Annotated in this window: 55 protein-coding genes (1 of these 55 only partly in view); 48 read left to right on the top strand and 7 right to left on the bottom strand. The window is 63.1% G+C overall.

Annotation, left to right across the window (positions count from 1 at the left end; all coding sequences use genetic code 11):
• The 14 genes from AB1411_11840 to AB1411_11775 all read left to right on the top strand — a co-directional run.
• Nucleotides 1–1,001, top strand: partial view of a M48 family metallopeptidase gene (locus AB1411_11840; protein ID MEW6544291.1) — the 3' portion only. It extends 103 nt beyond the left edge of the window; 1,001 of the gene's 1,104 nt are visible here — the last part of the coding sequence; its start codon lies beyond the left edge, outside the window; it ends in the stop codon at nt 999–1,001.
• Between the two features lie 14 nt (nt 1,002–1,015).
• Nucleotides 1,016–1,546 (top strand): metallophosphoesterase family protein, encoded by a 531-nt coding sequence (locus AB1411_11835; GenBank protein MEW6544290.1) that lies wholly within the window; start codon nt 1,016–1,018, stop codon nt 1,544–1,546.
• Between the two features lie 36 nt (nt 1,547–1,582).
• Complete coding sequence (locus tag AB1411_11830) at nt 1,583–2,017, top strand: hypothetical protein (protein ID MEW6544289.1); 435 nt, start codon at nt 1,583–1,585, stop codon at nt 2,015–2,017.
• Entirely contained in the window at nt 2,014–2,403 is a 390-nt protein-coding gene (locus AB1411_11825; protein ID MEW6544288.1) for a hypothetical protein, read from the top strand. Before AB1411_11830 ends, AB1411_11825 begins: the two co-directional genes overlap by 4 nt.
• 210 nt (nt 2,404–2,613) lie before the next feature.
• Nucleotides 2,614–3,075: a DUF3015 family protein gene (locus AB1411_11820; protein ID MEW6544287.1), complete on the top strand. Its 462-nt coding sequence runs from the start codon at nt 2,614–2,616 to the stop codon at nt 3,073–3,075.
• A gap of 93 nt (nt 3,076–3,168) precedes the next feature.
• Nucleotides 3,169–3,690 carry a DUF3015 family protein gene (locus AB1411_11815; GenBank protein ID MEW6544286.1) on the top strand — a complete coding sequence of 174 codons (522 nt, stop codon included), beginning with the start codon at nt 3,169–3,171 and terminating at the stop codon, nt 3,688–3,690.
• A 158-nt stretch (nt 3,691–3,848) separates the two neighbouring features.
• A complete protein-coding gene (locus AB1411_11810; GenBank protein ID MEW6544285.1) occupies nt 3,849–4,124 on the top strand; it encodes a prevent-host-death protein in 276 nt (91 codons plus the stop codon).
• The gene (locus AB1411_11805) at nt 4,121–4,546 is read left to right on the top strand and encodes a type II toxin-antitoxin system VapC family toxin (GenBank protein ID MEW6544284.1); all 426 of its coding nucleotides are present in this window, start codon (nt 4,121–4,123) and stop codon (nt 4,544–4,546) included. The genes AB1411_11810 and AB1411_11805 overlap by 4 nt, the downstream gene beginning before the upstream one ends.
• Nucleotides 4,543–6,468 carry a DUF4105 domain-containing protein gene (locus tag AB1411_11800; GenBank protein MEW6544283.1) on the top strand — a complete coding sequence of 642 codons (1,926 nt, stop codon included), beginning with the start codon at nt 4,543–4,545 and terminating at the stop codon, nt 6,466–6,468. The genes AB1411_11805 and AB1411_11800 overlap by 4 nt, the downstream gene beginning before the upstream one ends.
• On the top strand, nt 6,468–7,250 hold the full coding sequence (locus AB1411_11795) for an alpha/beta hydrolase (GenBank protein MEW6544282.1): 783 nt from the start codon (nt 6,468–6,470) through the stop codon (nt 7,248–7,250). Before AB1411_11800 ends, AB1411_11795 begins: the two co-directional genes overlap by 1 nt.
• A gap of 177 nt (nt 7,251–7,427) precedes the next feature.
• Nucleotides 7,428–7,814, top strand: a complete 387-nt coding sequence (locus AB1411_11790; protein MEW6544281.1) for a tetratricopeptide repeat protein — start codon at nt 7,428–7,430, stop codon at nt 7,812–7,814.
• A 239-nt stretch (nt 7,815–8,053) separates the two neighbouring features.
• Nucleotides 8,054–9,160: an MlaA family lipoprotein gene (locus AB1411_11785; protein MEW6544280.1), complete on the top strand. Its 1,107-nt coding sequence runs from the start codon at nt 8,054–8,056 to the stop codon at nt 9,158–9,160.
• Between the two features lie 44 nt (nt 9,161–9,204).
• A complete protein-coding gene (locus AB1411_11780; protein ID MEW6544279.1) occupies nt 9,205–9,552 on the top strand; it encodes a hypothetical protein in 348 nt (115 codons plus the stop codon).
• Between the two features lie 271 nt (nt 9,553–9,823).
• Nucleotides 9,824–10,462 (top strand): CBS domain-containing protein, encoded by a 639-nt coding sequence (locus AB1411_11775; GenBank protein ID MEW6544278.1) that lies wholly within the window; start codon nt 9,824–9,826, stop codon nt 10,460–10,462.
• Between the two features lie 50 nt (nt 10,463–10,512).
• Here AB1411_11775 and AB1411_11770 read toward each other — a convergent pair whose 3' ends face one another.
• Nucleotides 10,513–11,727 (bottom strand): glycine C-acetyltransferase, encoded by a 1,215-nt coding sequence (locus AB1411_11770; protein MEW6544277.1) that lies wholly within the window; start codon nt 11,725–11,727, stop codon nt 10,513–10,515.
• A 124-nt stretch (nt 11,728–11,851) separates the two neighbouring features.
• Between AB1411_11770 and AB1411_11765 the strand changes: the two genes are divergently transcribed.
• The 9 genes from AB1411_11765 (at nt 11,852) to AB1411_11725 (ending at nt 26,262) form a co-directional block, all read left to right on the top strand.
• On the top strand, nt 11,852–13,927 hold the full coding sequence (locus AB1411_11765) for a sigma 54-interacting transcriptional regulator (GenBank protein MEW6544276.1): 2,076 nt from the start codon (nt 11,852–11,854) through the stop codon (nt 13,925–13,927).
• A gap of 503 nt (nt 13,928–14,430) precedes the next feature.
• Nucleotides 14,431–14,580, top strand: a complete 150-nt coding sequence (locus tag AB1411_11760; GenBank protein MEW6544275.1) for a hypothetical protein — start codon at nt 14,431–14,433, stop codon at nt 14,578–14,580.
• Nucleotides 14,581–14,620: 40 nt separating this feature from the next.
• The gene (locus tag AB1411_11755) at nt 14,621–15,664 is read left to right on the top strand and encodes an NAD(P)-dependent alcohol dehydrogenase (GenBank protein MEW6544274.1); all 1,044 of its coding nucleotides are present in this window, start codon (nt 14,621–14,623) and stop codon (nt 15,662–15,664) included.
• Between the two features lie 31 nt (nt 15,665–15,695).
• Nucleotides 15,696–16,610, top strand: coding sequence for an NAD(P)H-binding protein (locus AB1411_11750; protein MEW6544273.1), 915 nt, complete (start codon nt 15,696–15,698; stop codon nt 16,608–16,610).
• A 99-nt stretch (nt 16,611–16,709) separates the two neighbouring features.
• A complete protein-coding gene (locus tag AB1411_11745; protein ID MEW6544272.1) occupies nt 16,710–17,021 on the top strand; it encodes a hypothetical protein in 312 nt (103 codons plus the stop codon).
• Nucleotides 17,018–18,217, top strand: coding sequence for an efflux RND transporter periplasmic adaptor subunit (locus AB1411_11740; GenBank protein ID MEW6544271.1), 1,200 nt, complete (start codon nt 17,018–17,020; stop codon nt 18,215–18,217). The genes AB1411_11745 and AB1411_11740 overlap by 4 nt, the downstream gene beginning before the upstream one ends.
• Nucleotides 18,214–21,393, top strand: a complete 3,180-nt coding sequence (locus AB1411_11735; protein ID MEW6544270.1) for a multidrug efflux RND transporter permease subunit — start codon at nt 18,214–18,216, stop codon at nt 21,391–21,393. The genes AB1411_11740 and AB1411_11735 overlap by 4 nt, the downstream gene beginning before the upstream one ends.
• A gap of 1 nt (nt 21,394) precedes the next feature.
• Nucleotides 21,395–22,810: an efflux transporter outer membrane subunit gene (locus AB1411_11730; protein MEW6544269.1), complete on the top strand. Its 1,416-nt coding sequence runs from the start codon at nt 21,395–21,397 to the stop codon at nt 22,808–22,810.
• 428 nt (nt 22,811–23,238) lie between these two features.
• Nucleotides 23,239–26,262 carry an ATP-binding protein gene (locus tag AB1411_11725; protein MEW6544268.1) on the top strand — a complete coding sequence of 1,008 codons (3,024 nt, stop codon included), beginning with the start codon at nt 23,239–23,241 and terminating at the stop codon, nt 26,260–26,262.
• Nucleotides 26,263–26,340: 78 nt separating this feature from the next.
• On the opposite strand, the gene tdh is transcribed toward AB1411_11725, so the two are convergent.
• Nucleotides 26,341–27,375: an L-threonine 3-dehydrogenase gene (tdh, locus tag AB1411_11720; GenBank protein MEW6544267.1), complete on the bottom strand. Its 1,035-nt coding sequence runs from the start codon at nt 27,373–27,375 to the stop codon at nt 26,341–26,343.
• Nucleotides 27,376–27,698: 323 nt separating this feature from the next.
• Nucleotides 27,699–27,848 (bottom strand): type II toxin-antitoxin system prevent-host-death family antitoxin, encoded by a 150-nt coding sequence (locus tag AB1411_11715; protein MEW6544266.1) that lies wholly within the window; start codon nt 27,846–27,848, stop codon nt 27,699–27,701.
• A 209-nt stretch (nt 27,849–28,057) separates the two neighbouring features.
• On the opposite strand from AB1411_11715, the gene AB1411_11710 reads away from it, so the two are divergent.
• Nucleotides 28,058–28,648, top strand: a complete 591-nt coding sequence (locus AB1411_11710; GenBank protein ID MEW6544265.1) for a hypothetical protein — start codon at nt 28,058–28,060, stop codon at nt 28,646–28,648.
• Nucleotides 28,649–28,686: 38 nt separating this feature from the next.
• A complete protein-coding gene (locus AB1411_11705; GenBank protein ID MEW6544264.1) occupies nt 28,687–29,595 on the top strand; it encodes an SUMF1/EgtB/PvdO family nonheme iron enzyme in 909 nt (302 codons plus the stop codon).
• 65 nt (nt 29,596–29,660) lie between these two features.
• On the opposite strand, the gene AB1411_11700 is transcribed toward AB1411_11705, so the two are convergent.
• Entirely contained in the window at nt 29,661–30,521 is an 861-nt protein-coding gene (locus tag AB1411_11700) for a uroporphyrinogen-III synthase (GenBank protein ID MEW6544263.1), read from the bottom strand.
• Nucleotides 30,522–30,739: 218 nt separating this feature from the next.
• On the opposite strand from AB1411_11700, the gene AB1411_11695 reads away from it, so the two are divergent.
• Genes AB1411_11695 through AB1411_11685 form a run of 3 tightly spaced genes read left to right on the top strand, consistent with a single transcriptional unit; the run spans nt 30,740 to nt 33,183 of the window.
• The gene (locus AB1411_11695; protein ID MEW6544262.1) at nt 30,740–31,120 is read left to right on the top strand and encodes an SxtJ family membrane protein; all 381 of its coding nucleotides are present in this window, start codon (nt 30,740–30,742) and stop codon (nt 31,118–31,120) included.
• 50 nt (nt 31,121–31,170) lie between these two features.
• A complete protein-coding gene (locus AB1411_11690; GenBank protein MEW6544261.1) occupies nt 31,171–31,323 on the top strand; it encodes a DUF5989 family protein in 153 nt (50 codons plus the stop codon).
• A gap of 9 nt (nt 31,324–31,332) precedes the next feature.
• The gene (locus AB1411_11685) at nt 31,333–33,183 is read left to right on the top strand and encodes a carbamoyltransferase (GenBank protein ID MEW6544260.1); all 1,851 of its coding nucleotides are present in this window, start codon (nt 31,333–31,335) and stop codon (nt 33,181–33,183) included.
• 37 nt (nt 33,184–33,220) lie between these two features.
• Here AB1411_11685 and AB1411_11680 read toward each other — a convergent pair whose 3' ends face one another.
• Nucleotides 33,221–34,054 (bottom strand): formylglycine-generating enzyme family protein, encoded by an 834-nt coding sequence (locus tag AB1411_11680; protein ID MEW6544259.1) that lies wholly within the window; start codon nt 34,052–34,054, stop codon nt 33,221–33,223.
• Between the two features lie 227 nt (nt 34,055–34,281).
• Between AB1411_11680 and AB1411_11675 the strand changes: the two genes are divergently transcribed.
• From AB1411_11675 to AB1411_11590, 18 genes are all read left to right on the top strand, one after another.
• Nucleotides 34,282–34,725 (top strand): VOC family protein, encoded by a 444-nt coding sequence (locus AB1411_11675; GenBank protein MEW6544258.1) that lies wholly within the window; start codon nt 34,282–34,284, stop codon nt 34,723–34,725.
• 5 nt (nt 34,726–34,730) lie between these two features.
• Complete coding sequence (locus AB1411_11670) at nt 34,731–36,371, top strand: hypothetical protein (GenBank protein ID MEW6544257.1); 1,641 nt, start codon at nt 34,731–34,733, stop codon at nt 36,369–36,371.
• A gap of 734 nt (nt 36,372–37,105) precedes the next feature.
• Nucleotides 37,106–37,612 (top strand): UpxY family transcription antiterminator, encoded by a 507-nt coding sequence (locus AB1411_11665; protein ID MEW6544256.1) that lies wholly within the window; start codon nt 37,106–37,108, stop codon nt 37,610–37,612.
• A 16-nt stretch (nt 37,613–37,628) separates the two neighbouring features.
• On the top strand, nt 37,629–38,651 hold the full coding sequence (locus AB1411_11660; GenBank protein MEW6544255.1) for an NAD-dependent epimerase: 1,023 nt from the start codon (nt 37,629–37,631) through the stop codon (nt 38,649–38,651).
• A 43-nt stretch (nt 38,652–38,694) separates the two neighbouring features.
• Complete coding sequence (locus AB1411_11655; GenBank protein MEW6544254.1) at nt 38,695–39,258, top strand: hypothetical protein; 564 nt, start codon at nt 38,695–38,697, stop codon at nt 39,256–39,258.
• A gap of 20 nt (nt 39,259–39,278) precedes the next feature.
• A complete protein-coding gene (locus tag AB1411_11650; GenBank protein ID MEW6544253.1) occupies nt 39,279–40,088 on the top strand; it encodes an SDR family NAD(P)-dependent oxidoreductase in 810 nt (269 codons plus the stop codon).
• Nucleotides 40,089–40,117: 29 nt separating this feature from the next.
• Nucleotides 40,118–41,104 carry an SDR family oxidoreductase gene (locus tag AB1411_11645; GenBank protein MEW6544252.1) on the top strand — a complete coding sequence of 329 codons (987 nt, stop codon included), beginning with the start codon at nt 40,118–40,120 and terminating at the stop codon, nt 41,102–41,104.
• Nucleotides 41,105–41,128: 24 nt separating this feature from the next.
• The gene (locus AB1411_11640) at nt 41,129–42,664 is read left to right on the top strand and encodes a PfkB family carbohydrate kinase (protein ID MEW6544251.1); all 1,536 of its coding nucleotides are present in this window, start codon (nt 41,129–41,131) and stop codon (nt 42,662–42,664) included.
• Nucleotides 42,665–42,695: 31 nt separating this feature from the next.
• Complete coding sequence (locus AB1411_11635) at nt 42,696–43,262, top strand: SIS domain-containing protein (GenBank protein ID MEW6544250.1); 567 nt, start codon at nt 42,696–42,698, stop codon at nt 43,260–43,262.
• Nucleotides 43,259–44,275, top strand: coding sequence for a lysylphosphatidylglycerol synthase transmembrane domain-containing protein (locus AB1411_11630; protein ID MEW6544249.1), 1,017 nt, complete (start codon nt 43,259–43,261; stop codon nt 44,273–44,275). Before AB1411_11635 ends, AB1411_11630 begins: the two co-directional genes overlap by 4 nt.
• 35 nt (nt 44,276–44,310) lie before the next feature.
• Complete coding sequence (locus tag AB1411_11625) at nt 44,311–44,802, top strand: hypothetical protein (protein ID MEW6544248.1); 492 nt, start codon at nt 44,311–44,313, stop codon at nt 44,800–44,802.
• Nucleotides 44,802–45,326, top strand: coding sequence for a hypothetical protein (locus AB1411_11620; GenBank protein MEW6544247.1), 525 nt, complete (start codon nt 44,802–44,804; stop codon nt 45,324–45,326). Before AB1411_11625 ends, AB1411_11620 begins: the two co-directional genes overlap by 1 nt.
• Nucleotides 45,327–45,448: 122 nt before the next feature.
• Nucleotides 45,449–46,549, top strand: coding sequence for a radical SAM protein (locus tag AB1411_11615; protein ID MEW6544246.1), 1,101 nt, complete (start codon nt 45,449–45,451; stop codon nt 46,547–46,549).
• 26 nt (nt 46,550–46,575) lie between these two features.
• Nucleotides 46,576–47,544, top strand: coding sequence for a thiamine pyrophosphate-dependent dehydrogenase E1 component subunit alpha (locus AB1411_11610; protein MEW6544245.1), 969 nt, complete (start codon nt 46,576–46,578; stop codon nt 47,542–47,544).
• Nucleotides 47,541–48,605: a transketolase C-terminal domain-containing protein gene (locus AB1411_11605; GenBank protein ID MEW6544244.1), complete on the top strand. Its 1,065-nt coding sequence runs from the start codon at nt 47,541–47,543 to the stop codon at nt 48,603–48,605. The genes AB1411_11610 and AB1411_11605 overlap by 4 nt, the downstream gene beginning before the upstream one ends.
• Before the next feature lie 12 nt (nt 48,606–48,617).
• Nucleotides 48,618–49,364: a glycosyltransferase family 2 protein gene (locus AB1411_11600; GenBank protein MEW6544243.1), complete on the top strand. Its 747-nt coding sequence runs from the start codon at nt 48,618–48,620 to the stop codon at nt 49,362–49,364.
• A gap of 33 nt (nt 49,365–49,397) precedes the next feature.
• Complete coding sequence (locus tag AB1411_11595) at nt 49,398–51,191, top strand: radical SAM protein (protein ID MEW6544242.1); 1,794 nt, start codon at nt 49,398–49,400, stop codon at nt 51,189–51,191.
• Entirely contained in the window at nt 51,179–51,520 is a 342-nt protein-coding gene (locus AB1411_11590; protein MEW6544241.1) for a hypothetical protein, read from the top strand. Before AB1411_11595 ends, AB1411_11590 begins: the two co-directional genes overlap by 13 nt.
• A 268-nt stretch (nt 51,521–51,788) precedes the next feature.
• Here the strand turns inward: AB1411_11590 and AB1411_11585 are convergent, their stop codons facing one another.
• Nucleotides 51,789–52,478 carry a hypothetical protein gene (locus AB1411_11585; protein MEW6544240.1) on the bottom strand — a complete coding sequence of 230 codons (690 nt, stop codon included), beginning with the start codon at nt 52,476–52,478 and terminating at the stop codon, nt 51,789–51,791.
• A 403-nt stretch (nt 52,479–52,881) separates the two neighbouring features.
• On the opposite strand from AB1411_11585, the gene AB1411_11580 reads away from it, so the two are divergent.
• On the top strand, nt 52,882–55,386 hold the full coding sequence (locus AB1411_11580) for a hypothetical protein (protein MEW6544239.1): 2,505 nt from the start codon (nt 52,882–52,884) through the stop codon (nt 55,384–55,386).
• Between the two features lie 56 nt (nt 55,387–55,442).
• Nucleotides 55,443–57,188 carry a hypothetical protein gene (locus tag AB1411_11575; protein ID MEW6544238.1) on the top strand — a complete coding sequence of 582 codons (1,746 nt, stop codon included), beginning with the start codon at nt 55,443–55,445 and terminating at the stop codon, nt 57,186–57,188.
• Between the two features lie 87 nt (nt 57,189–57,275).
• Here the strand turns inward: AB1411_11575 and AB1411_11570 are convergent, their stop codons facing one another.
• The gene (locus AB1411_11570) at nt 57,276–57,380 is read right to left on the bottom strand and encodes an IS3 family transposase (protein MEW6544237.1); all 105 of its coding nucleotides are present in this window, start codon (nt 57,378–57,380) and stop codon (nt 57,276–57,278) included.
• Nucleotides 57,381–57,384 lie beyond the last annotated feature (4 nt).

Below are 57,384 nucleotides of genomic sequence, written 5' to 3'. Positions count from 1 at the left end.
CCGGATCGCCTGAGGAAACGGTGCCCTTCAGCCTGCTGTCGGTCGAAGCGGGCGGCTTCGACCACGACCACCTCGTCGTGAAGTGGGTCTCGCAGGCGGAAAAGCGGACCCTCTACCTCAAGGACCCGGCTTTGATCCGAGCCTTCCGCGGAGCCGCGCCGCCTGAATTGACGGGGGAGCTGGAACGGACTGCGGCACGGGTGCGTGGCTCACGTCTGCGGCGGCGGACGTGGCTCCTGGCGGCAATCGGGGCCGTCGCGGCTTTCGTCCTCCTGCTCTGGCTCGGGTCAGACGTGCTCGTCAGGCTGGCGGTCAGCCGGGTCCCGGTCGAGTGGGAGAAGGTTATCGGGGAGGCGGCGCGCGGGCAGTTCCTGGCCGGGCAGGCCGTCGTGAAGGACGGGCCGGCCGTGGCGGCCGTGCAGGAGATCACCGAGCGGTTGGCCGACCAGGTGCCGGACAGCCCCTATCGGTTCGAAGTCACGGTCGTGCGGAGCGACGTGGTCAACGCCTTCGCCCTGCCGGGCGGCTATGTGATCGTCTTGACCGGCCTGCTCGAGAAGGCGGAGAGTCCGGAGGAAGTGGCCGGCGTGCTGGGGCATGAGCTCAACCACGTGCTGCTGCGGCACGGGACGGAGCGCATCGTGAAGACGATCGGGATCGCAGCCGTGGTGACGATCCTGGTCGGGGACCGGCAGGGGCTGGTCGGGCTGGCCAAGCGTCTGGGCATCGAGTTGGCCACGTTGAAGTTCGGGCGGGAGCAGGAGACCGAGGCGGACCTGGAAGGGCTCCGGCTGCTGCACCGGGCCAGGATCCTGCCGGACGGGATGATCCGGTTCTTTGAGCGTCTCTCGGAGTCGGACAAGCTCCAGGTCGAGATCCTCTCCACCCACCCGATGAGCGCGGCGCGCGCGGAACGGCTCAAGGCCGAGGCGGCCGCCCTGCCCAGGCAGGAGCCGTTGCCCTTCTCGTTCGACTGGGGCGCCGTGCAAGCCGGGCTCTGAGAGCGGAGGCTGCTGTGCGCATCGGGGTGATCGCGGACACGCACGGCCTGTTCGACCGGGAGATCCCGCGCCATTTTGCCGGAGTGGATCACATCATCCATGCCGGCGACATCGGCGACCGGTCCGTGATCGAGCGGTTGGAGCGGATCGCGCCGGTGACGGCGGTCTCCGGCAACGTGGACGGCTATGGGCGGAGCAGCTTTCGCCGGGAGGCGATGATCGAGCTGGCCGGACGGCGGATCGCGATCCGCCACGTCCTCTATGAAGGCGGCCAACTCACGAAGGAAGGGCGGGCCTTCCTGGAGCGGGAACGGCCGGACGTCTGCGTGTTCGGCCACACGCACCGACCAAAAACCGAATGGTATGGCCCCACGCTCCTGTTCAATCCCGGCTCAGCCGGTCCAAGACGCTTCAAACTGCCCCGCTGCCTTGGCCTCCTGACGATTGACGGGCCTACGGTTGTTCCGAGCCACATGGTCCTTGCGGATCGGCCCGAGCTGGAAAATCAGATCGGGCGGCTTGACAAGCTAAGGGAATGTCGCTAGAAGGGCTGGGCCGTTCGCTGGTCAGGGCTTGAAGACATGCGGAACCCCAACGGCTGGTTCCTCGGAACCCTGTTGTTTACTGGGCTGCTTACCCAAGGCTGCTCCTCGGCCGTGGGGGTCTGGCCGGTCACCCAGTCCCACTATGTCAACGAGGACCTCAGGGTCGTTCCCATCGGGCCGACTAAGGCCACCGCCGGCGACTGGGTTTTCACCTTCGGGGGCCTCGCGGACATCATGCATCCGGATATCTCCCAGAAGGCGGTGCGGGAGGCCATTCGGGAGAAAAAGGCCGATCTGTTGACGGACTACACTCTCTCCCTGCGAGGCACAAGGTTCCCCATCTTCCTGATTCCAGGCCTGGATTTTTGGTGGATCTCCTGGACTGCCGAGGGGACGGCGGCCAAGGTCGAATCGGGCCAGCCGGCACAAGCTCCTGAACCGGCTAAGCCGATGAAACCGGGGGAGCGATGAGAGCCTCCTGGGTCGTGGCAGCGGGGCTTTTGGTCCTGACGGCCGGCTGCACCACCAAGCTCGGAACCAATATCGCGACCGATCGCGTGATCTCGCCTGGAAGTCGCGTGGAGCTTTTGGGCCAAGTCCGGGCCTCGATCACGTACGGACAGCCTCTATGGGCGCCCGGTGCGGATCATGTGATGTACGAAGAAGTCCGACAGGCCGCGCTCAAGCAGAAAGGCGGGGATCTGCTGATCAACGCGAAAATCACCACCACCCTGACCTCCTACCTTGCCATCTATTACAAGACCGAAGTCGCCATCGAAGGCACGGCGGCAAAGCTCCTCGCTCGCGAGCGTTCCGCTCCATCACCCAGAATGCCCTCGCCGTCGGGGAAACCCTGACTCTCTGACGCTCGCCTGCTGTACGAAATACGTAGCTGTCTGATTTTTCCTTCGTAAACTGCCTGGGCTCTGTTATACTCGCTCGCATTCTGCCTGCCGACACGTGACGGGCGCTAGCCTGCAGAAAACGCTTGCAAGAAGGAGGTGTCGTTGCTGATGAGAAAACTTGTCGCCATTCATGCAGTTCTCTTGTTCGTTGGTCTTCAAGCGATGACGGTCTTAGCGGGCACCTCGGATGTCGGTCCGGGATGCGGACTCGGCAAGATCGTCTGGCGGGATTCCAAGCTCGGCGAGGGGGTGGGGCCGCAACTCTTGATGTCCACGACGAACGACCTGTTTCTCCCTTGGCAGGCTTTCGGTATTTCCACCGGGACGCTTGGCTGTCAGAATAATCGAGAATTTTGGGCGGAAGAAAAAGCTGGAGTCTTCGTGAAGCTCGATTTTGACAATCTTGAGCAGGACATGGCGCGGGGCGGCGGGGAGCACTTGGCTTCCTTGGCGGACCTGATGGGAGTGCCGGCGGAGCGGCAACCGGCCTTCTTCGCGCTGGCCCAGGAGCGGTACGTGAGCTTGACGGTCGCCGGCGAGGTTTCGCCAACGGCGATGATCAAGGCCCTCGACGAGGCGATGGCGCAGCATCCCCTGCTGGCCCAGGCGCCGATGCCGCGGTAATGAATTCTGCGGGGATTCGCCGTTGACGAGGGGCGGGTAGAGGCAGGAGGGAAGTTTGTTCGGAACTTGCCACGATCTTCAAAGGAGGAAGCCATGATGAACAAACGTTGGTTCGCCGTCTGCGCGTCGCTGGCTATCTTTGCCGTCCAGACCGGAATCGGCGTGGCCGGCACGGCCGATACTGGTCCCGGGTGCGGACTTGGAAAGGTCGTGTGGGAAGATTCGAAGCTCGGCCACGGGATCGGCCCGCAACTGCTGATGTCCACGACGAACAACACGATCATCCCTTTCCAGGCTTTTGGCATTACCACGGGGACGCTCGGCTGCAAGAACAATGGGCAGGTGTGGGCAGAGGAGAAGGCCAGGGTCTTCGTGAAGCTCGATTTTGACAATCTTGAGCAGGACATGGCGCGGGGCGGCGGGGAGCACCTGGCTTCCTTGGCGGACCTGATGGGGGTGCCGGCGGAGCGGCAGCCGGCCTTCTTCGCGCTGGCCCAGGAGCGGTACGTGAGCCTGACGGCCGCCGGCCAGACGTCCGCCGCGGCGATGATTGCGGCGCTGAACCAGGCCATGGCGCAGCATCCCCTGCTGGCCCAGGCGCAGACGACTCGCTGACGGTCACCAACGATGCGGGGCCCCGAGGCAATTGTCGGGGCTCCGGTCCTTTCTCTTCTCCTGGCCACCGCCGATTCCCCCTCACCCTCAGCCCTTAGTCCTTGACGAGAATATGGTCATGTGTCATACATGTTCGTGACTATGTTGTGGAGGACGCGATGCGCACCGTGAACATCGCCACGCTCAAAGCGAAGCTGAGCGAATATGTCCGGCGAGCCAAGGCTGGAGAAACCATCCGCATCCTCGATCGCCGTCGGGCTGTCGCCGATCTCTCCGGAGTCTCGGCGTCGGTGTCGGAATCGGAACGTCTTGCCCGTTCTCTTGTCGAAGCAGGCATCGCCATGTGGGAAGGCGGGAAGCCCCGGTTTCATCCTCGGAAACTTCGCAAAGGTCCTGCCCACCTGGCTGAAGCCGTTCTGGAAGATCGAGGGTGATCCTCTATCTGGATACATCCAGCCTGCTGAAGCTCTACGTGCAGGAGCCCGGCACACAGGACGTTCAAGCTCACGCCGAAGCGGTCGACCGCGTCGCTACGTCCGTCATCGCCTATCCAGAAGCGCATGCGGCCCTGGCACGCCGCCACAGGGAAGGGGCGATGAATAGGCGTGACTTCAAGGCCGTTGTCGAGGATTTTCGCGAATCCTGGCATCGCTTTCTGGTCATCCATCTGTCGCTTCCGGTCGCCGTGAAAGCAGGGTCGCTGGCCGTGCGGTATGGACTCCGTGGCATGGACGCGATTCATTTGGCTTCATACGCCGAGATCCTCGATCATGGCGACGTCGAATTTCTTTCCCATGACACCCGCCTCATGCATGCCGCGCACAAGCATCACGCCTCGCACCGCCGGGGGACATGACACGCCGGCGAGCGGCTGGGCCGGCATCAATCGGTTTCCTACTGACTCTGTTGGGGGCGGCCGCCGGCCACTCCGCCGAGACGCCTGATCCCGCCTATTTAGCCGACCTTACCAGCCGGGCGATAGAGGCCAAACTCGCCGAAGAGCGGGAGTGGCGCGTTCTGCTTCATTACCGGCCGAACTTCACGGGCGGGGTCACGAGCGAGGTGGACGACCCGGAGTTTTTCCTGTCCCCGGCCGGCAAAACCGATCCTCGGTCCGAGCTGGAGGCAACGCTGGCGCAGTTCTTCTCCGCCGAGCCGGTGGGTCGCGCGAAACAGCCGGCGCAATGCGCCTTCATCGCCCGCTACCACTGGCTGAAGGCTAGGCTGTCCTTCGACGACCACCGCCTGCCGCCCGCCGCGTGCGAGCGGTTTCACGGCTGGTTCGGCGAGTTGAATCCGCAAGGCGTCAGCATGATCTTTCCGTCCGCCTACCTGAACAATCCCGCTTCGATGTTCGGCCATACGTTCCTGCGTATTGACCAGAAGGGGCAGACCGAGCAGACCCGCATCCTGGCCTACACCATCAACTTCGCCGCGGACGCGCCGGGCGACATCGGGTTCACCTACGCCATGAAAGGGGTCTTCGGAGGATTCAAGGGCTTCTTCTCCACCCTTCCCTATTACCTGAAGGTGCAGGAGTACCGGGACATCGAGAACCGCGACATCTGGGAATACCGGCTGAATCTGACGGACGAGCAGATCCACCGCCTGCTCATGCACGCCTGGGAGATCGGCAACGTCTACGTGGATTATTACTTCTTCAAGGAGAACTGCTCCTACCAGATTCTCTGGCTGCTGGAATACGCCAATCCGGACTGGCACCTGGTGGACCAGTTCGTGTTCTGGACCGTGCCGGCCGATACGATCCGACTTCTGGTCCAGCAGCCGGGGCTGGTCGGGGAGATCGCCTACCGGCCGGCGCGCAGCACGGTGATCAAGCGGAAGCGTGAAGTCCTCTCCGACGAAGAACGGGGGTGGCTTTCCCGGATCGTGCGGGACGCCGCCGTGGCCAAGTCGGACGAGTTCGCCAGGCTGCCAGTCGAGCGGCGGGCCTTCGTGCTGGACCTGGCCTCCGACTACCTGCGGTACAAGGGCGTGACGGACGAGTCCCGCGCCGAGACGTACAAGGAACGGAACCGGGCGGTGCTGGTCGCGCGCAGCGAGCTCCGGGTGAAATCGGAAGACGTGAAGGTCGCGCCCTACACGTCGTCGCCCGAGACGGGCCACAAGACTTCACGGGCCGGCGTGGGACTGGGCTGGCGGAACGGCGATTTTTTCGAGGATTTGAGCATCCGGGCCGGCTATCATGACCTGCTGGACCCGGAGCCGGGGTACAGCCCCGACGCCCAGATCGAGATCATGGCCATGAACGTCCGCCACTACACCCAGCACAACCAGTACCGGCTGGAAAAGCTGACGGTGGCGAACATCCTGTCCCTCTCTCCGATGGATCGGTTCTTCCACTCCCCCTCCTGGAAGGTCAGCGGCGGCTGGGAGACGGTCAACCGGCCCGCCTGCCGCTACTGCGGAGCGGCGAACCTGAACGGGGGACCGGGCGCGGCGTTGGAAAGCCGGCTCTGGGAGCGGGAGGTCTACTTCGCCTTCGCCGAAGTGGATGCCAACTACGGCCATGCCTATCGCGACAACCACCGGATCGGGGGCGGCGGCACGGTGGGGATGTTGGCCAACCTCTCGGACCGGTGGAAGTTCATGGTCTCCACGACCTACCTCCGCTATCCGATCGGCGAGCAGTCGGACGACTTCCGCTGGTTCTTCGGGACGCGGTACGCGCTGCAGCAGAACCTGGCGGTGCGGTTCGAGTACTCCCGCCGCTACGACGACAGCCAGGCCGTCTTCTACCTGCAGGGGTTCTTTTGATGTGGTCGGGCCGACGAGCCAGGAACTTCCTCGACCGCCTGTTCGTGTTTTATCCGGAGCCCTGGCTGGAGCGGGATTGGGCCAGGGCCAGCGGGCTTCCGCTCCAGGAGGTCTGGTTCGACGCGGAGGACGGGACGCGCCTCTTCGGCTGGTACGTCGAAGGGGCGGAGCGGCGGGCGGTGCTCCTCTGGTGCCACGGCAACGCCGGGAACATCATCCACCGGCTGGACAATCTGGCGCGACTGCACCGGCTCGGCCTCTCGGTCTTCCTGTTCGATTACCGGGGCTACGGGCGGAGCGAGGGAAGCCCGTCGGAGGACGGGCTCTATCAGGATGCCCTGGCGGCCTATACCTACCTGGTCCAGCGGCGCCGGACGCCGCCCGAGCAGATCGTCATCTTCGGCCGCTCGCTCGGCGCGGCCGTGGCCGGCGACCTGGCCGTCCGGCGTCCGGCAGCCGGGCTGATCCTGGAGTCGGCCTTTCCCTCGGTCGGCGCGGTCGCGAAGGCCCATTACTTCGGCCTGCCGGTCCACTGGCTCCTGGGCTCCGACTTCGACCTCGCGGACCGGCTCAAGCGCCTCTCGCTGCCCAAACTGATCGTCCACGGCGATCAGGACGAGATCATTCCCTTGGAACTGGGCAGACAGGTGTTCGACCTGGCGAAGGAACCCAAGTCGTTCTACGTCGTGCCCGGCGCGGACCACAACAGCCTCTACGTGATCGGCGGGCACGCCTACTTCCGGCGGCTCAAACAGTTTGTTGATCAGGTTGTGCCGCGATGATCCGTGTTGCTTTCGGCGATTTGCGGGCGCTAGACTCTTTCTCCCGAGGAGGTTGGCCGTGAAACCGGGGTAGCAGGTCGGTTCTCCGCCAGATCCTTCATCAACCGTCGTCCACTGGAACGCCTTCGAGGGCCCTTGAGCGCCGCGAAGGCGTTGGCGTTTTGGGGAGGTGATGCCATGAAATATCGGACGTTATGGTCGTGGCTGTCCTTGGTGCTCATCTCATTCGTGATGGCGGCGTGCGAATCGAAGCAAGAGGCCCCGCCGGCGCCGGGAGCCGAAACGGCTTTGATGTCTCCGGCAGGTTCAGCCGGCCGGGCTGACAATGACGAGGGGGTCGGCCATTACCGGCAGGGCCATTGGGACGTAGCGGAAGGCCATTTCCGCAAGGCGCTCAAGGCCGACCAGAACCTCGCCGAGGCCCATTACAATCTGGCGCTGACGCTGGATAAGATGGGCAAGCATGAGGAGGCGACGGCCTCGTTCAAGAAGGCGGCCGAGCTGGCCCCGTCGAATCCGGCAATCAAAGACTCACCGATCTTGAAACAGCATGTGAAAATGTAGCCGATCCCTTCCGATTCCGCAGCCCCCTCTCGGATCCGCGAGAGGGGGCTGCCTCCCGGTTCGCTTCTTCACAGGCTTCCGACGCAATCAAGTCTTGGCTCTGCCCCCGGCCTTCTGGTAAAGTGCCCAGAATTTTTGTCCTGCTTAGAAAATAGCCAGCGGTGAGTAGCCGAGAGTGAGCGGCTTCGAGTTATTCGCTCTAAGCTATTCGCTGCGCGCTGAAAATGAAGGAGGGAGGCGTGCAAGCGAGAACGGGGTTCGATAGAGATCGGCTCACTCACTTGATGCTGGCGGGATTGACCGTCGCGGGGCTCGGCGGCTGCGCCGAATGGTCCGGCTCGCTGACCGACGGTATTGAAGCCTTGTCCATGCAGGGCGCGCCGTCCTTGGAGGTCTCTGCAGACGGAATCCTTGGCCTCCCATCTCAGCCGGCGGCAGCCGGCCTGCCGGACGAGCGGACGGAGCCAGCCGAGGCGCCGACGCCCGAGCCGGTCGGTGCCGGGTCCGCCGCTGAGCCGGAGAACGGAGAGAAGCCGTCAGAGCCTGAATCGCCCACGCCGGCTCCCTTGATGCTCAGTCAGGCAGAGGGAGGCGGGTTTCAGAAGGACCTCCCGGTCAAGCCGAAGGGGGAGGAAGAAGAGCCCTACGACCCCTTTGCCAAGGCAGAGGGGCTGGCCGAGCCGATCGAGGAGTACGACCCCTGGGAGCCCTTCAACCAGGCGATGTTCACGTTCAACCGGAAGCTGGACGAGTACCTGGTCCGGCCGGTCGCCAAGGTCTACGACAAGATCATGCCCGACGGGCTCGAGGAGGGGCTCCACAACACCTTTCACACCATCCGGTTCGTGCCCCGGTTCGTCAACAACGTGCTGCAGGGCAAGATCAAAGGGGCGGCCATCGAGGTCACCCGCACGGTGCTCAACGCGTCGTTCGGGATCGCCGGCATGTTCGATTTCGCCGGGGAGGTCCTCGACCTGCGGACGCCGGTCGAGGACAGCGGCCAGACGTTCGGCTACTACGGCATCCCGCCCGGCCCGTATCTGGTCATTCCGATCTTCGGCTCGTTCACGGTCCGCGACGGGCTCGGCTACATCGGGGATCTGGCGCTGGATCCCTTCAACTGGTTCGTGTTCCCGGTCATCAAGCTGGACGGGGCGCCCAAGCTCGTGCCGCACGAGGACACCATCCTCTTTGCCCAGCTCGGCGTCCGGGCCGGCTACATCGTCAACGAACGGTCTCTCAACATCGAGACCACCTTCGAGGGGGTCGAGGAGGCGACGGTGGACCTCTACGGGGCCGTCCGCAACGCCTACCTGCAGAAGCGAGCCAAGGCGATCCGAGAATAGCGCGGTGACGGGTGATAAGTGATGGGTGACGAAGGGGGGACATCATGGCGCTGAAACAGAAGTTCTGGAGCCTTCTCCTCGCGCTGCTCTTGGTCGGTTGCACCGCCACCGGCAAGCTGGGTATCGTGACCAAACCGACCGCCGAGGCGGGGCCGCTGCTCAAGGAGGGCCGCGCCTTCCAGGAGATCGGGTCGGTGGAGGGCAGTGCCTGCCGGCACACGCTGGTCGTGGTCCCGGTCGGCGACGACACCTTCCCGGCCGCGGTGAAGGAGGCGCTGGCCCAAAAAGGCGGGGATGCGTTGCTCCACGTGACCGTCACGAACAGCCGCTACAACTTCGTCGTCTACGCATTGGACTGCACGACCGTCCAGGGGACCGCGATCAAGTTTTAGCCCGGTCCGAACCGCGTCGGACGGCAGCACGGGCGAGTCGCTCTTCAACATTAGCAGGCTGTTGAAAAACCGTTTTGCTACCTCGGCACACAGCGCGGCGCGAGGTCGCAGACGTAATCAGAGGACACCACAGGATGTTCAAAAAGGCCGTCCAGCGAGGCCGCAGCCAGCGAGGAGGCGAGGCGTACTCTTTTCGGTACGTTGAGCCTCTGAGCGCCGCGAGAACAAAGCTGGCGGACTTTTTCAACATCCTGTTAGGGGAGGCGACGAGATGGACACGACGCTCCCTGACCAACAAGGAGGCTTGCTGACGACGGTCCACACCGCACCGCGGGACATCTCGGTGCGGGACGTGGCCCGGCTGATGACCGCGCGCGGGGTGGGCGCGGTCGTGGTCGTGGACGGGCCGTCGCCCGTGGGGATCGTGACGGACCGGGACATCGTCGTCCGGGTCACGGCGGCCGGCCTGGACCCGGCCTACGTCCTGGTGGGCGCGATCATGTCCGCGCCGCTGGTGACGGTGCCCGAGTCGGAAAGCGTCGAGGCCGCCATCGTGGTGATGGGACGGCACGGGGTCCGGCGTCTTCCCATCGTGGACGAGGCCGGCCATCTCCTCTCGATCCTCACGCTGGGCGATCTGCTCCGCCTCAACCTCGCCCGCGCGGAGGACCTGGCCCCCATCATCAAGGAACGGGCCACTCCCTTGGCTCCGTCCCCGGATGTCCGGCCTGAGCCTCGCGAAGCCCCGCTGCCCCAGCCACCGGCTCCCCAACCGGCCAACGTTCCGCCGCCCACCTTGTCCGGGCCCGTCGTCAGCGCCGTGCGCCCGTCGGTCGTGATCCCGATGGTTAAACGGCGGCGGCGACGGAGCATGCTCGCGACGATGAGGCGGTGGACCTCCCCTCGATAAGGGAATAGGGCTGAGTTCCTCTCTTGGCGGGCGTGCGTTGGCAGTGACGGCTACTTGAGGATGCCCAGCTCGCGGCCGATCTTGGCGAAGGCGTTGACCGCCCGCTCGAGCTGCTCCCGCCTGTGAGCGGCGGACATCTGGACGCGGATGCGCGCCTGTCCCTTGGGCACGACCGGGTAGCTGAACGCCACGACGTAGATGCCCTCGCCGAGCAGACGCTCGGCCATCCGGACGGCGAGCGCCGCGTCGCCCAGCATGATCGGAATGATCGGATGGTCGCCCGGCACCAGGGTGAAGCCCAGTGCGCTCATCTGTGCACGGAAGAACGAGGCGTTCTCCCGCAGGGTCGCGCGCAGATGCTCGCCCTGGGCCACCAGCTTGAGCGCCTGCAGGGCCGCCGCCGCGATCATCGGCGGCAGGGTGTTCGAGAAGAGGTAGGGGCGGGACCGCTGGCGCAGGAGCTCGACGATCTCGGCCCGGCCCGACGTAAACCCGCCCGAGGCGCCGCCCAGCGCCTTGCCCAGGGTGCTCGTGATCAGGTCCACCCGGTCCGCCACCCCGTAATGGGCCGGCGTGCCCCGGCCCGACTGGCCCAGCACGCCGGTCGCGTGGCTGTCGTCCACCACCACCAGCGCGTCGTACCGGTCGGCCAGCTCCACGATCCGGTCCAGCTTGGCCAGATCCCCGTCCATCGAGAAGACCCCGTCGGTCGCGATCAGCCGCAGCCGGGAATCGGCGGCCTGCGCGAGCGCCGCCTCCAGTTCGGCCATGTCGGCGTGGGCGTAGCGGAGCCGCTTGGCCTTGCAGAGGCGGATGCCGTCGATCAGGCTCGCGTGGTTCAGCGCGTCGCTGACGACGGCGTCCCGCTCGTCCAGCAGGGTCTCGAAGAGCCCGCCGTTCGCGTCGAAGCAGGAACCGTAGAGGATCGTGTCGCCGGTGCCGAGAAAGGTGGAGAGGGCCTGCTCCAGCCGCTTGTGGAGATCCTGCGTGCCGCAGATGAAGCGCACCGAAGCCAGGCCGTAGCCGTGGTGCGCGAGCGCCTCCTCGGCGGCCTTCACCACGTCCGGGTGGCTGGCCAGGCCCAGGTAGTTGTTGGCGCAGAGGTTCAGCACCTCGACCGGCGCGGAGGCCTGCCCCTGGGGCGGGGCGATCCGTACCTCGGCGCCCTGCGGCCCGAGCAGTTGCCGCTCGGTCTTGTAGAGGCCGGCGGCTCGGATCTCCGCGAGCTGCGCCTCGACGGCGCGCTTGAACGAGGTATAGGCCATGGCGGGACCTGTCGGATTGTTGCAGAGAACGCCGGCGCGATCAATAGGGCGATCCGGCAGGCCGTACGGCGCGGGGGCCCGGCCGCGGTTGCAATGAGGAAAGGCGCAGGCCATACTAGCGCCCATGGCGGAGAAGCCGGCCCAGCCCTGCGCGGAATCCGAACTTGCCCGGTACTGCACCCTGTTCGAGGTGTCCGAGGCCGTCGCCGCGCACCGCGACCTGCACGAGCTGTTTCGCGATCTCGCCCAACGGCTCCCTCGCGTGGTGCAGGTGAATTTCGTGGGCCTGTCCTTGCACGACCCCGAGCGCAACGTGATGCGGTTGCACACCCTGCAGGCGAACGTGCCGGCCGACATCGTGGGCGGTCACGAAGCGCCGGTGAACGAGTCTCCGGCCGGGTTGGTGTGGCAGACGCAGCAGCCGTTGCTCATTTCGGATCTTGCGGAAGAGCGGCGCTGGCCGAAGATGACCCGGCTCGCGCAGGAGGACGGGATCCATTCGTTCTGCTTCGTTCCCCTGACCACGGCCGTGCGGCGGCTGGGCGCCATGGGCTTCGGCAGCCTGCAGAAGGGGGCCTACGGGGAAGCCGACGTGGCGTTCCTGCGACGGGTGGCCAACCAGGTGGCCGTGGCCGTGGGGAACGTCCTGAACCATGAGCGGGCGCAGTCGGCCCAACGGCAACTGACGCGCGAGCGGGATCGCCTGCGTCTGCTCCTGGAAATCAACAACGCGCTGGTCTCCAACTTGGATTTCCGAGGGGTCTTTGCCGCCACCACGGCCTGCCTCCGGCGGGTGCTGCCCAACGACTACACGAGCCTGGCCCTGTACGAGCCCGAGCACGACCGGTTCCGGCTGTATGCCCTTGATTTTCCCGTGAGCAGGGGGCTGGTCTCTGAAGGCATGGTGGGGCCGGTCGAGGGAACGCCGGCGGGAGAGGCCTTTCGTTCGGGTAAGCCCCGGCTTGTCGGCGAGACCGAGCTTCGGAATTTCTCGTCGGCATTCGTCAAGCTGCTGATCGCCGAGGGGATCAAGTCCGTCTGTTGCGTACCGCTCCGGCCCCATGACCGGCCCTTGGGAACGCTGAACATCGCCAGCCTCCGCTCCGGCGCCTTCACCCAGGACGACGTGGACTTGCTGGTCCAGGTCGCCAACCAGATCGCGATCGCGATCGAGAACGCGCTGGCCTTCCGGGAAATCGCCGAATTGAAGGACAAATTGAGCAAGGAGAAGCTCTACCTCGAAGGCGAAATCCAGAGCGAGTACAACTTCGAGGAGATCGTCGGCGACAGCGCGGCCCTCAAGCGGGTCCTGAAGCAGGCCGAGATCGTCGCGCCCACCGATTCCACGGTGCTGATCCTGGGCGAAACCGGAACCGGCAAAGAGCTCATCGCCCGCGCCATCCACAACCGCAGCGGCCGGCGCGGGAGGACCTTCGTGAAGATGAACTGCGCGGCCATCCCGACCGGCCTCCTGGAGAGCGAGCTGTTCGGCCACGAAAAGGGCGCGTTCACCGGGGCCATCGCCCAGAAGGTCGGCCGCTTCGAGCTGGCGGACGGCGGGACCCTGTTTCTCGACGAAGTCGGCGACATTCCGCTCGAGCTGCAGTCCAAGCTGCTGCGGGTGCTGCAGGAGCAGGAGTTCGAGCGGCTGGGGAGCACGAAGACGATCCGGGTCAACGTCCGTCTGGTCGCCGCGACCAACCGGGATCTGGCCCAGATGGTGGCGGACCGGCAATTCCGCAGCGACCTCTACTACCGGCTCAACGTCTTCCCGCTGACCGTGCCGCCGCTCCGCGAGCGCCGGGAGGACATCCCGTCGCTCGTCCGCTACTTCGCGCAGAAGTTCGCCCGGCGGATGAACAAGCACATCGAGAGCGTCCCGTCCGACGCCATGGCCGCCCTGTCACGCTACCACTGGCCCGGCAACGTCCGCGAGCTGGAGAACCTGATCGAGCGCGCCGTCATCCTCTCCCCCGGCGCCGAATTGCTCGTTCCGCTTGCCGAGATGAAGGCGCCGGCCGGGGAAGGGGCTCAGCCCGTCGCCACCCTGGAAGCGGCGGAGCGGGAACACATTCTGCGCGCCCTGCAAGAAGCCAAGTGGGTCATCGGCGGCCCGTCCGGAGCCGCGTCGAGACTCGGCATGAAGCGGACCACGTTGCAATCCAAGATGCAGAAGCTCGGCATCTCCCGCTCACGGTAACGCCGACATTTCGGCACCGTGCCGTCATGACGGCGGAGCTTCCTCGGCACCTTCCTCCTCCCGGAACGGAATCCTCACCGGTTCGATTCGTCATCTTCCTGTCGTTTCAACGACTTCCCCCGAGTCCCGGCCCGGGGCTATGGTGTGGAACGTGAATTGCCATGGCCTTGTGTCGAGATTCACCTCGGCCACCATGAGGGGGGACGACACCATGGCCGCTACAGCCGGCTTTCCTGTCAGGGATCTGGACGAGGCGATGGTTCAACGCTGGGCCCAAGTCGTCGGCACGGGCCAATGTCCGCGCTGCGGAGGACTCCTCGTGCCGGACCGCTTCGTGGATCTCCTGGGGGATGAAGAGCAAGCGGGTCTCGCGGCGCGGCGCTGCGTGCAATGCGGAGAGGTCATTGATCCAGTTATCTTGAGAAATCGCCGGCCAAGTCCGGTCGGAGCGGTCGGGCGGGGGGGGGCGGCGACCCTCGGGTCTGAAGAAAGGAGCTGACGCCATGTCCTGGCTGGTTGTGTTCATATCCTCTGCGTTGCCGGTCGTGCTGCTGCTCGTCATCCTCGCGGCGGACCGGTGGCGCCGGGTCCATTCCAGAATGCTTCCGGTCAAGGTCCGTCAACGTGGGCCGCGGAACTCGGCGATCAGGTGAACGAACGTGCGCGTTGTGACTGACTAGGCGGAGGCGAGACATGTTACCGACACGTGGATACGCGACCCAAGGTCCGGCTTCTATTCTCGAACCGTTCACCTTTGAGCGGCGCGACCCTGGCCCGCACGACGTGCTCATCGAAATCCTGTACTGCGGCATCTGTCACTCCGACATCCATCAGGCCCGGGACGAGTGGGGCGGCGCGATGTTCCCCATGGTCCCCGGACATGAAATCGTCGGACGCGTGACGCGCATCGGATCCGCGGTGACGCGACTCACAGTCGGCGAGCTGGCCGGCGTGGGCTGCTTCGTGGACTCCTGCCGAGCGTGCGCGAGCTGCCGGGCGGGCTTGGAGCAATACTGCGAAGGTCATCTCGCCTGGACGTACAACGGCACCGAGAAGGACGAGAAGACGCCGACGTACGGCGGCTACTCGTCGCACATCGTCGTGGACGAGAACTACACGCTCAAGATTTTCCCGAAACTTCCGCTGGCGAACGTCGCCCCGCTGCTCTGCGCCGGGATCACCACCTACTCGCCGCTCCGGCATTTCAACGTCGGTCCGGGCCAGCGAGTCGGGGTGGTCGGATTGGGCGGCTTGGGCCACATGGCGGTCAAGCTGGCCGCCTCCATGGGCGCCGAGGTCACAGTCCTCAGCACGTCCAAAACGAAAGAGCCGGATGCGCGCCGCCTAGGCGCCCACGACTTTGTCGTGTCGCTGGACCCGAAGCACTTCGACGCCCTCGCCAATCGGTTTGATTTCATCCTCGACGCAGTCTCCGCACCCCATGATCTCAATGCGTACCTGAAGCTGTTGCACAGGGACGGGGTGCTGGTGCTGGTGGGGGCACCGGCTAAACCGGTCGCCGTCCAGGCGTTCTCCCTTATCCTCAAGAGAAGAAGACTGGCCGGCTCGGTCATCGGCGGCATTCGCGAGACGCAGGAGATGCTCGATTACTGCGCGGAAAAGAACATCGCGGCGGACGTCGAGGTGATCCCCATGCAGCAGGTCAACGAGGCGTATGAACGGACGATCAGGGGAGACGTGCGCTATCGCTTCGTCATAGACATGAAAACGCTGTGATGGAACAGGCAACAGAGAAAGGAGAGTTCCAATGACCAGTGGAAGCCGAACCTACGCGATCATGGGAGCCTCGGGCCACATCGGCCAAGTGGTCGCCGAGCGGCTCCTCGCGGCGGGCCATCGGGTGCGGGTGCTCGGGCGCAGCGCCGACCGTCTGAAGAACTTGGCGGCCCAAGGGGCCGTCCCCCACGTCGGCGCGTTTGACGATGTGGAGGCTCTGGCCGAGGCATTCACGGGCGTGGACGCCGTCTTTGCCATGATCCCCCCGGATTACTCCACCGGCGACCACTTGGCCTTCCAGGATCGGGTCGGATCCGCCATTGCGCAGGCCCTCCAGCGGGCAAGAGTCCGCTCTGTCGTGAACCTCAGCAGCTTGGGCGCGCATCTCCACGAGCGCACGGGCCCCATCCGCGGCTTGACGAAGCAGGAGGGCCGCCTGGACGGGATCGAGGACCTCCAGGTGATCCACTTGCGTCCCACCTACTTCATGGAAAATCTGCTCGGGTCCATTCCCACCATTCGGTCCCTGGGCGTCAACGGCTCTGCGTTCAGGGCCGACCTGCCGATTCCCATGGTGGCCACGAGAGACATCGGGGCCAAGGCGGCGGAATTCCTGGCCGAGTTGCGGTTCCGGGGCCGCGAGGCCTTTGAGTTCGCCGGTCCTAGACCGGTGACGATGCAAGAGGCGACGAGCGTGCTGGGCCGGGCGATCGGGAAGCCGGACTTGCAATACGTCCAGTTTCCCTACGGGGAAGCGGAAAAGGCGATGCTGGCAGCCGGCATGAAACCGGACGTGGTGGGATTGTTTTTGGAAATGACGCGGAGCTTCAATGAAGGGTTGGTTCAGCCGGAGCGACCGATGACGCGGGACCATCTGGGGACGACCGCCATCGAACAGTTCGCGGAGGTGTTCGCTGCCGCATATCGGGCGGCGACGCGGACATGAGCCGGAAGCGTTCAGGGTGATGAACTTGCAGGACCTTCGTCGGGTGCCGCCTGGTGCAATGGCGGCTGCCGTGACGGTAGGCTTAGGGGACGCAACGGGATGCTGAAAATCACGACGCGCCAAGAGGCGGGGGCCACGAGGCTGGAGATCGAAGGCCGGCTGGCCGGCCCCTGGGTGGAGGAACTGGACCGGTGCTGGCGGGCCGTCGCCGAGCGGGAGCGAAGCCGCCTCATGGTGGATCTGGCGGGAGTGACCTTCATTGATCGTGAAGGCAAGGCGCTCCTGGCCAAGATGTGGCAGCAGGGCGCAGAGATTCACGCCGCCGGGTGCCTGACCCGGTGCATCGTGGAAGACATCACGAAGGCCGGTTCCGCCGGCTCCTCTCGTTCACGTCGGAAGGATGCCTTATGAACCAGACGATGACTTCTCTCGGTCGGGCGTTTCGATTGCTGCTCGTCTGCGCGGCGGGAGCCTGGCTGGCGGGATGCAAGCAGGAGGCGGCCTCCACTCCCGCTCGCCCGCTCCCGGAGGTCGCGGTTCTGACCGTAACGACCCAGACGGTGCCCGACGAGCCGGAGCTGATCGGGCAGACCGAGTCCTCCCGTCCGGTCGAGATTCGCTCGCAGGTGACGGGCATTATCAAGGAGCGGTACTTCACCGAGGGGCGGGACGTCAAGAAGGGCAACCGGCTGTACCGAATCGACCCGGTCCCGTTCCAGGCGGCGGTGGCCAATGCCAAGGCCAAGATCGCCCAGGCGGAGGCGCGGGTGGTCCAGGCGAAGCAAAACTTGGCTCGGGTCAAGCCGCTCCTGGCGGAGCAGGCCGTGAGCCAGAAAGACGTGGACGACGCGGTTGCGGAGGATCTCGCCGCCAAGGCTGCGTTGGAAGCGGCGAGAGCGGACCTGGTCAAGGCCCAGTTCGACTTGAGCAATACGCTGATCGTCGCGCCCATCGACGGGCTCATCGAGCGGACCCGGGTCTATGAGGGGCGCCTCGTTTCCGCGCAAACCGATCTGCTCACCGTGATCCACCAGGTGGATCCCATGTACGTGATCGTCAGCGCGCCGGAGAACCTCATTCTCAAGCGGCGCAGGGAGCGCGCGGAGAAAAAGGTGCAGGGCGCGGGGGTTTACGAGCTGAAGGGCGTCATCACGTTCGCGGACGGCAGCACCTATCCGCACGAGGGGGTGTTGGATCTGCTGGACGTGGGGCTGAGCACCGTGACGGGGACCCTGGACGTGCGGGTCGTGTTCCCCAATCCCGAGCGGGCTCTGATGCCCGGACAGTTCGTCAAGGTGCGCTTCCTGGGAGCCGTGCGAACCGGCGCGATCCTGGTGCCGCAGCGGGCGGTGCAGCAGGGGCCCAAGGGCCCGGTCGTCTTCGTGGTCGGGCCGGGCGACAAGGTGGAGGTCCGGGACGTCCAGGCGGCTTCCTGGCACGGGGATCGGTGGCTCATCGAGGGGGGGCTTCAGGCCGGAGAGCGGATCGTCGTGGAAGGCGTTCACCGGATCATGCCCGGAGTTCCCGTCAAACCGGTGCCGTTCAACGAGCCGGCTCCGTCCCCCGGAAGCAAGGGGCCGGAGGCCAAGACGAAGGCGGGCGCATGAATCCTGTCTTTTTCATCGACCGGCCGATCTTCGCGTCGGTCCTGTCCGTCGTCATCGTCCTGGTAGGGCTGGTGGCCCTGCAGTCCCTGCCCATCGCCCAGTTTCCGGAGATTACCCCTCCGGTCGTCCAGATCGAGGCCGACTATCCGGGGGCGAGCGCGGAAGTCGTCGCGGATGCGGTGGCGCGCCCCATCGAGGTGCAGCTCCCCGGCATCGACAATCTCCTGTATTACAGCTCCACCAGCACCAACGACGGCCACATGACCATCCAGCTCACGTTCGAGATCGGGACGAACGTGGACATCGCCCAGGTCCAGACGCAGAACCGCCAGAAGCTGGCGGAGCCGCAGCTTCCTCCGGAGGTGATACGCCAGGGCATCACCGTCAAGAAGGTGTCGCCGGATCTGCTCGCGGTGGTGGCCCTGAGCTCCAGCGATCCCACGCACGACACGGTCTTCCTGTCCAACTACGCCATCCTCCGCATCGTGGACGACATCAAGCGGCTGCCCGGCGTGGGGGACGCCTACGTGTTCGGGCAGCAGAACTACAGCATGCGGCTGATCCTGGACCCCGTCCGGATGGCCCAGCTGAGCCTGACGCCGACCGACATCGCGACCGTCGTGCGCGAGCAGAACCGGGACTTCCCCGCCGGCACGGTCGGGCGGGAGCCGGCCCCCAAGGGGACCGAGCTCACCATCCCGGTCATCACGCGCGGGCGTCTGGAGGAGGTGAAGGACTTCGAGGAAATGATCGTCCGGGCCCTCCCGAACGGCTCGATGATCCGCCTGAAGGACGTGGCGCGGGTCGAGCTGGGCGCGCAATCGTACACTCTCGAAGGACGGTGGAACGGCAAGCCCAACGTGTTTCTCTTGACCTTCCTGTCTCCGGGCGCCAACGCCCTGGACACCGTGAAGCGGGTCCGGCAGGAGATGAAAGAGCTGGCCAAGAGCTTTCCCCCCGGCGTGTCCTACGACGTGCCCTACGACACGACCCGGTTCATCGAGGTTTCCATCCAGGAAGTGGTCAAGACGCTGGGGGAGGCCATGGTCGTGGTCATCCTGGTCGTGTACCTCTTCCTGCAGAGCTGGCGGGCCACGCTGATCCCGGGCGTCGCGGTGCCGGTCTCCCTGATCGGCACCTTTGCCGGCATGTCGGCCCTCGGCTACTCCATCAATACGCTCACTCTGTTCGGGATGGTGCTCTCCATCGGGATCGTGGTGGACGACGCGATCGTGGTCGTGGAGAACGTCGAGCGCCACATGGCGAACGGGCTCCTGCCCAAGGAGGCTGCCAAGAAGGCCCTGGGCGAAGTGGCGGCGCCGGTGATCGCGATCGTGCTCGTGCTCTGCTCCGTGTTCGTGCCCGTGGGTTTCCTCGGAGGCATCACCGGCCAGCTCTACAAGCAGTTCGCGATGACCATCGCCATGGCCGTGATCATCTCGGGCTTCGTCGCGCTCACGCTCAGCCCGGCCTTGTGCTCGCTGGTTCTCAAGCCGGGCCATGGCGAGCACAAGGGAGCGTTCGGCCTCTTCAACAAGTTCTTCGATTGGACGCGGAATTCCTACGAGAGAGCCGTAGAAATCGTCCTCGGACGGGCAGCGCTGGCCCTGGCTGTCTTCGGGACCCTCGTGGCCCTGTCGGTCGGCCTGTTCAGGGTGATCCCGCCGAGCTTCCTGCCGGACGAAGACCAAGGGTATTTCATCACGATCGTGCAGCTTCCGGACGGGGCGTCCAAGCAGCGGACCGACGTCGTCCTCGAGAAGGTGGAGCGGTATTTCCTCTCGGTCCCGGCGATCCATTCGACGGACGCGATGTCCGGCCTCAACTTCGTCTTCAACACCAGGGGGCCGAACGGCGCCACGATGTTTCTCCCCTTGCACCACTGGGACGAACGCAAGGGTCCGCACGAACACGTGCAGGCCCTGATCGGCGCGGCCTACCAGGAATTCGCCAAGATCCCGGAGGCGCTGATCCTGGCCTTCAACGCCCCGTCCATCCGCGGGCTCGGGGCCACGGGAGGCTTCTCCGTACAATTGCAGGATCCCAGCGGCGGGGACTTCAAGAAGTTCGCGGCGGTCGTGCAGGAGTTCGTCGCCAAGGCCAGACAGGACCCGGCCATCGGCGCGATCGGCACCGGTTTTCGGGTGAGCGCCCCGCGCCTCTACGCGAACGTGAACCGGGAGCGGGCCAAGGCGCTGGGGGTTCCGATCTCGGAGGTCTTCGACACCCTCCAGGCCTATTTCGGCAACCTGTACGTCAACGATTTCATCAAATTCGGCCGCGTTTACCGCGTGCAGACCGAGGCGGAGCCGCAGTACCGATCGGATCCCGGCGACATCTCCAAGATCTACGTGCGCGCCGCGGGCGGCCTGGACGGGCGGGGGCCGTCCATGATTCCGCTGGATACGGTGGTCACGACCGAATATACCAGCGGGCCCGATCCCGTCACGCACTTCAACGGATTCAACACGGCCCTGGTCCTGGGAGCCGCGGCGCCCGGCACCAGCTCCGGCCAGGCGCTCGAGGCCCTGGCTCGGCTCGCGCAGGAGGTGCTGGTTCCCCAAGGCTACGGGATCGACTGGAGCGGCATTTCCTACCAGGAGCGCAAGGCCGGGAAGGAGTCGGTGGTGGCCTTCGCCTTCGGACTGGTGATGGTGTTCCTGGTGCTGGCCGCCCAGTATGAAAGCTGGTCGGTCCCGCTCGCGGTGATCCTGGCCGTGCCGTTCGGCGTCTTCGGCGCGTTGAGCGCCGTCTGGCTCAGGGGCATGACCAACGACATCTACTTCCAGATCGGGCTGGTCACCCTCATCGGCCTCGCCGCCAAGAACGCCATCCTGATCGTGGATTTCGCCAACAAGCGCCACGCGGCCGGCATGCCGGCGGCGGAGGCGGCGATCGAGGCCGCCCGGCTCCGCTTCCGGCCGATCATCATGACCTCGATGGCCTTCATCATGGGCGTGGTCCCGCTGGTCGTCGCGACCGGCGCCGGGGCGGCCAGCCGGCAATCCATCGGCACCGGCGTGTTCGGCGGCATGCTCGCGGCCACGTTCCTGGCGATTTTCTTCGTGCCGCTCTTCTTCGTGCTGATCCGGAAACTGTCCCGGCGGGGAGACGGCCCCGTGGCCGCGCCGCCGAGCCCGGAGCCGGTCCGTTCCGAACGTGAAGGGGGAGACTGACATGCGCAGCCTGGCTCTTGCGATCCTGTCGACGCTGCTCCTCTCTTGCGCGGTGGGGCCCGACTATACCCGTCCGGACGTGCCGCCGCACGGGTCCTTCCGCATGGCGCAGGCCGAGGGGGCGTCCATCGCCAATCTGCCCTGGTGGGAACTGCTCCGCGACGAAGAGCTGCAAAAGCTGATCCGCATCGCGCTGGAGGAGAACAAGGACCTGAAGCGCGCCACCGCCACGATCGAAGAGTTCGAGGCCAAGCTCTTCATCGCCCGGACCGACTTCGCCCCGCAGTTGAGCGGGATCGTCAACGCCCCCTCGTTCGGCCGGAACACCCTGTTCCTGTTTCCGGGATTCCCCAACCCGTTCAACTACTACCTGCAGGGAAATCTCTCCTGGGAACTCGATATCTGGGGCCGCATCCGCCGCGCCAACGAGGCCGGACGCGCCGACCTGCTGGGCAAGGAGGAGGCCCGGCGCGCCGTCATCCTAGAGCTCGTGAGCAGCGTGGCGCAGGCCTATTTCGATCTCCGCCAGTTCGACATGCAGTTGGACATCGCCAGGCGCACGCTGAAGGCCTGGGACGAGTCGGTGCGGATCGCGCAGGCGCGGCTCCGGCAGGGGTTGATCGCCAAGCTGGACGCGGACCAGTTCGAGGCGGAGCGGGCCAACGCTGCAGCCCGCGCGGCCGAATTGGAGCGGCAGATGGTCCAGAAGGAAAACCAGCTCAGCGTGCTGCTGGGCAGGAACCCCGCCCAGATTCCCCGGGGCCGGTCGCTCACCGAGCAGGTGATGCCGCCCCAGGTGCCGCCCGGCCTGCCGTCGGAGCTGCTCCAGCGACGCCCGGACATCGTGCAGGCGGAACAAGAGCTCGGCGCGGCCACGGCGCGGATCGGGATGGCCAAGGCGGATCGCTTTCCCAAACTGTCCCTGACCGGGATCCTGGGCGTCGCCGATCCGTCGCTCTCGAAGCTGTTCTCGCGCAACGGCGATTTCGGGGTGGCAGGCCCCTCGCTCACCGGGCCGATTTTCAACGCCCAAATCCTGGGATTCCAGCAGAGGGCCGCCGAGGCGCAGGCCAGGCAGGCGCTGGCCCAGTACGAGCAGACGATCCTCGTGGCCTTTAAGGAAGTGGAGGACGCGCTGGTGGCGGTCCGCACGACCCGCGAGCAGCGCGAGGCGCAGGCGGAGCAGGTGGCGTCCTTGCGCTCGGCCCTGCACCTGGCCAACCTCCGCTACAAAGGCGGGCTCGCCAACTATCTGGACGTGCTCATCGCCCAGCGGAATCTCTTCGATGCGGAGCTGGCCCTCACGGGGACCCACCGGCTCCACCTGGTGTCCATCGTCCAGCTCTACAAGGCGCTCGGCGGAGGCTGGCCCGCGGTCAAGGAAGAGGGGAAGCCGGCGATTCCCGTGAGCGGCTGATCCGTCTTCCTTGTTGTCCGTTGAAGCACGATCTTCCCCGTTCGTCGCCCAAGGCGGTCTGCCGTACGTATTCCCGCTTGACAGGGTCCGATGGCAGGGTTATAAGCGAGCCGCCATGGAGCGTTGAGGGAACGGACAAAGGCGTCTCCACCTCAACGCGCGGCGCACAAACGATCGAGGACAACGGCGTCCTTTCGGTCCGTAGCGGGGCTGTCAAGGCGCCATTTTTTTTGCGGGATTCCTCGTTCCTTCACCGTTCACTGCGACGTTGGCCCTGACCGTTCGGGCTTGACCGATGTCCCCGGCACCATGGATGTTCCGGGTATGGGCTCACCCGGATCCGGAGCGCACGCGATGGAACGGTGCGCGGGTGGCCCGCCTTCGTGAGGCTCGCGCTTCCACGGACGGATCTGAGCCAGGAATGCGTGATGGCTTTGCGTCGTCTTGAGGAACGATTGACCTATCATCGGCTGCCGCTGCTCATCACCCTGATGACGGTGCTGGCGCTGGCCATCGGCGCCCTCGCCCTCTACTCGATCGAGCGGCGCCTGGTCGCGACGGCCGGCGAGAGCCTGGCGCTCATGGCCGGCGACATCGCCGACCAGTTGGACCACACCCTCTACGAGCGCTACGGGGATATTCAGGTCGCCGCCGCCGCGTTCGTCCCGTACATCCATGATCCGGCGGTCTTGCGCCGTCATCTCGACCGGATGAAGGAACATTACCTCGTGTACCGCTGGCTCGGCGTGACCGATGCTTCGGGCCGGATCATCGCCGCGACCAATCCAACCGACGTCGGGGACGACCGCGGTCGGGAGCCCTGGTTCCTGGCCGCGCGCGATGCGAGAGCGGTGCACGTCCAGGACGTGCAGTCGTTCGACCAGACGGACGGGCGTCAAGGGGTCGGGTTTTCTGCCCCGGTCCTGGACGAACGAGGGGCATTTCTGGGGGTGATCACGGCCAGGATCGGATTGGCCGAGCTGGAGGACGCCTTCGCGCGAGTCGTTGATTCGTTCGAGCGCCAGACGGGCGGCGGCACGATCGAGTGGCAGTTCCTGCGGCACGACGGCACGGTGATCGCCGATTCGCTGCTCCGCGAGGAGGGGAAGGTCAATCTGCAGCAGCTCGGGCTCCCCTCGGCGCGGTTGAGCGCCGAGGACGGGCCGGGCTATGTCGAGGAAGAACATCTCCGCCGCCGCGTGCCCGTCGTCACCGGCTACGCCCGGACGGAGGGCTACGGAGACTTCCCCGGTTTGCACTGGGGCGTCCTCGTGCGGATGGATCAACGCGACGTGCTGGCCCCGATCCGCTCCGTCCTGTGGAAGCTGGGGCTGGCCGGGGCGATCGTGTGGGTGCCGATGCTGGGCCTCCTGTTCTGGATGACCGGACGCCTGCGGACCGAGTGGAGCACCGCCGAGGAGCGGGGCAATCGGCTGACGGCCATCCTGACGAGCATCGGGGATGCGGTCATCGTCACCGACGAACGGGGGCGCGTCGCCTTCATGAACCCCGTCGCGGAGACGCTCACCGGCTGGACGAAGGAGGAAGCCAGGGGACACGGCCTGGAGTCCGTCTTCGTGATCGTGAACGAGGAGACGCGCCGGCCCGTCGAGAGCCCGGTGGCGAAGGTGCTGCGTGAAGGCGTCGTGGTCGGGTTGGCGAACCACACCGTTCTGATCGCCCGGAACGGGACCGAACGGCCGATTGACGACAGCGGGGCTCCGGTGCGCGACGCGGCCGGCCGGCTGACCGGCGTCGTCCTGGTGTTCCGGGACATCGCGGACCGCAAGCGGGCGGAACGGCGGCTGCGCGCGGAGCATGCGGTGACGCGGGAACTTTCGCTGGCCGACACGCTGGAGATGGCCGGGCCGAACATCCTGGCATCGGTCTGCAACACCCTCGAATGGGACCTGGGCGCCATTTGGCGGGTGGACAGCCGGGCCAATCTCCTGCGGTGCGCCCATCTCTGGGCCGCTCACGGATTCGCCTCGGAACCCTTTGAGGCGGCGAGCCGAGCCACCGCGTTTTCCCCGGGGATCGGACTCCCGGGCCGCGTCTGGGCGACCGCGGCTCCGGCCTGGATCATGGACGTGTTGCAGGACTCCAACTTTCCCCGTGCCGCCGCCGCGGCGTCGGCCGGCCTCCATGCGGCCTTCGGGTTCCCGATCCTGGTCGGGAAGGAGATCCTGGGCGTCCTGGAGTTCTTCAGCCGGGACGTCCGGGCGCCGGATGAGGATCTCCTGGCGATGATGGAAGCCATCGGCCGGCAGATCGGCCAGTTCCTGCAGCGGAAGCAGGCCGAAGAGCAGGCCCTCCATGCGCAGAAGCTGGACGCGGTCGGACGGCTGGCCGGCGGCGTGGCGCACGACTTCAACAATTTCCTGACGATCATCCACGGGTACAGCGACCTGCTCTTGCGCCGCCTGGGCGGCCACGAATCCCTGCGCCGTTATCCCCAGGAGATCAAGGACGCCAGCGAGCGGGCCGCCGGGCTCACGCGGCAACTCCTGGCTTTCAGCCGCCGGCAGATGCTGGAGGTCCGGGTGCTGAACCTCAACGACGTCGTGGCCACCATGGACGCCATGCTCCGCCGGTTGATCGGGGAGCACATCAACTTCGTGACGGCGTTCGGGCCGGACCTGGGGCAGGTCAAGGCCGATCCCAGCCAGGTCGAGCAGATCATCATGAACCTGGCCGTCAACGCCCGCGACGCCATGCCCGACGGCGGCACCTTGACGGTCGAAACGGCCAACGTCCAGCTCGACGACGACTATGCGCGCCGGCACCTTCCCGTGCAGCCGGGCCTCTACGTAATGCTGGCCGTAACCGACACCGGCCATGGGATGGACGCCCAAACCAAGGAGCGCATCTTCGAGCCCTTCTTCACGACCAAGGAGCGGGGCAAGGGAACGGGGCTCGGCCTCGCCACCGTGTACGGGATCGTCAAGCAGAGCGGGGGCACGATCTGGGTGTACAGCGAGCCGGGGCGGGGCACGACGTTCAAGATCTACTTCCCCCGCGTGGTGGATATCCTGGAGGCACCCACGCTGGAGCAGCCCCCGGCTCCACAGCCGGCGAGAGGCACCGAGACGATCCTGCTGGTGGAGGACGAGGAAGCCGTGCGGCAGTTGGCGCGCGAGGCCTTGGAATCGGCCGGCTTCCTGGTGCTGGCCGCCTGCCATGGAGCGGAAGCGCTCGCGCTCAGCGACCGATACGGCGACACGATCCATCTGTTGGTGACGGACGTCGTGATGCCCAAGATGAGCGGACGGGCCCTGGCCGAACAACTGCTCGCACGGCGTCCAGGCCTCAAGGTCCTGTACATGTCCGGCTACACGGACAATGCGATCGTGCACCAGGGGGTCCTGGACGAGGGGACCGCCTTCCTGCCCAAGCCCTTCTCACCCGATTCGCTGACGAGGAAAGTGCGCGAGGTGCTCGACCAAGGCTAGAGGCGCGGGACACGGGGCGCGAGGTTAAGAAGTTAGAGGGAGCCCGCCCCTAGCCCCAAGCCTCTCGCCTCGGGCCTGCTAGGGGATCAGCACGACCTTGCCGCACTGGCCTGACTTGATCAGCTCGAATCCTCGGGTGAAGTCCGCGAGCGGCAGCCGGTGGGTGACGACGGGCCTGATGTCCAGCCCGGCCTTGAACAGCCCCGCCAGCCGGTACCAGGTCTCGAACAGCCGGCGCCCGGTGACGCCGTAGACCCGGATCCCCTTGAAGATGATCTCGTTCGGCAGGTCGAAGCAGACCGGACCGGTGGGAATGCCGAAGAGCGTCACGCGCCCGCCGTTCTTGACGGAGCGGAAGGCTTGGTGGAGGGCTCCGGGATCGCCGGACATTTCCAGCGCACAATCCACCCCTTCGCCCCCGGTCACGTCCTGGATCGCCGCCGTCAGCGCGTCGGGCTGGTCCGTCCGGGCGTTCAGCGTGTGGTCCACCCCGAGCTGCTTCGCGAGCCCCAGCCGGTAGTCGCTGATGTCCGTGGCCACGATCGTGGCGGCGCCGGCCACCCGCGCCACGGCGGCGGCGAACAATCCCGTGGGGCCGCAGCCGCTGATCAGCACCGAATGTCCGGTGAGATCCTCGACCAGGGCGGCGTAGACCGCGTTGCCCAGCGGCTCCTGCACGCAGGCCAGCTCCGGAGGAATGTCTCTGGAGGTCTTCCACAGGACCCGCTCGGGCAGGGCGACGTATTCCGCGTAGGACCCGTCCACGTCAATGCCCAGGATCTGATAGTTTCGGCAAACGTGAGCCTGGCCGGTCCGGCACTGGAAGCAGAGGCCGCAAGTGAAGTGCGACTCGGCGGCCACGTAGTCCCCCACCGACACGGACGTGACGCCCGGGCCGAGTTCCACGACCTCCCCGCACATCTCGTGGCCGATGATCCGGGGCGGCCGGATGCGGCCCCTGGCCCACTCGTCCCAGTTGTAAATGTGCGCGTCCGTTCCGCAGAGCGAGGTGGCCGCGACTTTCACGAGCGCTTCGCCGGGGGCCGGTCTCGGAACCGGCGCGTCCTGCAACGTCAGTCCCGGCTCCGGGGCGGTCTTGACGAGGGCTCTCATGGCGTGAAGCTTTGCCACGAGGCGATTATCGCATAGTCACGGAGAAGTCGCCATGCAGCTTTGAAAATAGCCAATCGCTGCTCGCGACTTGCTGCGGGCAGTTTCCTGCTGGGCGGGTGCTTCTGCTCCACCCGCTCAGCCTGCTCTCGGACCTCCCTGCTCGGTTCGATCTCGGGCCATATCAACGAGCAGCAGCCTCACGAAGTATCGGGCGTTGTCTTCTTCAGCCCTTGTGAGGACGGCTTCGCGCCTCAGACGGGCAAGCGCCGCGCCGCATTCGACGAGCGTTGCCCACCAGACAACCGAGGCGGTATCTCCCTCGGTCAGCTTCTTGAGGCGATTGGTTCGTGGCTCGCTACGATCTTGGCGATGGGTTTCCCCCGCTCGGTCACGAGGACTTCCCCGCCAGCTTTGACCTTGGCGAGATGCTCGCTCAAGGTGGCTTTCAGTTTAGAGACCGTCGCGCTTTTCATGGCAGACTCCACAGTCAATGAGATATGACCAGTATGGTCAGATGCTCGCCATTGTCAATGTGCGCGGTGCGGCTTTCTTGGAAGTATTTGGAAGTATGGAGTGCATGGAACGTGGGTGGAGAGGCGCAGTCCCGAAGACACGCGATCTTGCCCCCGAAGCCGCCGAAGTCGGTATGCTCTTGTGGTACACTCTGACCATGCAATCACGTGTGACGCTTCTCTTGGCCGCAGTGCTGGGCCTTTGCGGGATCGAAACCGTCTGGGCGCTGGAATTCACGGCGGACCAGATCACCAGATTCAACGGACACAGCCGCAAGGCCAACATCTACTATCGGGACGACCGGTGGCGGCTGGAGCACCAGGACCTGGGCCCGGTGAACGTGACGATCGTCCGGAAGGACAAGCAGGTCATGTGGCTGCTGCTCTCCCGGATGAAGCACTTCAAGACCGTGCCCTATGACCCGGAGCAGGCGCCCAAGGTCAGCGAGCGGCTGGAGGGCGAGGTGGCGCGGGAGGAGATCGGAACCGAGACGCTGGACGGGCACCCGACCACGCTCTATCAGGTGACGGTACGGAAAGGGGATCGGGAGGTGATCTATTATCAATGGCTGGCCACCGACATCCGGTTCCCGCTGAAGCTGGCCAGGAAGGACGGAAGCTGGACGGTGGAATACCGGCACGTGAGGCTGCGCCCGGTCTCCGATTCGATGTTCCAGCTCCCGGTCAACTTCCAGCCGCTGGAGGAATTCGATCGGGGCGGCAAGGCGGAGCCGAAGAACCAGGGGCTGTCGCATCAGTAAGTGTCCGATTGTTCTGATTGTATAGATACGGAGGAGTTGTGGATTTGCTCAGGAACGGCGTCATCGCTCTTGCGCTGGGGGGGATCGGCTTGGCCGGTGTGGGGCGAGCCGCGGACGTGGCGGACATCATCGTCGAGTGGACCGCGGAAGGGAAGCGGCTGGCCGAGGAGCGGGCCAAGCTGCCGGCCAGGGACGAGATGGTCACGGTGCCGGCCGGCTGGTTCCTGATGGGGAGCAACAAGCAGGCGGACCGGAATGCCTACCCGGCGGAGTTTCCCCAGCGGCGCGTGTATCTGGATGCCTATCACATCGACAAGTACGAAGTCACGACCGTGCAGTTCCTGCGATTCGTGTTGGCGACCGGGCGGAACCCACTCCTCGACTGGCGGTACGACGGCGGCAATTTCCAGGAGTCCATGGCCAGCCATCCGGTGATGCACGTGTCCTGGTACGACGCTGACGCCTACTGCCGGTGGGCGGGAAAACGGCTGCCCACGGAGGCCGAGTGGGAAAAGGCCGCGCGGGGGGAGGACGGGCGCATCTACCCCTGGGGCAACCAGATGGCGGGCCTGACCCGAGCCAATTTCGGCCGCACCGGTCTGTCCGGCCCGGTCCGCGACCGGCCGGAGCGGCTCCTCCTCTATCCTCCGATCATCTCCGTGGACAAGTACGAAAACGCGGTGAGTCCCTACGGGATCTATCAACTGGCGGGAAACGTCGCCGAGTGGGTAGCGGACTGGTACGACGCCGAGTACTACAGGAGCGCGCCGGACCGGAATCCCAAAGGGCCGGAGAAGGGGACTCAGAAGGCCTTCAGGGGCGGCGGATGGATCGACAGCACCCCCACCGTCCGCGCCGCGCAGCGGAACGGGACGGACCCGACCACGAAGATGAACTGGCTGGGCTTCCGTTGCGCCCGTGACGCAACGAAGAGTGCAGAACGATGAGCGGTCTGGAATGCAGAAGTCAGAATGACGAACGATGAATTAAGAGGCCGGCTTTTCCCCGTTCATCATTCATCACTCATCGTTCCGCGTTTCCTGCGAAGCAGGCCTTGCGCCCGCTCGCTGGTCTCCTTGACCAGGAGGCCCATCTTGGGGTGGGAGGGCTCCAGGTCCACCGGCAGCCCGTGGCTCCGCAGTCGCTCGCTGGCCGTCGGGCCGATCGAAGCCACGACCATCCGGCCCAACTGCTGACGAAACCGCTCCTCCTGGCCCTCTTGCCTCAGCACCTGCAGCGCGTGATCCACCTGGACGGCGTTCGTGACCAGGAGTACGTCGACCCGTCCGGACAGGATAGCCTGCAACGCCCCTCTGAGCGGAGCCAGGTCCTCCGGCAGGGCCCAGCGATAAACCGGCACGGCCGTCACCTGCGCGCCGCCGCAGGCGCGCAGGGCCTCGAGCAGGTCGGCGTTCGTGACCCCGTATTCCTGCACGGCGATCTTCTTGCCGGCCACGCTCACGTTCAGGGCCTGGAGAATGTCGCGCCAGGTGTTCGGCTCCGGCACTGTAACCTGCGGCGTCAGGCCGAGATCTCTGAGGGCGGCAGCCGGCTTGGGCCCTCGGGCCACGAGCGTGGTCCGCCCCAGCGCCGCTTTGACGGCTTCCAACGGGTAGCGGGTCCGGAGCACTTCGACCAGCGTGCGGGTCCCCACGCCGGTCAACAGGAGGACCAGGTCGAATCCGCCCGCCAGGAGCTGCTCGCCGAAGGCCAGGGCTTCGGGGTTCTCCGCCAGCGGGACCTCGCGCATGGAAGGCGCGACCAGCGGTTCGCCTCCATAGCGGGCGATCAGGCGGGCCATCTCGTCCGCCATCCGGCTCTCGAAGGCGGCAACCTTTAGGCCGGCGAAGCCCTGGAGTTCACGGGCGAGCATGGAATGTGGTTTCTGGGTGTTGGCAAGCGGTGCGTCACCTGCGCAGAAGCAGCTTAGCACAGGACGACGTCCGGCTGTTACGTCGAGAGATCTAACCACGTTTCTTCTTGATCGGCGCGACTCCGATAGACTAGGCTATGGACTCATTTTCTCTGGGAGCAGAGTCCGCGTTTCGCCAAGGATCTCCTATGACTGTCCGCGATCAATCAGGTTCCACGATGTCACACGATCGGACCTTCGGATTCGTCATGGCCGGCGCCCTGGGCGTGCTCGCCGCCATCAGGTACGTCTGGAATGGCGCAGCATCCTGGTGGCTGGCCGGGATCGGGCTGGGCTTCCTGGCGACGGCATTGCTGGCTCCAACCTGGCTCGGCCCGGTGCGAACCTGGTGGATGAAACTTGCCGCGACCCTGGGGCGCATCAACGCCCGCATCCTGATGACCCTGGTCTTTGCGATCGTAGTCGTGCCGATGGGGCTCCTCTTGCGGCTGATGGGACGACAGCCGATTCCGATCTCCGCGAAAGGGGGCCACGGGTCCTACTGGCGCCGGCGTCATGAGGGTGACTTTGCGTCGGAGCGAATGGAGCGGCAGTTCTGAGAAACGGTGACAGGTGACGCGTGATGGGTGAAAGGTAAGAGGAGGGGCGTGTGGGATCGTTTCTGAAGGAACTGTGGGCGTTCATGCGCGAGCGGAAGAAGTTTTGGCTCTTGCCGATCATCATGGTCCTGCTCCTGTTCGGTGCGCTGCTGGTCCTGACTGAGGGCTCGGCCGTGGCTCCGTTCATTTACACCCTGTTTTAGGAGTACGTCGTGCGAGTCCTGGGGGTTTCCGCCTACTACCATGACGCAGCCGCTGCGCTCGTGGCGGACGGGCGGATCGTCGCGGCGGCGCAGGAAGAGCGGTTCACGCGCAGGAAGCACGATGCGCGGTTCCCGCACCACGCTGTGGCCTACTGTCTGCGTGAGGCGGGGATCACGCTGGCGGACCTGGACCGGGTGGCCTTCTACGACAAGCCGCTGCTGAAGTTCGAACGGCTCCTGGAGACCTACCTCTCCTTTGCTCCCAGAGGGTGGCGGTCGTTCGTGGCCGCCATGCCGGTCTGGCTCAAGGAGAAGCTCTTTCTGGAGAAGCTGCTCCGGCAGGAACTGGAGGCGGTCGCCGTCGAGCTCGGGTGCGAAGCCTGGGAGAAGCCGTTCCTATTCCCGGAGCATCACTTCTCCCATGCCGCCTCCGCCTTCTACCCCTCGCCTTTCGAGGAAGCCGCGGTGCTGACGATGGACGGGGTGGGGGAGTGGGCGACGACGAGCTTCGGGGTCGGAAGACAGGCCTCCCTGACCCTCCAGGCGGACATCACGTTTCCCCATTCGCTCGGGCTCCTCTATTCCGCCTTCACCTATTACACCGGCTTCAAAGTCAATTCCGGCGAATACAAGGTCATGGGGCTGGCGCCCTACGGGGAGCCGAAGTATGTGGACCTGATTCTGACTCATCTGATCGACCTGAAAGAAGACGGCTCGTTCCGCCTAAACCTGGACTTCTTCGACTACTGCACCGGCCTGCGCATGACCAACGAACGGTTCCACCGGCTGTTCGGAGGGGAGCCGCGACAGCCGGAGTCCGCCCTGACCCAGCGAGAGATGGACTTGGCCCGATCCATCCAGGACGTCACCGAGCTGGCGGTGCTGCGGATCGCGCGCCACGTGCGCCGGCAAACGGGCATGAGGCGCCTCTGCATGGCCGGAGGCGTGGCGCTGAACTGCGTGGCCAACGGGCTGGTGCTCCGCGAGCGGGTCTTCGAGCGGCTCTGGATCCAACCGGCGGCGGGCGATGCGGGCGGCGCCATCGGGGCGGCGCTGGCCGCTTATCACGTCCATGCCGGCGGCACGCGCCGGCTCGATCCGGAGCAGCCCGACGGCATGGACGGCTCCTACCTGGGACCCGCCTTTTCCGACGAAGAGGTCGAAGCCTTCCTGAGAAAGCATGGCTATCCATTCGAGAAACTCGCCGATGCCGAGCTGTTCGAGACGGTGGCCGATCTGCTGGCCAACGAGGCGGTCGTGGGCTGGTGCCAGGGGCGAATGGAGTTCGGGCCCCGCGCGCTGGGCAACCGGTCCATCCTCGGGGACGCCCGTTCCCCCAAGATGCAGTCCATGATGAACCTGAAAATCAAATACCGGGAGTCGTTCAGGCCCTTCGCGCCGGCGGTCCTGGAGGAGCGGGTCTCGGACTATTTCGACCTGGCGGAACCCTCCCCGTACATGCTGCTGGTCGCGCCGGTCCGGGAGGCCCGCCGGTTGCCGCTTTCAGAGGAGGACCGGCGACTCTTCGGCATCCAGCGGCTGAACCGGCCGCGGTCCGATATCCCGGCCGTCACCCACGTGGACTATTCGGCCAGGATTCAGACGGTCTCCCGCGTGACCAATCCGCGGTTCCACGCCCTCCTGTGCGCGTTCGAAGCGAAGACCGGCTGCGGCGTGCTCGTCAACACTTCGTTCAACGTGCGCGGGGAGCCGATCGTGTGCAGCCCGCAGGACGCCTACCGGTGCTTCATGCGGACCGAGATGGATGTCCTCGTGTTCGGGAATTGCCTCCTCAGGAAAGACGCGCAGCCCCCGTTGACCGAAGAGGCGGATTGGCGAAAAGAGTTTCAACTGGATTAGGGCGGGGGCGGGACTGCGCGCCGTATCGGGCGCTCGCTTACGGAGCGTCCTTCGTGCAGCGGAAGCCGGTGGAGTCGTTCCGGTCCAGAGGATCGCTCTTGACCCGGGTGAAGATGCGGACCATCGGGGTCTCGACCTGCCAGCCTGAGCTCCGGATCACCTTGTGGGTGCCGGTTTCCGGCCCTTTCGGATCCTTGGCCGGGCTCTTCTCGTAGTAGAGCGGATCGTACCAGTCGGCAACCCATTCCCAGACGTTCCCGGCCATGTCGTAGGCCCCGTAAGGGCTTTTCCCCGCCTCGTAGCTGCCGACCGGCATCAGCGTCTTCTCACCGATCCAGCGTTGGTTGTAGTTGAGGTGCTTGTGGGTCGGCTCCACGTTCCCCCACGGGAACCGTCGGCCGTCCGATCCCCGCGCCGCCTTCTCCCACTCGGCCTCCGTCGGCAGCCGTTTCCCGGCCCACCGGCAGTAGGCGTCCGCGTCGTGCCAGTCCACGTTGATGACCGGCCGGTCCGCGACCGACTCGGGCATCCGGTTGCCCTGCCAGAGGTTCCGGCTCGGATCCTTCGGGTGCTGTGGAGCCCGGTGGCCGGTGGCCCGCACGAATTCCAGGTAGCGGCCGTTGGTGACCTCGAACTTGTCAATGTAGAAGTTGTCCAGGACGACCTCGTGGCGAGGGTATTCGTCGCGGCCGCCGTCACGATCTCCTGCCGGGACGCCCATTTGGAACGGCCCGGCTGGAACCAGCACCATGGGGGCGCCGTCGCGTCCGGCGATGACTTGGGGAAGGGATGCCGCCGTGGCGGCGAGGGGAGCCGCGACGAGCAGAAGCAGACTGAGCAGGGAAGAGCCGGTTCGGTGCAAACAGTTCATGGTATCAGCCTCGATCTTTCTGTGAACGACCGGGAAGATTCGGATAGTACCATAGTGTCTGACCCAAATCCCAGGATGGACCGGACTCGTGGCCTGTCCAACCCCTTGGACAGATCAGACACTTGGCCAAGTTTCGGGGTTGACGGGGGCGAGGGGCGGCCCTAGTATAGCCGGAGTCTGCTGCGGCCGAATGGTCAAAGGGCGAGGGCTTCTTTGAGGAAGCGCCGATGATTCGCGGATTGTGGCATGTGGCCTTGCGCGTGAGGGACTTGCAGCAGTCCCACTCGTTCTACGAGGGGCTCTTCGGCATGCGGGTGGTTTGGCAGCCGGATCCCGAGAACCTCTACCTCAGCACGGGACGGGACAACCTGGCCCTGCACCAGGTTCCGCCAGGCGAATGGGCCGGCGACCGGGAGCCGAGCCGGCAGGCGCTGGACCACTTGGGGTTCGTGGTGGACAGTCCGGAGACGGTGGATCGGCTGTTCGCGCGGGTCGAGCGGGAGGGAATCCCCGTCGTCCACCGTCCGAAGCGCCACCGGGACGGCAGCTACTCGTGCTACGTGGCCGATCCTGACGGAAACACCGTCCAGATCCTCTACGAACCTACCATCAGCCGGCCGGAGCCAGCGTCGGATCAGGGAGGGCGGGCCGCCTCTACCACCCGGTTCTGAACCACATGAGCACGATCTGGGAAACTCTCCGTTCCGATCACTACGTTGGCCTGGTCCCGTGGGCCTGGGTCCAGTTGGAGAGCGCGGAGCCGCCCGGCCCCTTTCCCTATGTCGCAGGAGTCGATCCTGCGGTGGTGGCCAGCCTACACGAAGCCCACCAGCTTCTGTTGAGCGCCGTTGAGACCGCCATCAGCGACGTGTTTTCCCGACGGGCTCCGCTGGATGATCCTCTCGTCCGCTCTCGATTGGAAGACGCTTACGCCGAGCTGGTCGCCTCGCGTCCGCACCTGAAGGCCCACATCCGCTGCGGCCGGGCCGAGGACGGAACCTTTCACTGGGATTTTCCGAAGGATCCGACGAAGTCCGCAACCGTCACTTCTGCAGGGCTCCGCGTCTTCAACGCTGCGGCCCGACAGGCGATCCCGATCCGGTTCGAGCGACCATCAATGGCGCCAGCGATCGGCAAGTTCCTGGGCTTTTTGGACGGGACCCACAAGGTACCGGAGATTCGGACCGTCGCGACCGCTTCTGGCCGCGACGTGGAACGGCACGTGACTGCCTTGCTCGAGACGCTGAACCGGCACGACTGTCTGGCCTCGTCGGCCCGCTCGACCGTGCGGGGTCACTGGCTCGCTGAGACAGGCGATCAAGACGTGGTGCACCTGGGACACGCCGCCCTGCTGTACCGGCAGCGGGACCAGTTCTTTCTCTTCGACCCCTGGCTGCTCCCCTGGTTCGCGGAGTCTTCGGTCCCCTCGCTCTGGGGCCTGCTCCTGCCGAGGCCCGCGGCGATCTTTCTCACCCACGACCATGACGACCACGTGGATCCCCGGACGTTGCTGCACATGCCCAAGGACATCCCGGTCATCGTGCCGAGCCGCCGCAACCGTCGGGCCCTCTACTACGACTACCTGTCGCTGCTGCGCGAGCTGGGGTTCACGCAAATCGTCGAACTGGTGCACGGGGAGACCTGGCCGTTCGAGGGCGGGGGCATCGTTTCGGTTCCCTTCTTCGGCGAGGACCCCTGCGACTTGGAGATGCCCCGCAACTGTTACCTGATCGCCGATCGTGGCCGCAACACACTGGTCCACGCGGACAGCGGCCCGACCAATTCCGGCAAGTCGGTCGTGAAGGAAGGGGTGATTGACGAGTTGGTCTACCGACATGGGCCGATTGCAACGGTCTTCGCTTCCCAGCAGCAACTGCTGGAGATCCGGACCTATGCCGCCCATGCCTGCCTCTCCCATCCGGGAAAGTGGTTGGAGCCGGGCGAGAACGGCTATTTGACGAACGGCTACCTGGCGGAGCTTGCGGCGAAAGCCCAGGCCCGCCTGTTCGTCTCCTATGCGACCGGCGGAGCGGATTGGTACCCGGACCATCTGAGCTTCATGTTCAGCCAGCGCAATCCGGCGCGGACGGCGCTCCTGACCGCCCACTGGGAGCGGCCGGAGGAGTTGAAATCGAAACTGGGCCCTCACGGTTGCGGCTACCATTACAGCCGGGCCCTCGATGTCTTCCGGTCGACCGGCGACGGCGGGACTGAAGTGGTCTCCAAGGCAGAGGCCCTGGCCCCGCTCCAGCTCCATCGGTTGGATCACGGAGACCCGCCGTTTCTGAAGCCGGCGAGCCCTTTTAAACGTTCTTGACGAAAGCGAGGCCTTCCCGGACGGTTGATAAAGAGGAGATGGAAAAGCTGCGTAGGGGTTTTCTCCTCGGGCCAACCAAGGCTGAAATCTGCAGATAATAACCAGGTCTGGAATAGCGGATTATGCACGGGACGTGGACACTCGTAATGTCTTGACTTATCTTGAAAAAAATGAGAAATATTGGCGCGAAAAAACGGGCTTTCGGACGACGGTGGCGGTGTCCTGTAAGGATTGCGACAGGGGGACAGGACGGCGCAGCCGTATCCTGACCAGTCCGAACCCTTGCTCACTGAAATGGTCTTGCGAAAATGTCGAGGTTCGACTACATCGCTGCTCCAAAGGACTCTGCGATTTTCTGCCCGGTGATGGAGCATCTTTGTGAAGTGACCTTCCCCCTGTCCTGCCGCAACGTGCATCGCCGGTAGATTCCGTAACTCCTTCAAGGGACGACTCGTCAGTATGATCGCTGAGAACCTTATCGTAGTCTGGTCGTATCATGCGAGGAAGTCTTTACGACTGGGCACGGTGCTCTTTCTCCCAAATGACCTTGCCGTGCCCGGGCAACGGAAAGGACGTCGTTGCCAGCACTTGAGCCCAAAGAGCGGAAATTTGACCAAGAGCAGCCCGGTTCGAGTTAAAGAGATTCGGTCGCGGCGCCGAGCTTGGCAATCTAGCTGAGTCATCGTTTTTTCGTCTTTTTCTAATTTTATCACTGTGAGTGAGAGGGCGGAGCTGTGCCCGAATTCGAAGATGTCACGCGGTGGTACGCACTTCGGACAAAGTCCCGCCACGAAAAGCAGGTTCGAGATCGGCTCGCCGGTCAAGGTATCCGGCCACTACTCCCGACGTTGATACGATTGAGCCAGTGGAGAGACCGGAAAAAACGAATAGAGGTGCCGCTCTTTTCCGGCTATTGCTTTGCGCAGTTTTCGTGGCGGGATCGGCTCCGGGTCTTGATGGCGCCCGGCGTCGTCAGCATCGTTGGCAGTGGCAACCGTCCTGAGCCGATTCCCAACGAGGAAATCGACGCACTGATGAGCTTGATGGCGAGCACGCTTCCCTATGATGCCCATCCTTATCTGCGAGAAGGGATGGCGGTGCAGGTCGTCAGGGGCCCCTTGGAGGGAGTGCGGGGGATTCTCCTCCGAAAGGAGAAGAGGTGTCGTCTCGTGATCTCAGTCCATCTGATCAGACAGGCCGCGGCTGTTGAGATCGACGCGGTGGATGTCGTTCCCGCTTGACCTTGTCTGGACTCTCATGGGTCGGGCCAATCACGTCATCCTTGTGACAGGCGCAGCCGGTTTCATCGGCTTCCACGTTGCACGGCGCTTGCTCGAGCGCGGCGATCAAGTCCTAGGGCTCGACAACATGAATGATTACTATGACGTCCGGCTGAAGGAAGCGCGGCTAGCCCGACTTAGTTCGATCGCAGGGTTTCAGTTCACTAAGCTCGATCTCACGGACCGGCCTGGAATGGAGCGGCTCTTCGCCACGCACCCTATCCAGCGAGTAGTGCACATGGCGGCCCAGGCAGGCGTTCGCTACTCGCTTGTGAATCCCCACGCATACATTGACTGCAACATCGTCGGTTTCCTGAACGTGTTGGAGGGCTGCCGACAGGTCGGCGTCCGGCACCTCGTCTTCGCCTCCTCCAGTTCCGTCTACGGCGGAAACACTAAGATGCCCTTTTCCGTGCACGACAACGTGGATCATCCCGTCTCACTCTACGCCGCCACCAAGAAGGCCAACGAGTTGATGGCCCATGCCTATGCCCACCTCTACAGGCTACCGGTTACTGGGCTCCGGTTCTTCACGGTCTACGGACCCTGGGGTCGGCCCGATATGGCGCTGTTCAGGTTCACTCGGGCCATACTGAATGGTGAACCCATTGAGGTGTTTAATTACGGGAAAATGCAGCGAGACTTTACATATATCGACGACATCGTCGAAGGGGTCGTGCGCGTGCTCGACAAGCCCGCCGAACCCGATCCGGCTTGGTCCGGGGAGCGCCCCGACCCGGGCAGCAGCGCCGCGCCCTATCGGCTCTACAACATTGGCAATCACCAACCCGTTGACCTGCTTCGGTTCATCGAGATTTTGGAGAAAGCTCTCGGGAGAAAGGCAGAAAAGCGCCTGCTCCCGCTTCAGCCAGGCGACGTGCCCGCCACATGCGCCGAAGTCGAGGACATTGCGGCCGCCGTGGGCTTTAAGCCCGCAACCCCGATCGAGGTGGGCGTGCAGCGGTTCGTCGATTGGTACAAAGCGTACTATGGGACCTGAAACGCAGACGCGGTGTAATGCCGAGGGAAAGGTGAAGATGGGCATGGGATTCCCTCGCGATGTGCCGTCGCCGCGGATCACGCCGTCGGTCATTTGGTTGCTGTGCCATTACCCGGACACGGCGGAAGCGGACGAACGCGTGGAACGGGCGGTCGCACTGTATCTGCAATCCCGTGCGCCCATCTGGCTCTACGGGAGCAATTCCGCGCGGTATCCGGAATCGGTCGAGCAGCTTCTCAAGCGGAAGCTTGTTTTGAAGGGTGTTGCTCCGGAGGCGATTACGTGCTCCGGCGAGCTTTCCGCAGCTAGGTTGTCACTGGATACTGTGCAGGAGGCGTGCAACGTTGCTGCAGATGCCAGAGCCAATGGGGTCGGGACGTTGGTGTGCGTGTCCAACCGTCTGCAGTTGGCGCAGGTCCGCGGTCTGCTCCGTCGCGAGCCCCTGTCATTCACCTGGGTCGTGACTCCGCTGCGCGACCGGCGCTGGTGGTATGTCCTTGGCCGGCTGATGCTGATCCCTCTCGCCTACCTGGGAGTGGGACCGCGGTTCGCCCCGCTGGTCTTCGTCCGGTGGGCCAGAGCCAGGCTGGCTGCCTGGCCGTTTTAGCAAAATCAGGAAGCGAGGCGGTGGCACGCGCCGTCAATGGACTGGTGGTCTTGATCACCGGAGCATCGAGCGGGATCGGCCGGGAGACGGCCCTGCTTCTGGGCGCCGAAGAAGCCAAGCTGGGTCTCGTAGCGCGCCGCGAGGGCCGGTTGCGTGAGGTGGCTGACGCGATCCGGGGGGCGGGTGGCTCGGCCGAAATCTTCGCGGGGGACGTGGGGAGCCCGGAGACGCTCGACTCGGCCGTCCGTGGCTGCGTGGAGCGGTTCGGTCGGCTCGATGTCCTGGTCAACAACGCGGGTGCCGGGCTGTTCGCGACCGTGGAACAGACCACGATCGAGGACCTTGAAGCCATGCTGGCGGTCAACCTCAGGGGGACCTTCCACGGGATCAAGGCGGCGCTGCCGGTCATGCGGGGGCAGGGCGCCGGCCACATCATCAATGTGGCCTCGACCGCCGGGCGACGCGGATCACCTTACGTCGGGGCCTATTGCGCCGCGAAGTTCGCGGTGGTCGGCCTCACGGAGTCGCTCCGGACCGAACTTCTGGGCACGGGCATCGATGTGAGCCTCGTCCTTCCGGGCGCGACGCGGACGGACTTTTTCGACGCGGCGTGTCGCCGCACGGAGCGGCATCGCGGGTTGGTCGGGCCGGTGGAGGACGTCCGGACGGTCGCGGCCCGCATCGTCGGGGTGATCCGCCGGCCACGCGCCGAGGTTATCGCGCAACCGGTTCGGCGGCGGGCCGTCCTGGGAGTGAATCTCGTCGCCGCCAGTTTCGTGGACCGGCTGCTCGCGCGGATGATCGCCGGTGGGACCGCCGGCCACGATTGAGGCGGAGCGGCGAAGGGGGAAAGGGGAACGTGAAGGCGATCGTCACAGGCGGGGCGGGGTTCATCGGCAGCCACTTGGTGGAGTTACTGCTGGCGCGCGGGCATGAAGTGGCGGTGCTCGACAACCTGTCGACTGGGCGGCGCGAGAACCTCTCGACCTTCCAGGGACGGCCGGGCTGGTCCTTTCATCAGGTGAACGTGGCGGACGTGCAGGCGATCCGGCCGCTGTTCGACGGCGCAGACTGGGTCTTCCACCTGGCGGCCCTTGCGGACATCGTGCCTTCGATCCAGCGGCCTTTGGAGTACTTCCAGGCCAACGTGGATGGGACGGCGGCGGTCGTGGAGGCGGCCCGCCTCGCGGGAGTCAAGCGGTTCCTGTACACCGCCTCCTCCTCCTGCTACGGCATCCCCGACGAAGTGCCGACGCCCGAAACGGCGGAGGTTCGGCCTCAGTATCCCTACGCCCTGACCAAGTACCTGGGCGAGCAGCTCGCCCTGCACTGGGGGCAGGTCTACAAGCTGCCGGTCGTGTCGCTGCGGCTGTTCAACGTGTACGGCCCGCGGTCGCGGACCTCCGGGACCTACGGAGCAGTCTTCGGGGTGTTCCTCGCGCAGAAGCTCGCGGGGCGGCCCTTCACAGTCGTGGGGGACGGCACCCAGACCCGCGACTTCACCTACGTGACCGACGTGGCGAGGGCCTTCCTCGCGGCGGCCGAGTCCGACGTGTGCCAGGTCGTCTTCAACGTGGGGTCCGGCGGGACCTACAGCGTCAACCGACTGGTGGAGCTACTCAGCGGACCGGTGGTGCACGTGCCCAAGCGGCCGGGCGAGCCGGACTGCACGTTCGCTGACACCACGAGAATCCGCCGGCAACTGGACTGGAAGCCGGAGGTCACGTTCGAGGACGGCGTGCGGCGGATGTTGGCTTACATCCAAGACTGGAGACAGGCCCCGGTCTGGACGCCGGAGTTGATTTCGCGCGCGACCAAAGAATGGTTCGAGTATCTGTCGAAGTGATTCGGCAAGGCTGAAGGAGAGCCCATGAAAGGCATCAATGCAGCGAACAAGGTTAAGGATCTTGATGAGCTGGCGGGGATCCTTGAGCACCTCCGTCGGCAGGGCAAGATCATCGTTCACTGCCACGGGGTGTTCGACCTGCTCCATCCCGGCCACATCCGGCACTTCGAGGCCGCAAAGAAGGAAGGTGATGTATTGGTCGTCACGGTCACGCGCGACGAGTACGTGAACAAGGGGCCCGGGCGGCCGGCCTTCAACCAGCGGTTGCGGGCGGAATCGGTCGCAGCGTTGCACGCCATAGACTACGTGGCAATCAACCGGTGGCCGACTGCCGTCGAGACGATTGAGTTGCTCAAGCCGCAGGTCTACGTCAAGGGTGGTGAATACGCCGACCCGGAGCGTGACCTGACGGGCGGGATCAACCAGGAGGAGGCGGCGGTCAAGGCATCAGGGGGGCGCATTCACTTCACCAACGAGATCACGTTCAGTTCGACGGAGCTGTTGAACAGCCATTTCGACGTCTATCCGGACGAAGCCCAGGCTTTCCTCAAGGAGTTCCGGCACCGCTACTCCGCCGAGGATGCGATCCGGAAACTCGACAGCCTCCGTAAGCTCAAGGTGCTCCTCATCGGCGAGACGATCATTGACGAGTACCATTACTGCCAGGCGATGGGCAAATCACCGAAGGAACTGCTGGTCACGACTCGCTACCTGCGGGAGGAGGTCTTCGCGGGCGGCATCCTGGCCTGCGCGAACCATCTGGCGGGTTTCTGCGAAGAAGTCCATCTGGTCACCTGCTTGGGTTCCAGGGAGTCACGCGAGGAGTTCGTCCGCTCGCACCTCAAGCCGAACGTCGTGCCGCAGTTCTTCCACCGTGACGACGCCTCCACGATCGTGAAGCGGCGCTACGTAGACCAGGCCTTCCTCTCCAAGATGTTTGAGGTCTGCTTCCTCGACGACGGCGCGCTCCCATCGCGGATCGAGGACGAGATCTGCGACTACCTCAAGTCGGTCCTGGGCAACTACGATCTCGTCTTAGTGGCCGACTACGGTCACGGCCTGATGGGGAGCGAGATCATCAGTGTGCTGTGCAGCGGCGCTCGATTTCTGGCCGTCAACACTCAGACCAACAGCGCCAACACGGGTTTCAATCTGATCACCAAGTATCCGCGGGCCGATTTTATCTGTATCGACGAGCCTGAGATGCGGCTGGCTTGCCATGACCGCACGGGAGATCTCCGAGGGTTGATTGCCGGAGTCGCGAGCAAGCTCGACAGCCGGCGGATCGTGGTCACGCGGGGCCATCATGGATCCATGGCCTATGCCGTCGAGGAAGGCTTCTACCAAATTCCCGTCTTTTCGAGCAAAGTCGTGGACCGAGTGGGCGCGGGCGACGCCTACCTGTCGGTCGCGGCACCCTGCGTGGCAGCGGGGCTACCGATGGACTTGGTAGCGTTCATTGGCAACGCGGTGGGTGCGTTGGCGGTCAGAATCGTCGGCAACCGTTCGGCCGTAGAACCTGTGCCACTCTACAAGTTCATCACGGCGCTGCTGAAGTAAGGCGGCGAGAACTGGAGGGAAGGAAGCGACAATGAATCCCGTCGGCTATTTCGACGAACTGGCTCAGGTGCTTCGGTGTGTTGAAGCAACAGGCGAGGACGGCCGTTCACTGGCTCTGGCTGCGGGAATCGAAAAAGCAATCGCAATCATCGTAAACTCTACTAGAGCCGGAGGTAAGGTTATTTTCATTGGCAATGGGGGGAGCGCCGCCATTGCCTCGCATCAGGCGGTGGATTACTGGAAGAACGGAGGTATGCGCGCGATCGCATTCAATGATAGCTCGCTCCTCACATGCATCAGCAATGACTATGGCTATCCGCAAGTTTTCGAGAAACCGATCGAGATGTTCGCAGATTCGGGAGACGTGCTGATCGCGATCAGCAGTTCAGGTGGGTCGGAAAACATTCTAAAAGGAGGTAAGGCTGGACTCGCCAAGGGGTGCAATCTAATAACCATGTCAGGATTCAAGCCGGAAAATCCACTCCGCTCTATTGGACACCTGAATTTCTACGCCCCCTCGTCATCCTATGGGTTTGTCGAGATCACTCACCTTGCCCTCTGTCACTGCATCGTGGACTCGATCATCGGGCGTCTGTGATCAAAAGTAAGATCGCCAGCCTCCTCGTCGGAAGCCTCATCAGCGTCGTCTGTTTTTGGTACGCATTTCGACAAGTGGATCTGTCCTCAATGGTCAGCGCGATCAGTCGGGTTGGTGTGGCCTGGGTCATGTTGAGTGTCCTTGCCTCACTTCTCAGTCTGGTCGTCCGTGCGGTACGCTGGCGATTCCTCCTGGCAGTGGCCACTCCTGTTGGCGCGCGATCGCTCCTGTCGGCGACCTTTATCGGATTTATGGCAAACAGCCTCTTCCCGGTCAGGCTCGGTGAAGTAATCAGGGCTTGGGTGCTAACACGGCGGGAACAGACGTCCATGCCTGCTGCCCTGGCTAGCATCGTCGTTGAGCGGCTGTTTGACGTGATCGCCGCACTAACGCTATTCGGCCTGGGATTGGCAGCCATGCCTAGTCTGGATGGAGGGGCTGCAAACCTGCTCAAGAAGTCCGGGCTTGCCGTCTTGATGCTTGTTGCGGTAGTTGTCGCTGGACTGCTGGCTGCAGCGTGTTATCGGGGGGAACTGCTCGAGTTAGCGGAGCGATGGGTGGGCAGCAACAGGCCTTGGATGAGGAAAGCTTTGGGCCTCATGCATCGGTTTCTGGATGGGCTTTGTGCACTCAGAAGCGGCTGGCAGGGTCTGGCGGTCTTTGCCCTGTCCTTTTTGGTCTGGGGGGTGGCCATTGCCGCGTTTTACGTGATGGCCGAGGGATTTCATTTGGGCCTGACGCCTGTCCAAGTTACGCTCGTATTCGTGATCGTTCTCTTCGGCGTTGCCGTCCCTTCTGCACCGGGTTTTGTAGGCACATTTCACGGGTTCTGCGTCGCTGCGCTGGTCATGGTGGCGGGCACGGAGCCGACGTTAGCGGCCGCCTATGCCACCCTTTTGCATGGAAGCCAATGGATTGCAGTGACTGTCGTAGGACTGACGTTTTATTTGATGGATCCGTCCATGACATGGTCGAGCATGTCCACCTCGGCCAGTAGGGGAGAAGGCGCCTGATGCTAAAGGGCTTGATATTGGCAACCTCGGCTTTCATGCTGTTTCTCGCACTTCACGTAATCGCCTTTCAAATGTGGGTGCCACATAGGCGCTTTGTGACCATGGTTCGGATCGCTGCGGCCAGTGGCTTGATCCTGATTGCCGTGCATCGGACGACTCCATCCGGTCTCGGATTTCTTCCCACCGTCTATACAACAGCAGGGTGGGCGATTGATCTGCTGAACGCTTTGATTGTGTTTGTATTCCTCTTTGTTGGGTACTCCATGTTTTACTTCCTCGTTGATCGAGGCTTCTCGGGGCGGATCATGATTGAGATCGAGCGCGCTCCGAACCGTCTTCTGAGTTTATCCGAGATCAGTGCGCTGTATACCCCAGAGGCGATCCTTCGACGACGGCTCCAGGAAATGCTGGATATCGGACGGATCGTGGAGAAGAACGGCCGCTACTGCAACACCGCTAAGGGACGATCAGCGGCTGCGCTGTTCGCCTTCGTGAAGCGGTTCTTGCAGTTGGGGGAGGGAGGCTGATGCGGGGGCTTCTGGCGGGTTTGCTCACCTTTGAATTCTATTTCCTCCTTCAGACCGGGCTCTTCCATTTTAGCAAGGTCAATCGTCGTGCCTGCGCACTCGTTGGCCTCTGGCTGTGCGGCCTTCCTGTCTATGCTCTGTTCTATGCGTGGGTGCCTGATGATCATGGCGTCTGGCCGGTAGCTCTTTCGGCTCCCTCTGATTCGATTACGTTCGCGTGTGGAGGCCTACTGTATTTCTTCATCTTCATGGGCTATGCGCAATTTATTTATATGGCCGAGAGTTCGGTAGGTGTGCGAACGATGATCGAACTCGACGCAGAGCCCATTCGCGGTCTTGCGTTCGACGAAATTCTCAAGCGCTATGGCTATGAATGGATGATTGAGCGACGGTTGCGGCGGATGGTGCATGCTGGGTATTTGATTGAGGATAAGGGGTATTACCGGACCACTAGGCGAGGCCGTTTCGTTGCGGCGGTCCTCGCGTGGTTTAAGCGGTTCCTGCGTTTGGGCCCCGGTGGGTAGGAGGAGGCAGGGAATTCCCTTGCTCTTTTTATAATAAGCGCAGTATTCTTCCCGTGTTACACGAGATGGAAGCGTGTTGGGATCTTGCTAGCTCTCTTCTGCGTTTGTAAGGGGAAGTGAGAATGGACCTCTACCGTATAGATTCGCACAAACTCATGTACCACCCGGACCGGATCGCCCAGTGGCAGGCAGCGGGTGACGAGTGGGATAAGGCGAAGTCCATCTATCCCGTGTACGTGGAAATCGCCCCTGCCGGTGCCTGCAACCACCGCTGCACCTTCTGCGCGGTGGACTATATCGGCTACAAGGCCAGGACGATCGAGAAGGATCTTCTGATCCGCCGCGTGACTGAGATGGCCGAGCAGGGCGTCCGGAGTATCATGTACGCCGGAGAGGGGGAGCCGCTCCTCCACAAGCATATCGGCGAGATCATCGTCCGGACTCAAAAGGTCGGGATCGACGTAGCGCTGACCACGAACGCCGTCGCATTGAACGAAAGGGTCGTGCAAGAAGCGCTCGGCTCTGTGACCTGGATCAAGGCGAGCGTCAACGCCGGGACCAGGGAAACCTACGCGAAGGTGCACCAAACGAAGGCGGATGACTTTGACAGGGTTTTCCGCAACCTTGCCAAGGCGGTCGAGGCGAAGCACGCCAATCGTTACAAGTGCACCATTGGCGTGCAGATGGTGCTGCTTCCGGAGAACGAGGCAGAGTCCGTCGCGTTGGCCTCCCGCGCCAAGGACATTGGGGCGGACTATGTCGTCATCAAACCCTACTCCCAGCACCTGATGAGCACCGAAACGATGCAGAAGGGTTACAAGGACTACGATTACAGTCGCCTCTTTCCCACGGAGCAGGAGCTGACGGCGCTTGAAACCGATCAATTCCGGGTGATCTTCCGCCGGCGGACGATGGAGAAGCTCCTAGAGACCGATCGCTATTACACGGTCTGCCAGGCGACGCCGTTCTTTTGGGCCTACGTCATGGCCAGCGGTGACGTCTACGGATGCAGCGCCTACCTAGAGGATGCCCGGTTCTGCTACGGGAACCTCAATGAGCGGTCCTTTTCCGAGATTTGGGAAGGGGAGGCGAGACGGCGGAGCTTCCAGCATGTCCGCCACGAGTTGAACATCTCGGAATGCCGGCAAAACTGCCGCATGGATGAGGTCAACCGGTATCTGTGGGACCTCATTCATCCCCCCGCCCACGTCAACTTCATCTGATACCCGCGAGAAAGGATGCCGCCCCTATGGCTTCCGTTGCCCTGCGCGATCTCTATCTCCGTATGGTGCGGATCCGTCTGGTCGAGGAGAAGATTGCCGAGCTCTATCCGGAACAGCAGATGCGCTGCCCGGTCCACCTCAGTGTCGGGCAAGAGGCGGTGGCGGTCGGAGCCTGTGCCGCCCTGGAGCCCGAGGACTATGCCGTCAGCACCCACCGCTCCCACGCCCACTACCTGGCCAAGGGGGGTAACCTCAAGGCCATGTTGGCAGAACTCTATGGACGGGTGACCGGCTGCTGCGGGGGCAAGGGCGGCTCGATGCATCTGATCGACCGGTCCGTCGGGTTCCTCGGCGCCGTGCCGATCGTGGGCAGCACCATCCCGATCGGCGTCGGGGTGGCCTTCGGGACCATCCTGCGAAAGGAACACCATGTGACCATTGTTTTTCTGGGCGATGGGGCGACGGAGGAAGGGGTCTTCCATGAGGCCGTCAACTTTGCCGTGCTCAAACGGTTACCGGTCGTATTCGTCTGCGAGAACAACTTCTTCTCCGTCTATTCCGCGCTGGATGTGCGTCAGCCTCCGTTGCGGGATATCCATGTGCTGGCCCGCGGGTACGGGCTTGACAGCCACCTAGGCGATGGTAATGACGTCGAGGTAGTCTACGCCATGACCAATGTGGCCGTGGAGAAAGCCCGGGCGGGAGGCGGACCGACGTTCCTGGAGTTCAAGACCTACCGGTGGCGGGAGCATTGCGGTCCCCATTACGACAACCACGTGGGATATCGATCGGAACAGGAATTCGAGGAATGGAAGGCCCGCTGCCCGATCACAAGCCTCAAACAGAGACTCTTACAGCGGGGCCAGGCCACGCAGCAGGACCTCAATGGGATCGAGGCTGGCCTCGCCGAGGAGGTCGAGGCGGCGGTGGCGTTCGCGAAGGCGAGTCCGTTCCCCGAGCCGGAGCTCCTGCAGGACCACCTGTACGCGCCATGACCAGGGACCTGAAATTCTTCCAGGCGATCAACGAGGCGACCGACCTGTGCCTGGCCCGTGATCCGTCCGTCTACCTGATGGGGCTGCACGTGCCCGCCGACCCCAAGGGCGTCTTCGGCACGGTCCTGGGACTATCGAAGAAATACGGGCCGGAGCGGGTGATGGACATGCCCACGTCCGAAAACGGCATGACCGGGGTGGCCATCGGCTCGGCCCTCGTCGGGATGCGACCGATCATGGTGCACCAGCGTATCGAATTTGCGCTTCTGGCGGTTGAGCAGATTATCAATCAGGCTGCCAACTGGCACTACATGTTCGGCGGTCAGGCAGCAATGCCTCTGGTCATCCGCATGATCATCGGGCGCGGCTGGGGGCAGGGCCCCCAACACTCCCAGAGCCTTCAGGCACTGTTCGCCCACGTACCCGGGCTCAAGGTGGTGATGCCCGCGACGCCCCACGACGCCAAGGGGCTCTTGATCGCTGCCGTCGAGGACAACAATCCCGTCATCTACCTGGAGCACCGATGGCTCCACAACGTCTTTGGGCCGGTTCCCGAAGGGCGCTATACGGTGCCGATCGGGAAGGCCAGGACGGCGAGAAAAGGCATGGACGTCACGATCGTAGCCACTTCCTACATGGTGCTGGAGTCGCTGCGCGCGGCCGATCTGCTAGCCAGAGACGGCATAGAGGCGGAGGTGGTGGATGTACGCAGCCTGCGTCCCTTGGATAAAGTCCAGATCTTCGAGTCAATTCGCAAGACCGGAAGGCTGGTGGTGGTGGACGGCGCTTGGCGGTCTCTGGGCTTCGCCGCGGAGGTATTGGCGTTAGCGGCCGAGCAGATCTATGGAATCCTCAAGGCGCCCCCCGCGCGGGTGACCTTCCCGGATCTGCCCTCGCCCAGCACACCGGCCCTTGCGCAGCACTTCTACCCGCGCGCCGTGCACGTGGTGAACGGGGTCCGAACGATGATGGGGCTGCCGGAGGTCACCGAGGAACAACTCGGTATTCAGCACGAGACCCCCTTGGATGTGCCGGACAAGGCTTTCACCGGTCCCTTCTAGGCGCTCTCGCGCATGAACGAGCGCACCCTCTCTATCATCATCCCGGCCCTAAACGAGGAGGGTAGCCTGCCGACCGCCGTAACGACGGTGCTAGGAGCCATCGGCGACCGATTCGCCGACTACGAACTGCTCATCTTCGACGACGGGAGCACCGATCGCACAGGCGCCATCGCCGACGGGCTGGCGGCTGGGAACCCGCACATTCGAGTGATCCACAACCCACGAAACATGGGGTTCGGTTACAACTACAGACGAGGCGTGGAGCTTGCTAGGATGGAATACGTGACCATGTTTCCAGGCGACAACGAGATTCCAGGCGAGGCGATCCAAGCGATCCTGGCGGCGGTAGGGTCTGTGGACATCGTGGTGCCCTACATCTCGACACCCGCGGTGCGGTCCCGAAGCCGCCAGATGATTTCTTCCGCCTTCGTGGAGCTGGTCAATTTGCTCTTCGGACTGAGGCTCAGCTATTATAACGGTCCCTGCGTCCATCGCCGGTCGCTGCTGCTGTCCGTGCCCATGCGCACTCACGGGTTTGCCTACATGGCCGCGATTCTGGTTCGCCTGATCCGGTCCGGTCACAGCTACATCGAGGTGCCGATGTCTCTACAGGCTAGGCAGCATGGCCGCTCGAAGGCCTTCAAACTCAAGAACATCGTAAGTGTGCTACGAACGCTCGGCGAACTCTTTTGGGAGGTCCGGGTTGCGGAGCGTCACAAGTACCGCGGCTCGGTGCGGCGGGTCGAATCGCGGGCCTGACGGTGCCGCGATGAAGCAGCAAAGGATCCCGTCATGAAAATCATGTTCGTCATGGTCAAGGAAGACTACATTGACCCGATGAACATCGAGCTCCTTTCCGCGCTCGCTAAGCAGGAAGGACACGAGACATTCCTGAATGTAATCGAGCACAACAATCTCATGGAAGAGATCCGCTCGATCCGGCCAGATGTCGTGGCCTACAGTGCCAAGACCGGCGAGAGCAACGTGATGTTCCGTGCCAACCGGACCATCAAGGCGACCTATAAGGACCGGATCTTCACCGTAATGGGTGGCCCCCACCCGACCTTTAACTCGATGCGCATGCAGCTCCATGGAGAGCACTTGAAGCTCCCGCTGACGTTTGCCGGCCCCGCCATGCCGCGGGTGGTCGAGGACACCCAGTTGGACGCACTGGTGGTTGGGGAAGGGGACGACGCCTGGCCTTCGATCCTACGAGTGCTCTCCACGGAAGGCAGCCTCGATGAGATTCCAAACGTCGTGACACGGACCAACCGCAAGCCGGACGGCAGCGTCGTGCTACGGGAGCGGAACATGGCGCTGGACGATCTCCCCTACCTGGATCGCGACGTCGTATATGCGAAGACTCGTCTCAAAGACTTCGGCATGCGCAGCCTGATGGCCGGGCGAGGCTGCCCCTTCCCGTGCACCTATTGTTTCAACGCCAAGTACAACGCCATGTACAAGGGCAAGGGGAAAATGCTGAACCGCTATAGCGTGGACCGGCTCATCGCCGAGCTGGAGGATATGATCCGGCGGCATCGGACCCAGTTCATCAAGTTCTATGACGACGTCTTCGTGTTCCGCACGGATGAGTGGCTGATCGAGTTCGCGGACAAATATCCCAGAGCGATTGGGCTGCCATTCCACTGCTTGGTCCGTTCCGACCTGGTTCGCCGCGATCCGGATATCCTGACTTACCTCAAGAAGGCTGGGATCAAGTCCATCAGCATGTCCATTGAGTCAGGGAACCCCTTCATTCGGGAGCAGATCTTCAAGCGCGGGATGGACGCCGAGGACATCCGGTTCGCCTTCGAGCTCTGCCACAAGCACGACATCCACACCTTCTCGAACACGATCCTGGCCGTGCCGGTGCCGACCATTCCGGACCCGGCCGCGCCCGATTTCGAGCGGAAGGCGAACGACCTCTGCATGCACCTGGAGTCCTACCACCGGATGAACCTCGCAGCGCTCCGGAACGAGGTGTATCTGAACGGCCCGCTGGACGCGGCGGCCCGCAAGAAGGTCGTGGAGTACCTCGAAGGCCTGGGCCTGCGGCATCGGGTGCTCGACTACGACATCGAGTCCGTCGACATCAACATCCAGAACGGGGTGGTGTTCGGCGAGTTTCCCGAGCTGCATCCCTATCCGGGCACGCCGGTGTCCCAATACACCATCGACGTCGGGGCCTTCGATGGGGACTTCGAGAAGCTCCACCAGAACTACCAGACCGAGTCGCCCTTCACCTGCTTCACCCCGCAGGAGAAATTGGAGCAGGTCAACCTCTCGCTGCTTGGCCTCGTCCTGCTGGTCTTCCCGTCCTGGCGTAACCTCGTCGTCAACCACCTGATCAAGCGGCGCTGGACGAAGCTCTACTTCATCATGTACTACCTGGCCAAAGCCTATCTGATAGGGACCAAGATCTACCCGATGAAGTACTCGGCCCGTCATATCCTGCGGACGATTAGGGAGAGCTTCTTCTCGGAGCTCCTCAAGCACTCCCGCGAGGAGGGCGAAAAGTTCTACCAGATGCGCAAGGGGCTCAGCCAGCCTCCCAGCGAAGTTCTTGGAGGCCCATGGCAGAGCTGAGAGAGGAATTCCTAGCCGATCGCTTGACGTCTAGGGAGCTCCTGGCGTTGCTCTTCGTCTGCGAATGCCGACGCAAAAGGGTAATAGACACGATCTCGTTCCGTGGCCAGGCCAAGCCACCAACGTGGGATGAATTTCTTGCCCGGTTCATAGCCCGATTGGAGAATCTGCCAGAGGAAGAAAGGCGATACCTCATCGGGTCCCATCTTCAGTCGGCCGAGGAGGTCGATATTTATTCCAATGAGGAAATCCGTAATCTCCTCGAGCAAAACCGGGAGCTGATCAATGAACTGGTCCAGGAGTTAGCTCGGAACGGATGCCTGAAGTAAACTCCACGCAGTCCGAGTCTCTCCCTTGCTGTCTCCCCCCTTGGTTCCAGGATACGCACCCTCTCGCCGTGACGAGAAGAATCTGCTTTGATGAAGAGCCTGCCCTCATAAAAGGGTTGGGTTCGCAATCCATTTAGACCCCGTACGCCTTCGTCCAGAGCAATCAGGATGATTTGTTGATTCTTCGGGCAGCCAAGTCACGACCGTTCACGTCCCCATATCTCTCGGTAATCGACGAGCCTCGTTCGTCATGAGCGGGACAAACAAATTAATTCGGTTGACGGTGTTTGCCGTTACACGTGATTGCTGGTCTTCGACGAACAAAAGCCACGGCCCACTGCTGAAGCGCCTGTGGCGAACGGAAGTTGCGTGCCTGGCGCGCCAGGTCGCGGATCAGCCGCCCCATGGCTTCGACTGCATTCGTGGTGGCGGGCAGCTCCAGGTCTGGGTACAGCCGGTAGGCCCGGAAGCTGTCCCGTTCCCTGAGAAACTCGCGGACCACCATCCGCAGCCGACGGGAGGGACAGGGCCGGCTCTGCCAGCGACGGAGTCGCTGCAGCACGTGCACGAGGCGAGGGCCATCGGGAAGCTCCAGCGCTTGCCACACGAGTCGATAGGCCAATTCCCGCGTCGTCGTTCCAGGCAGGGCGGGTTTGCGACGCCCCCGCCGAGCTTGCAGCTGGCTGATTAAGTGGAGGTGACACAATCGTAGGCCCCAGCCTTGTCGGCGGACCAGGCGCTTCATCCCCCGGAGATTGTCGCAGACCACCGCGCGAATGCGCCGGGTCAGGGCGGGTGGCATCGTGCGAAAGACCCGTCGCCAGTGGCGGACCTCCTCGCGACCGGGCAGCAGGACGGGATCCAAAAAGATCGCTCGATTCTGCCGGCCGGGTTTGATCGCCAGGAGATACAGCACCCACGGCTGCCGCTGAAAGCGGAACCACAGCCCATCGGTCAACAAGACGAGCGCACCTGGCACAGGGCTGGGCGTCCGTGTGGCGCAGGTTTCGGCGTGCAGGAGCCGGCGGAACCGATAGCTCAGCGCTTGCGGGGTAATCCCATAACGTGGCCGTGCCAGGGATCGGAGGGAGTGGTGCTCGCGCAGGACCACATCGAGCAACCCAGAAGCGAGCCGGAGTCGAGGACGTCCGCGCTTCCGTCGGCGAGGCCGCCACGTCCGTTTGCAGCGGCTGCACTGTCGGCGCCGCCGACCGAACCGATAGACGGGAGCTTGGCAACAGGGTGATTTCGCATGCACGTATCTCATGCATGCGATTCAGTAGCGTAAAAGTGGCTCGTTCGCCTTGTAGAATCAGAGAAGCAGCGATCATCTATCAACCGAATTATTTTGTTTGACCCTCATGAGCGATCTATCGGCATCCACTGAACAAGCTGCAGAATCCAGCACCAGCGAGACCATCCTGCGCCGACGCATGACCTGCAATCTGCTGATGTGGCTGGTGGCGCCAACCGTCCTGTTCGGTTTTTTTATTCTTTTTGGCTCGGACAGCTACCAGTTCTGGGGGGAACGCTATCACCTCAATTTGACCAGCAAATATCTGTTTTCTCGCCTGGGGGAATTTTCTCTGCCCGGCCCCCTTTGGCGGGAAGATATACTCAGTGGGTCGCCTTGGTTTGCTAGCCTGGTCAGCAGCCCTTATGCGTTGCATGTTCTTTGTGCACGATACTTTCAGTTGTCTCCGTTCGGGATTGACTTCCTGGAGAACGTAATACTGTATGGTGTGGCGACCGTTTCCATGTGGATCTATCTTAGGGTGGCGCTATCGCTTTCCTTTGAAGGATCCGCTGTCGGGGCCGGCACATTTGCAGCGACCGCCTATTGGATGGCAAGTGGGTCTGGCGTTCAGGATATGCCGATGGGGGCTGCCTGGTTCCCAGCACTCTTGGCCATGGCGCACGCCATCGATCAATCGATCGCAGGACATCTTCTATTCCGAAAACTGTTGCTGCGGGTCATAGCGCTCGCACTGCTGTTCTACGTCTATGCATTGAACAGCTCTCCGTCCACCTTAATCACCGTTGGTTTCTTATTGATAGCGTACACTGCGTTTGTCTTTGCGTCAGTCCGATCAGTCCTCGGAATCTTTCTCGCAGTCGGTCTGGGATTCATACTCTACTCGCCCTTCTTTTGGTCTTTGGCCGAAGCGACAAGGATTTCTCAGCGTTATCTTGGAGACTATTTTTTTCATCATGAGGCCTTTACTTCTTCACACCTTCTTGCACGTATGAGAGACACAATGTCCAGGATCGCTATTGGTCATAATCAGTACGGCGTCTATCCGGTCGTCGTGCTGACGGTAGCCGTCTGGAGCGTTCTCGGCCCTCGCTTGAACAGTGAGGCGGGACGGATAAAAAGAATTATCACCTTTTCCTGGATGGTGACCGTGGTTTTCTTCCTGTTGGAATTGTTCTCCGATGAAATCAATTTCGCCAAGCAGTCGATTCCTTTCCTTGGTGGCTGGACAGCCGAGCGGGTTGGAGTCTTTACGTTTTTCCCGCTCCTGACGCTGTTCTCCTGGATGGCGGATAGGGCAATCTTGCATCCGTCGGTTGCAGAGCTTTCTGAAGGGCGGCGAACCCGTGCGGGATGGGCCGTCTTTCTCGTCGGTATGCTGGCGTGCGCGCAGATTGCCGTATCGGTATTTCGTATGAAGCAGGTTCCGCCCGTCATACATCCTCAAGATTACGCGATGTTTACCTACTTGCTCCTGTACGCATTGGCCACACTCACACTGATCGGGCTGGTATATCTGCAGGCGACCCGCCCTTCGTATAGGGCAGGCTGGCCTGCAAGGCCAATCTTGTATGTATGGCTCTTCGTGCTCTCCGTTTCGCTGACCACTTCAGTGCATAGCTATCGGCCTGGCGTTTTGCCCGCAAGGGGCGGGCCCAATCCCGATGTAACCATGACCTATGCGCAGCGTTACGCAATTCCTGATGACCTGGTGGCCGTCAAGCGCCTAAATGAGTCAGACGCACGGGTTGTGGACTTTACTCGGGAGATGCCGAACATCCCATGGACTGCAGAGGTGGAAAGCGCCATGCTTCCTCTAAGCGGAATAAGGACGCCATCCGGATATAGCCTATTTCATCCAGTTTGGTATGGCCGTTTTATTGAAATTGGAGTCAATGGAAGTGAGGCCGGTCCATTTGAAAGCATTGTTCAAGTGCGTGGGACCAATCGGACGAACTTTGAAGCCTTAGGCCTCCTGGATGTGAGGTACGTGCTCGCCTACCAAAGTAGCCTTATGCCCGGCTATCTACCAATTCTTCAGCTTGATGGAGTCAGAAAGACATTGTTTGCTGCACAAGAGGAAGTCGGTCCTGCATTTGTCTCATCCGATGTTCGCTGTTTCATCAATGATACAGAGGCCCTACGCTATATCCATCGCTCGGGTTTGCGTGACTTAAGAACCCATGCTGTTCTCGTGGCCAGCGATGATGCAGCTTCGCCAATTTGCAGCAGAGTCCAGGATCACAGCGCATTAGAGGCTGAAGGGGTGAGCCCAAGCATCCAAGTCCTTCGAGGAGCGGATCGGGTCAGTATTAAGGTCGAAGGTAGTTCAGGAGGCATTCTTACGCTGGGGGATAGCTATTATCCAGGTTGGAAGGTGTATGTCGATGGTGTAGAAAAGCCACTCTTGCGAACCTATACAACACTTCGAGGGGTGGCAATCGGTGTGGGAAATCAGTCGGTCGAGTATGTATACGAACCCGAGGTATTTTGGCTGTTATTTGGACTCTCAAAGTGGCTTCTGGGAGGTCTGGTGCTCGTGGCGCTTGTTACCTGGGCCGCGGGACGGTTCACCTTACAACGCGTGAGGATTGGCAGACAGGTGGCCTAATGTCTATTCCTTCCTTGGCGGCGGGCATAGCAGAGGATCCAGTCCAAGGAGTTGTTGTGCCACATGCACTTTTGACAGAGCAGGTGGCACCTTCGGACCGTCGAAAGTGTTGGGGGCTTGTCCTTATTATTGTTTTATTCATCGTGGGAGGAGTTCTTTTACTCAGGGCTGTTCAGGAAGAACGATGGAGCGGCTGGATGTTCGGAGACGCCCAGACGCTTCTGACGATACGACATTGGCAGAAGGACGGCGTATGGGCGCACTATGGTTTGTTTCTCCCGCAAGGCTATTCCGTAGCCACTCGGTTTCTTGAGGAGCCACCGCTCAGACATCATGCACATGGAACCTCACCAGCCTCAAGCCCTAATGTTGGGCCGCGCCTTCACTACACGCACTATCCATCTGGTTACCTTTTCCCTTTTGCCGCAGTCATGAAGGCAGGATGGGACCAGGCTGCTGCATTCAGGGCTGTATCGCTGACTATCTCATTAGTCGCGGTGTGGCTGATGTACTTGGTTTTTTCCCGAATCCTTTCTCCAGCGATTGGGTGGTTCGCGGCGATTTACTATCTGACCTCGTCAATGTTTCTGGAATACGCTGATTCCCTGGCCAACCAGCCTCTCGACGACTTCTTACGATTCTTGTTCATGTGGATCACCTTGAAAGAGTTACAAGTCGAGACCCCCACTCAGCACAAAGTCTACATGGGGTTGGCGTGGATAATCTGGTTCTCACTGGCCCTCTCTTCATACGATTCCGTCCTGTTCCTTCTGATTTGGATGGTTGGGCTCGACCTGATGACAGGAAGGGGTGTTCGACTCGGCCGATGGGTCAGCATGGTCTCAGCACCTGCGCTCGCTTTCACATGCCAGTTGATGCAGAACATTTGGTATCTCGGCGCTCACGATGCGTATCGAGATATTATGGACACTTTTCTTGGGGGAAGCATTGCTCAGCCCCAGCGTCGGATCCTGGTGATGTGGGGAGAAATGGTGTCCATGGTTGGGCGGTCAGTTGTTCTCAAGATCGTGCTAGGACCGGTTTTATTTCTTCTGGGATGGCTCTACGTTCGAGGAAACAGCCGAGAAGCGAAGGCGTTTCTACGATACCTGTTCCTCTTGAGCATCGCGGGCTGTACTTTTTCGCTTGTCTTGGTGACCGCTGGGGGAATGTTTTATCAGGGACGTCAGTTTGCTCCTCTGATTTCACTTCTCGTGGGTGGCCTAACGGTGTGGTGTATGGATCTGTTGCTCCGCCCTCGATGGCCGAGTCTAAGCGTCTTTCGCACGACCTCTCTTCCCAAGGGCGTGATGGTGTTGCTGCTTGCCACTGTGGCCCTGCTCTGGAGTGGATCCATCTGGGCTTCGGTTGGCAAGTTGGATATTCCTCCTCGTACGACCGGGTTAACTTCCGAAGATCTATCCCTTGCGAAGGCATTGAAGGAGGTGGCTGACTGCGACCGGGTGATTTTCACTACACAAGGCTTCACCGACTTTATAAACCCGACTTACGTCCCAGGTTATCCGCAGATCCACCCAATTCATGAATTCCTGTCCGATGCGCTGATTCTTTCGTTCGATTCATCCGAGACTTTGGCTAAGGATTTATTGTGGCTTTGGCAGAGGAGTGAGTTTCAATTTGTGCCAATCCTCGTTTCGCGGTCGAACCGAGAGATCCAAACCGTGTCCCAGGCAGTGCTGACCAAGTTGGATGTACAGCAGATTCCACCTCGTCCTCGGCTGGTGCACGGGCGATATGTCCTAGCCCTGTCACACGTCGTGTCCTGCTCGGCTCTGCGGTGAACCGTTCCGGCGGTTCCTTTCTCTCTTGACTCTGGCACATTGCCCGTTCCGAATCTCTTTGCTTGTCAGTGTAGCGCTCCCCATGAATCAAGCCACCTGGGGTGATTGTTGGGCGCGATATTGGACGGGACTCCGGTACCCGAGGGCCTGATGCGGCCGCCCGTGGTTGTACCAGTGGACCCAGTCCCGAATAATG

Source organism: Nitrospirota bacterium (assembly GCA_040757595.1).
Lineage (GTDB): Bacteria > Nitrospirota > Nitrospiria > Nitrospirales > Nitrospiraceae > JBFLWP01.
The sequence above is the reverse complement of the archived record's forward strand: the minus strand, read 5'-3'. Positions and strand labels throughout refer to the sequence as shown.

Coding starts and splice junctions, on each gene's coding strand:
- AB1411_11820 (MEW6544287.1), top strand. CDS start 2,614: ATGACGGTCTTAGCGGGCACCTCGGATGTCGGTCCGGGATGCGGACTC.
- AB1411_11745 (MEW6544272.1), top strand. CDS start 16,710: ATGCTGAAAATCACGACGCGCCAAGAGGCGGGGGCCACGAGGCTGGAG.
- AB1411_11595 (MEW6544242.1), top strand. CDS start 49,398: ATGAAAATCATGTTCGTCATGGTCAAGGAAGACTACATTGACCCGATG.
- AB1411_11830 (MEW6544289.1), top strand. CDS start 1,583: ATGCGGAACCCCAACGGCTGGTTCCTCGGAACCCTGTTGTTTACTGGG.
- AB1411_11790 (MEW6544281.1), top strand. CDS start 7,428: ATGAAATATCGGACGTTATGGTCGTGGCTGTCCTTGGTGCTCATCTCA.
- AB1411_11590 (MEW6544241.1), top strand. CDS start 51,179: ATGGCAGAGCTGAGAGAGGAATTCCTAGCCGATCGCTTGACGTCTAGG.
- AB1411_11605 (MEW6544244.1), top strand. CDS start 47,541: ATGACCAGGGACCTGAAATTCTTCCAGGCGATCAACGAGGCGACCGAC.
- AB1411_11800 (MEW6544283.1), top strand. CDS start 4,543: ATGACACGCCGGCGAGCGGCTGGGCCGGCATCAATCGGTTTCCTACTG.
- AB1411_11675 (MEW6544258.1), top strand. CDS start 34,282: ATGATTCGCGGATTGTGGCATGTGGCCTTGCGCGTGAGGGACTTGCAG.
- AB1411_11640 (MEW6544251.1), top strand. CDS start 41,129: ATGAAAGGCATCAATGCAGCGAACAAGGTTAAGGATCTTGATGAGCTG.
- AB1411_11810 (MEW6544285.1), top strand. CDS start 3,849: ATGCGCACCGTGAACATCGCCACGCTCAAAGCGAAGCTGAGCGAATAT.
- AB1411_11765 (MEW6544276.1), top strand. CDS start 11,852: ATGGCGGAGAAGCCGGCCCAGCCCTGCGCGGAATCCGAACTTGCCCGG.
- AB1411_11730 (MEW6544269.1), top strand. CDS start 21,395: ATGCGCAGCCTGGCTCTTGCGATCCTGTCGACGCTGCTCCTCTCTTGC.
- AB1411_11755 (MEW6544274.1), top strand. CDS start 14,621: ATGTTACCGACACGTGGATACGCGACCCAAGGTCCGGCTTCTATTCTC.
- AB1411_11735 (MEW6544270.1), top strand. CDS start 18,214: ATGAATCCTGTCTTTTTCATCGACCGGCCGATCTTCGCGTCGGTCCTG.
- AB1411_11625 (MEW6544248.1), top strand. CDS start 44,311: ATGCTGTTTCTCGCACTTCACGTAATCGCCTTTCAAATGTGGGTGCCA.
- AB1411_11635 (MEW6544250.1), top strand. CDS start 42,696: ATGAATCCCGTCGGCTATTTCGACGAACTGGCTCAGGTGCTTCGGTGT.
- AB1411_11815 (MEW6544286.1), top strand. CDS start 3,169: ATGATGAACAAACGTTGGTTCGCCGTCTGCGCGTCGCTGGCTATCTTT.
- AB1411_11610 (MEW6544245.1), top strand. CDS start 46,576: ATGGCTTCCGTTGCCCTGCGCGATCTCTATCTCCGTATGGTGCGGATC.
- AB1411_11795 (MEW6544282.1), top strand. CDS start 6,468: ATGTGGTCGGGCCGACGAGCCAGGAACTTCCTCGACCGCCTGTTCGTG.
- AB1411_11620 (MEW6544247.1), top strand. CDS start 44,802: ATGCGGGGGCTTCTGGCGGGTTTGCTCACCTTTGAATTCTATTTCCTC.
- AB1411_11715 (MEW6544266.1), bottom strand. CDS start 27,848: ATGAAAAGCGCGACGGTCTCTAAACTGAAAGCCACCTTGAGCGAGCAT.
- AB1411_11680 (MEW6544259.1), bottom strand. CDS start 34,054: ATGAACTGTTTGCACCGAACCGGCTCTTCCCTGCTCAGTCTGCTTCTG.
- AB1411_11750 (MEW6544273.1), top strand. CDS start 15,696: ATGACCAGTGGAAGCCGAACCTACGCGATCATGGGAGCCTCGGGCCAC.
- AB1411_11655 (MEW6544254.1), top strand. CDS start 38,695: ATGGGATTCCCTCGCGATGTGCCGTCGCCGCGGATCACGCCGTCGGTC.
- tdh (MEW6544267.1), bottom strand. CDS start 27,375: ATGAGAGCCCTCGTCAAGACCGCCCCGGAGCCGGGACTGACGTTGCAG.
- AB1411_11600 (MEW6544243.1), top strand. CDS start 48,618: ATGAACGAGCGCACCCTCTCTATCATCATCCCGGCCCTAAACGAGGAG.
- AB1411_11780 (MEW6544279.1), top strand. CDS start 9,205: ATGGCGCTGAAACAGAAGTTCTGGAGCCTTCTCCTCGCGCTGCTCTTG.
- AB1411_11660 (MEW6544255.1), top strand. CDS start 37,629: ATGGGTCGGGCCAATCACGTCATCCTTGTGACAGGCGCAGCCGGTTTC.
- AB1411_11825 (MEW6544288.1), top strand. CDS start 2,014: ATGAGAGCCTCCTGGGTCGTGGCAGCGGGGCTTTTGGTCCTGACGGCC.
- AB1411_11740 (MEW6544271.1), top strand. CDS start 17,018: ATGAACCAGACGATGACTTCTCTCGGTCGGGCGTTTCGATTGCTGCTC.
- AB1411_11760 (MEW6544275.1), top strand. CDS start 14,431: ATGTCCTGGCTGGTTGTGTTCATATCCTCTGCGTTGCCGGTCGTGCTG.
- AB1411_11615 (MEW6544246.1), top strand. CDS start 45,449: ATGGACCTCTACCGTATAGATTCGCACAAACTCATGTACCACCCGGAC.
- AB1411_11725 (MEW6544268.1), top strand. CDS start 23,239: ATGGCTTTGCGTCGTCTTGAGGAACGATTGACCTATCATCGGCTGCCG.
- AB1411_11670 (MEW6544257.1), top strand. CDS start 34,731: ATGAGCACGATCTGGGAAACTCTCCGTTCCGATCACTACGTTGGCCTG.
- AB1411_11580 (MEW6544239.1), top strand. CDS start 52,882: ATGAGCGATCTATCGGCATCCACTGAACAAGCTGCAGAATCCAGCACC.
- AB1411_11770 (MEW6544277.1), bottom strand. CDS start 11,727: ATGGCCTATACCTCGTTCAAGCGCGCCGTCGAGGCGCAGCTCGCGGAG.
- AB1411_11700 (MEW6544263.1), bottom strand. CDS start 30,521: ATGCTCGCCCGTGAACTCCAGGGCTTCGCCGGCCTAAAGGTTGCCGCC.
- AB1411_11695 (MEW6544262.1), top strand. CDS start 30,740: ATGTCACACGATCGGACCTTCGGATTCGTCATGGCCGGCGCCCTGGGC.
- AB1411_11775 (MEW6544278.1), top strand. CDS start 9,824: ATGGACACGACGCTCCCTGACCAACAAGGAGGCTTGCTGACGACGGTC.